Source organism: Inquilinus limosus, from assembly GCF_051487185.1.
In the GTDB taxonomy this organism is placed as follows: domain Bacteria; phylum Pseudomonadota; class Alphaproteobacteria; order DSM-16000; family Inquilinaceae; genus Inquilinus; species Inquilinus limosus_F.
Map to the genome: position 1 here is coordinate 221,500 of NZ_JAHVDK010000003.1, position 54,448 is coordinate 275,947.

The window sequence follows — 54,448 nt, forward strand, 5'->3', positions numbered from 1 at the left end:
GGTCGGACAGCAGGCCGGAGGACACCGGCAGGTGCAGCGTGTCGGCCTCATGCGCCAGCGGGATGTCCTGCCAGCCCAGCCGGGCCGGGCCCATGTCGACGGTGACGGCGCCGCTCGGGGCGCTGCGGCATTCCAAGAGGCCGCCCCGGGTCGCGATCACCGCCCTGTCCTCGCCGGTATCGGCCATGACCAGGGCGGCGACGCAGCGGGTGCCGTTGCCGCAGGCGCCCGATTCGGTGCCGTCAGCGTTCAGGATGCGCATGAAGACATCGGCGCCGTCCGTCTGTGCCGGCTCGATCACCAGCAGCTGGTCGAAACCGACGCCGCGGTGCCGGTCGGCGATACGCCGGGCCTGGTCGGGATGGATCGTGATCGGCCGCTCGCGCGCGTCCAGCACGACAAAGTCGTTGCCCAGCCCGTGCATCTTCCAGAACGGCAGCCCGTCCATCGCCCGCTCCCAAGATCTCTCCCGCTCTCATATGGCATCAACCAGGCCTTCGGGGCGAGAGCGGAGCCCTGCGTGATCGACAGGGCGAGGGCCGGCGGCTAGCATGGCGGCCGACGGTGCCTCGGGAGACCGGGGTGAAAAGGGAAGCCGGTGCGTCTTTCGGGGCTATGCCGGCGCTGCCCCCGCAACTGTAGGCGGCGAGCCTGCGCCCGAAGCCACCGGAGGGGTCCGGGAAGGGGGCGCGCGGCGGTGACCCGCGAGCCAGGAGACCTGCCGTCGAGGACTGCGTGTGACGGGGCGGGGTGTCCCCGGGCGGCGCGTCGGGCGGCAGGCGGGGCCTGTCCGGCCGGCTCCCTCCCGATCATCCCTGCCGAAGGTGGGAGACGCTGTGGTGTCCGATCTGACCGTGCGGCCCCTGGTGGCCGCGGATGTGCCGATGCTGCTCGACATGCTGCGCGAGCTCGCGGCGTTCACCGGCCAGCCGGCGGCGATGACGGCGCAGCGCGCCGATCTCGACGAGGCGCTGGCCGAAGTGCCACCGCGCTTCCGCGGCCTGATCGCCGAGGACGGCAGCGGCGTCGTCGGCTATCTCACCTACACCATCGACTATTCGGTCTGGACCGGGGGCGACTTCATCCGGATCGACGACGTCTATGTCCGCGAGCGGGCGCGCGGCCGCGGCGTCGGCCGGCAGCTGATGCGGGCGCTGGCCGATATCGGCGTGTCCCAGGCGATGCGGGCGCGCTGGGAGATGGCATCGGATAATGACGGCGCCCGCCGGCTCTACGCCGGCATCGGCGCGGGACCGGAGGACAAGACGATCTGGCGCTGGCCGGTCGCCTCCATGGAAGCGTTCCTGAACCGGACCGAGCCGCCGCCGACATCCGACCGCGACGCCGTCCCGCCCGAATCCGGCCGCGGCCTGCCGGGCGAGGACGGCTTCATCCTGGTGCTGCGCCGGGAGGGCGGGAAGGACTGATCCGGCCGCATTGACTCCTTGGCCGCGTCCGCCTAAAAGACGCGGCGCTGCGGGATGGGCCCGCAGTGAGACCCCACGGGGTGCCGCCAGTCCGCGAGTATCGCGCACTGGCGCTTTTCCGTTTGGGGCGACGGGATTCAAAGGGCGATCATGTTCGAAGGTCTGAGCGGCCGTCTCGGCGACATCTTCGACCGGCTTCGCAAGCGCGGCGCGCTGACGGAAGCCGATGTCGGCGCCGCCCTGCGCGAGGTCCGCGTGGCGCTGCTCGAGGCCGACGTCGCCCTGCCGGTGGTCAAGGAGTTCGTCGACAAGGCGCGTGAGCGGGCGGTCGGCCAGGAGGTGCTGCGCTCCGTCACCCCCGGCCAGCAGGTCATCAAAATCGTCCATGACTGCCTGGTCGAGATGCTGGGCGGCACGCCCGGCGAGGCGCCGGACATCGGCGGTCCGACCCCGATCAACCTGATCGCCGTGCCGCCGGTGCCGGTGCTGATGGTCGGCCTGCAGGGCTCGGGCAAGACCACCACCACCGGCAAGATCGCGCTGCGCCTGAAGACGCGGGACAACAAGAAGGTCCTGATGGCGTCGCTCGACACGCGGCGTCCGGCGGCGCAGGAGCAGCTGAAGATCCTGGGCGAGCAGATCGGCGTGACCACCCTGCCGATCATCCCGGGGCAGGACCCGCTGGCCATCGCCCGCCGCGCCATGGAGCGCGGCCGGCTCGAGGGCTTCGACGTCGTCATGCTCGACACCGCCGGCCGCCTCGCCATCGACGAGGAGCTGATGGCCGAGGTGGCGGCGATCCGCGACGCCACCCGCCCGACCGAGTCTTTGCTGGTGGCCGACGCCATGACCGGCCAGGACGCGGTCAATGTCGCCCGCGCCTTCCATGAGCGGGTCGGCGTCACCGGCATCGTCCTGACCCGGGTCGATGGTGACAGCCGCGGCGGCGCCGCCCTGTCGATGCGCGCCATCACCGGCCAGCCGATCAAGCTGATCGGCGTCGGCGAGAAGATGGACGCGCTGGAGCTGTTCCATCCCGACCGCATCGCCAACCGCATCCTCGGCATGGGCGACGTCGTCAGCCTGGTCGAGAAGGCGGCGGCGACGATCGAGAAGGAGGATGCCGAGAAGCTCGCGGCCAAGATCCAGAAGGGCGAGTTCGACCTCGAGGACCTGGCCTCGCAGCTGCGCCAGATGCGCAAGATGGGCGGTCTGCAGGGGCTGATGGGCATGCTGCCTGGCGTCGGCAAGATCAAGGACCAGATGAAGACCGCCGGCCTCGACGACAAGATGATCAAGCGGCAGGAGGCGATCATCTCCTCGATGACGCCGCTGGAGCGCCGCAACCCCAAGATCATCCACGCCAAGCGCAAGGTGCGGATCGCCGCCGGCTCCGGCACCTCGGTGCAGGACGTCAACAAGCTGCTGAAGCAGCATCAGCAGATGGCCGACATGATGAAGAGGGTGAAGAAGCTGGGGAAGGCCGGGCTGATGCGCGGTATGCCCAAGCTGCCGCCCGGCATGCTGCCGCCCGGCTTCAAGATGTGAGGAGGGGATCGTCATGGCCATGATGTTCGATCATATCTCCATCGGCGTCGCCGATCTGGCGCGCAGCCGCGCCTTCTACGACGCGGCGCTGGCGCCGCTCGGCTACGGCCGGATCCGCGACTTCGACGATGCCGTCGGCTATGGCGAACCGCTGCCGGCCCGAAACGGGCATTTCTGGATCGCCAAGCCCGAGGATGGCCGTCCGGCGCCGATGCCCGGCCTGCACCTGGCCTTCCGGGCGCCGAACCGCGCCGCGGTCGACGCCTTCCACGCCGCGGCGGTGGCTGCCGGCGGCCGCGACAACGGCGCGCCGGGCCTGCGGCCGCACTACCACCCGAACTACTACGGCGCCTATGTGATCGACCCCGACGGCCACCATGTCGAGGTCGTCTGCCACGACGCCGCCTGAGTTTTCCCCAACAGCAAGTTGACCTGAGGAGAGTACCTAGATGTCCGTCAAGATCCGCCTGACCCGCGGCGGCGCCAAGAAGCGCCCGTTCTACTCGATCGTCGTCGCCGACACGCGCAGCCCGCGCGACGGACGCTTCATCGAGAAGGTCGGCACCTACAACCCAATGCTGGAGAAGGACCATCCGGAGCGGATCGTGCTGAAGGCCGACCGGATCAAGCATTGGCTGTCGGTCGGCGCCCAGCCGACCGAGCGCGTCGCCAAGTTCCTCGGCCATGCCGAGCTGGCGCCGATGCCGACCTACCGCGACACGCCGAAGAAGTCGGCGCCGAAGGCCAAGGCGCAGGAGCGTGCCAAGGCTGCGGCCGAGGCCGCCGCGGCCGCCGAGGCTCCGGCCGAGGCCTGATCGGCACGGGCGCCCTTCCCTGCACGGGATAAAGGGCGCCCGCCGGACCGTTCCCCATGTCTTCATCCTCCAAGGTCTGCGTCGGCCAGATCACCGGGGCGCACGGCGTCCGCGGCCTGGTGAAGGTCAAGCCCTTCACCGCCGCCCCGGAGGATCTGGCCGCCTATGGCCCGGTCTCGGACGAGGCCGGGACGCGGCGCTTCGCCCTACATCTGCTGTCCTGGGCCAAGGACCAGTGGATCGCGCGGATCGACGGCGTGGCCGACCGCGACGCGGCCCATGCCTTGCGCGGTCTCAGACTCTATGTCGACCGTGCCGCTCTGCCGGAGCCTGAGGAGGAGGAGTTCTACCACGCCGACCTGATCGGCCTGCCGGCGGAGCTGGCGGACGGGCAGCGCTTCGGCACGGTCCGCGCGGTGTTCGACTTCGGCGCCGGCGAGATGCTGGAGATCGCCCGGCCGGGGGCGGGGGCAGTGATGGTGCCCTTCACCCGGGCCGCGGTGCCGGTGGTCGACATCGCCGGCCGCCGCATCGTCATCGACCCGCCGGCCGGCCTGCTGGAGCCGGCGGAGCGCCCGCGCGAGGACGCGGAGGATGGCGAGACGGAGGATGGGGCCTGACATGCCCTGGACCGCCCGCGTCCTGACGCTGTTTCCGGAGATGTTCCCGGGCCCGCTCGGCCATTCCCTGGCCGGAAAAGCGCTGGCCCGCGGCGACTGGATGCTGGAATCGGTGGACATTCGCGGCTTTGCGCGCGATAAGCACCGCTCGGTCGACGACGCCCCTTTCGGGGGCGGCGCCGGCATGGTCATGCTGCCCCAGGTCCTGGACGACGCCGTGCAGGCGGTCCGGCGCCCGGGGGAGCGGCTGATCTATCTGAGCCCCCGCGGCCGGCTGCTGGATCAGGCGCTGGTGCGGGAACTGGTGGCGGAACAGGCGATCGTCCTGCTCTGCGGCCGGTACGAAGGGGTCGACCAGCGGCTTCTCGACGCCCAGGGGGCGGAGGAGGTCAGCCTGGGCGACTTCATCCTGTCCGGCGGCGAGATCGCGGCGCTGGCCCTGATCGATGCCGTGGTGCGGCTGCTCCCCGGCGTCATGGGCAATGCGGAGAGCGCCGGGGAGGAGAGTTTCGGGGCCGAGTTCGGGGCGGGTCTCCTGGAGTATCCGCACTACACCCGGCCGGCCCTGTGGACGGGCGCCGACGGCGTGCCGCGCGCGGTGCCGGAGATCCTGATCTCCGGCGACCACGCCAAGGTGCGGCGCTGGCGGCTGGAACAGGCGGAAAGCATCACCCGGGAGCGACGCCCGGACCTCTGGCAGAGATACCTCGCCGCGCATCCCGAAAGGGCCGAAGGCGGCGGGGGCCAAGTCCGAAAGCGCCCGGGTAGAGACCGACGGAAAGAGACCAAGGAACAAGAAGGACGAGAGCCATGAACATCATTCAGACGATCGAGCAGGAACAGGTCGAGAAGCTGACCGCCGACCGCAAGATTCCGGATTTCCAGCCCGGCGACACCGTCAAGGTGAACGTCAAGGTCGTCGAGGGTTCGCGCGAGCGCGTGCAGGCCTATGAGGGCGTCTGCATCGGCCGCAAGAACGCCGGCCTGAACAGCCATTTCACCGTGCGCAAGATCAGCTATGGCGAGGGCGTCGAGCGCGTCTTCCCGCTGTACAGCCCGCGCATCGATTCGATCGAGGTGGTGCGCCGCGGTGCCGTCCGCCGCGCCAAGCTGTATTACCTGCGCGACCGCCGCGGCAAGGCGGCCCGCATCACCGAGCGCCGCGACACCCGGACCCAGGAGCAGGAACAGGCCTGATCCTTCGGGCATCGGATCGAAGGGCCGGCGCGTCGCGCCGGCCCTTTTTATTTGATTTTGGGGGGTGTCAGCCGGCCGGCCGTCCCTCCGCCGCCGGGACGATGCCGTCGACCAGCAGGCCGTGCAGCTGCTCGAGATAGCCATCGCGGGACCGCGCCGTCGGGTCCGAGGTCATGACCACGGTCAGGCCGAGATCGGGCACGACATAGAGCATCTGGCCGCCGAAGCCCCAGGCGTAATGGACCGGATGTCCGCGGGCCGCGGTGATGAACCAGCCATAGCCATAGGCGTGCCCGGTGAAGGGCGACTGTGTGCGCGGCGTCCAGGAGGCCTCGACCCAGCCCTCCGGCAGCACCCGCCGGCCGTCGATGACGCCGCCCCGGCGGTACAGCTCGCCGAAGCGCAGCAGCGCCCGCGGCGACAGCGCCATGTCGTTGCCGCCGACATGAATGCCCTGCGGGTCGCGCGGCCAGTCCGGGATGGTGATGCCCAGCGGCCGGCCCAGCCAGTCGCGCATCAGCGCCAGCGTGCTGCGGCCGGTGGCCCGGGTCAGGGCGGCCGACAGCAGATGGCTGCTGCCGGTCGAATACAGCATCCGCCCGCCGGGCCGGTCGACGAAGGGCTGGGCCAGGATGTAGCGCACCCAGTCGGGGTTGCTGGTCCAGCGCCCGTAATTCGGGCCCGAGGTGCGGTCCAGCCCGGCCCGCATCGACAGCAGGTGGTCGATGGTGACCTGACCCAGCAGCGGGTCGGGGTCCGGGGGCAGCTTGTCGGCGAGGATCGGTGCGATCGGCTGATCGACCCCGGTGAAGACCCGGCGCTCGATGGCGATCCCGACCAGCGCCGACAGGACCGACTTCGACGCCGATTTGATGTTGACCGGCCGGTCCAGCCCGGGGCCGCGGAAGGCGCGCTCCGCCACCGGCACCCCGTCGCGGGCGATGATCAGCGCCCGCAGCCGCGGCAGCGCCGCTGCCCGCTGCAGCGCGGCCTCCAGCAGGGCGGGATCCAGCTGGGGCGTCGGTGCCGTCACCATCACAGGGGTGGGTACGATCTGGGCGGGTGAGGGGGCCGCCGCCAGCGCGAGGCCGGTCGCGATCAAGGGCAGGAGCCGGGTCCGCAGCCGTCGCATCCCGCCCATGTAAGGCGGGCGCAGCGAAGCGTAAAGACCTCCATAAGTCGTGTTCTCACCAGCGAGGTTCGTGCCTAGGCTTGGGCGAACCGCAGCAAGGGAGTCCGGGGATGCTGTCACGCTGGCTGATTCCGCTCCTCGCCCTGATGGCAGGCCCCGCCGTGGCGCAGACGCCGGTGCCGACGGCGGTGTTCCCGTTCGAGCTGGCCGATACCAGCGGCGAGCCGGCGTCGCCCGGCCATGACGCGCGGGTGGCGCTGGCCACTGCGGAGCTGGTCCGGAAGCTCGAGCAGTCCGGCCGCTACCGGTCGGTCGATCTGACCCCGCTGGCGGCGGAGGTCGCGGCGACGGCGCCGCGCTACGATTGCGGCGGCTGCTGGCTGGCGGTGGCGCGGAAGAGCGGGGCGGCGCTGGCGGTGCTGCCCTCCGTCCACAAGATCTCGACGCTGATCTCGACCATGGACATCTGGGTCGCCGACCTGCGCACGGGCCAATACGTGGCGCATGTCCAGGGCCAGATCCGCGGCGACACCGACACGGCCTGGCTGCGCGGCGTCGGTTTCCTGGTCGACGACCGGCTGCTGCGGCAGCCGCCGTGACAAAGGGGGCCGGCTGGGCCGGCCCCCTGCATCGGATCGGCAGTCGCGACGGTTACTTCGCCGGCTCGAAGCCCGTGCCGACGCGCTTGAACAGGGCATAGCCGGATTTGGTGCGGTCGCCCTTGGCGTCATAGGCGATGTCGCCGATCACGGTCTTGTAGTTACTGCCGTCGTGCATCGCGGCCGCGACCTTCTCAGGATCGGTCGAACCGGCCTTCTTCGCCGCCTCGGCCCAGACCTGGACCGCGGCATAGGCGAACAGGGTGTAGCCGGCCGGGTCGATGTTCTTGGCTTTCAGCGCCGCGACCACGTCCTTGGCCGCCGGGTTGGTCTCCGGCGGGTTGTCGATGGTCAGCAGCACGCCCTCGCCGGCCGGGCCGACGATCGACCAGAAGTCCTGGGCGTAGAGGCCGTCGCCGGAGATGAACTGCGCCTGCAGCCCCTGGTCGCGCATCTGCCGCAGCAGCAGCCCGGCCTCGTTGTACAGGCCGCCGTAGTAGACGACGTCGATGTTCTGGGCCTTCAGCTTCGAGATCGTGGCCGAGTAGTCGAGCTCGCCCGGCGTGATCGTCTCATAGGCCGTCTCCTTCACCCCGGCGGCGTTGACCACCGCCTTGGTGGCATCGGCCAGGCCCTTGCCATAGGTGGTCGAATCCTGGACGAAGGCGATCTTCTTGTCCTTGAAGTGCTCGGCGATGTAGGCGCCGGCGACCTTGCCCTGCTGGTCGTCGCGGACCACCGTGCGGAACACGGTCTTGTAGCCCTTCTCGGTCAGGTCCACCGCGGTGGCCGAGGGGGTGATCATGATGATCCCTTCCTCGTCATAGATCGGGGCGGCGGCGACGGTGGCGCCCGACAGGGTGTGGCCGATCACGGCCGCCACCTTCTTGTTGACCATGTCGTTGGCGACCTGCACGGCCTGGCGCGGGTCGCCGGCATCGTCGCCGAACTCGACCACGATCTTCTCGCCATTGACCCCACCGGCGGCATTGATCGCCTCGACCGCCGCCTCCACGCCGCGCCGCTCCTGCAGCCCATAGGGCGCGTTGCCGCCGCTCAGCACGAAGGCCGCCCCGATGGTGACGTCGGCCCAGGCGGCCGATCCGCCGAAGACGACGGCCATGGCCAGGGCCGAGGCCAGCGTCCCGCCGCGGAATCTGCTCATGCGAATCTCCCCTTTGTCATGTCGGCAGGCCGGATGCCCGCACTTTGGGCAGAGGGTAAAGCGATTGCGGGCCCGGCGTGAATTCGTTTGTTGCAAGGCCGGCGTTTCGGCCCGCCCAGGCTTCGTTTCGATCGGTCGGACGCGTCGTTCCGTCAGGAAAATATCCCGGCCGGGACCGCTCGCGACCGATCGATCGAATTTGTGCCGAATCGGATCAGACCGTCTCGGTCACCTTGCTCAGGTTGCGCGGCGCGTCCGGCGACAGGCCGCGCGCTTCCGACAGGGCGGCGACGAAGGGGTAGAAGGCGCCGATCGCCAGGATCGGGTCCAAGGCCGGGTGCAGCGGCGGCGGCAGCGGCAGCGACGCGCCCTCGACCCCCGGGGCCCCGGCCAGCAGGACGTTGGCGCCCAGGCCGCGGAACTCCGCCGCCATCTTCAGCACGCTGTCGCGGCCGCTGTCGTTCGGGGCATAGGCCAGCACCGGGTAGCCGGCCTCGACCAGCGCCTTCGGCCCGTGCATGATCTCGGCCGCGCTCATCGCCTCGGCCTGCAGGATGCAGGTCTCCTTGAACTTCAGCGCGCTCTCCTGGGCGATCGCCAGGTTCAGCCCGCGCCCCGCCACCATCATCCGGTCGGCCTTCGCCAGCGCCTCGACCGCCGGCGACCAGTCGCAGCGCGTCGCCGCTTCCAGCGCCTCCGGCAGCCGCTGCAGCGCCGCCTTCAGCGCGGCATCCTCGGCCCAGTCTGCGACCAGCCGGGCCGCCGCCACCAGGCTGGCGATGTAGGATTTGGTCGCGGCCACGGCCCGCTCGCGCCCGGCATGCTGGTCCAGCACGACCTCCGCCGCCCGGGCGGCCGGGCTGTCGGTCGAGTTCAGGATGGCGACGGTCAGCGCCCCGCGCTCGCGGGCGCGGCGCACCGGCGTCACCAGGTCCGGGCTGCGGCCGGACTGCGACACGGCGATCGCCAGGCTGCCCTTCAGATCGAGATCGCTGTGGCCCAGCGTCTCCAGCGAGGGCGGCAGCGAGGCGGTAACGACGCCGAGGCGGCTGCCCAGGAGGTAGGCGGCATAGGTCGCGGCGTGGTCGGAGCTGCCGCGGGCGATGGTCACGGCGAAGCGCGGCCGGTCGGCCCGCAGCCGCGTGGCCAAGTCGCGGTAGAGCTCCGCGTCGGCGGCCAACAGATCGGCGATGCGTGCCGGCGCCTCGCGCGCCTCCTCAAGCATGATCGAGGTCAATCGACTCTCCTTCGACATGGACGCTCCGGACCCGCAGGTCGGCGTCGAGAACGACGATGTCGGCCCAGGCCCCGGGCGTCAGGCGGCCGCGATCGGCCAGGCCGAGATAGTCGGCGGCCAGGGTCGAGGTGCGGCGCGACGCCTCCTCCGGCTTGAGGCCGATGGCGATGAGATTGGCGAAGGCCTGGTCCATGGTCAGGCAACTGCCGGCCAGGGTGCCGTCGTCCAGCCGCACGCCATTGCCGCATTTCCGCACGGTGTGCCGGCCCAGCCGGTAGTCGCCGTCCGGCATGCCGGAGGCGGCGGTGGCGTCGGTGACGGCGTAGAGCGACGGGATCGCCCGCAAGGCCGCCCGGATGGCGCCGGGATGGACATGCAGCAGGTCGGGGATCAGCTCGGCATGGTCGGCATGGGCCAGGGCGGCGCCGACGATGCCGGGGGCCCGATGGTGCAGCGCCGTCATGGCGTTGAACATGTGGGTGACGCCGTCGACGCCGCGCGAGAACGCCTCGGCCGCCGTCTCGTAGTCGCAGGAGGAATGGCCGAGCTGCACCCGGATACCGCGCGCCGCCAGGAAGGCTTGCAGGCTGCCGTCGGGGTCGGCCTCCGGCGCCCAGGTGACGACCCGGATATCGGCGCGATCGCAGAAATCCGCCATCCGCTCGAGATCGGCCGGGATGGCGTAGGGCGGCTGGGCGCCCAGCCGGTCCGGGCTGATGAACGGGCCCTCCAGATGTACGCCCAGCACCCGCGCCTCGCCCGGCCGACGGCCGGCGATCACCCGGCCGGCGCCGTCCAGCGCCGCCTCGATCTCCTCGACCGGGGAGGTCATGGTGGTGGCCAAGAGCGCGGTGGTGCCGTGCCGGGCATGGGTGCGGGCCAGGGTGCGGATCGATGCTTCGCCCTCCATGGCATCGGCGCCGCCGCCGCCATGGCAGTGCAGATCGATGAAGCCGGGGACGATCGTCGGGCCGTCCAGGCCCGCCACCGGCTCGATCGCTCGAATGTGGCTGTCGAAGCCGATGCGGCCGGCGACCCAGCCCTGCGGCGTCAGGATGCGGCCTTCGAGAACCTTGGTCATGCGTCGCTCCAGGCTTCGCCGGGGGCCAGGAACCGCGCCAGCAACACGGCGCCGTCGCGGGCGTCGCCCAGCGGCGGGCGCAGCCGGGCAGTGATCGTCGGGTCCATATAGGGGCGCAGCGGCGCCGCCAGGCTGCCGCCGGCACAGAAGGGCAGAATGCCGTCGGGGTCGAGGGCGCGGGCCAGCCGGTCGACTTCGCACCCCGCTTCCCGCATCAGCCGCACCGCGGCGGGGTCGCCCTGCTCCGCCAGCCGGACCACGATCGGCGCCAGCGTGGCGTATTTGGTCGACGGCGCCTGGTAGGTCCAGGACAAGAGCTCCGGCGCGGTGGCGCCGCAGGCCTCGAATATCGCCCGGTGCAGGGCGGAGCCGCCGGGCGGGTCGACCTCGCGGCCGTCCAGCAGCTGCAGCGCCTCGCCCAGCGCCCTGAGGCCGAGCCAGGCGCCACTGCCCTCGTCGCCGACCGGGAAGCCCCAGCCGCCGACCTGGCGGGTGGTGCCGTCGGCGAAGATCGCGCTGCCGACCGTGCCGGTGCCAAGCGCGATGGCGGCGCCGGGCCGGCCGCCATGGGCGCCCAGCGTCGTGGCATGGGCGTCGGAGCACAGGCGGAGGCGGGCGAAACCGGGCGCCTTGGCGCGGAATTCGGCGCGCTTCTCCGGCCGGCCGGTGCCGGCCAGGCCGCAGGCCAGCACGGCGTCGGGGTAGTCCGCCTCGGTGATCCCGGCGGCATCGAGCGCGATCCGGATCTGCACCCAGGCGCCGTCGACACCGAGCGTCAGGCTGGACGGGCCGGCCGCACCCTCGCCGAGCACGCGCCCGTCCGGATCGACAGCGCGGAGCCTGGTGCCGGTCGCGCCGCCGTCGACGCCGATATGGATGCGGATCGCCATGGCCTGGTCCCGGTGATGATCGGCGCGGGACGCTAGCAAGCCGCGCCGCCAGCGTCACCACGCTGGCTGGTCTATACCACCGGGATGGTGGCTGGGCCATAAGGAATGGCGTTTCCTAGCGACCGATGCTGAGATTATTGTTCCAAGAGTTGGAACGTTTGGAATGGAACGCCATGGCAGCGGCGGAAGCGGGAACGATCGAGCCGGCGCCGGACAGTTTCGAGGCGCTGCGCGGCGCCATCGCGGCCCGCTATCCGGCCCTCAGCAAGCGGCTCAAGACCATCGCCGAATTCGCCCTGGCCCATCCCGACGTGATCGCGCTGGAGACGGTGGCGGTGATTGCCGCCAAGGCCGAGGTCCAGCCCTCGGCCCTGGTCCGCTTCGCCCAGGCGCTCGGCTTCGACGGCTTCTCCGAGATGCAGCGCCTGTTCCGGGCCCAGCTGGTCGAGCGGATGCCCAGCTATGAGGCGCGCATCCGCACGCTCGACGCCCGCTTCGGCGGCGCCGACACGCCCTCCGGCCCGCTCAACGCCTTCATCGATATCTCGATCGGCGCGCTGGAGCGGCTGCGCGGCGACGTCGACCCGGCGGTCTTCGCCCGCGCGGTCGACATCCTGGCGCAGGCCGACTGCATCCATCTGGCGGCCCAGCGCCGGTCCTTCCCGATCGCGGTCTATCTCTCCTATCTGCTGGCCCAGCTCGACCGGCCGGTGCATCTGCTAGACAATTTCGGCGGCATGCTGGCCGAGCAGGCGCGGGCGATCCGCCCCGGCGATGCGCTGTTCGTCGTCACTTTCCGCAGCTACGCCCCGGATGTGCAGGAGGTGACGCGCCGGGCCCGGGCCGCCGGGGTGCCGATCGTCGCCATCACCGACAGCGACCTCAGCCCGGTCTATCCGATCGCCGATGCCTGCTTCGTGGTGCATGAAGGCGAGATCGACGCCTTCCGCTCGCTCTCGGCCACGCCTTGTCTGGCCCTGACCCTGGCGGTCGCGCTCGGCCGCCGGCATGAGGCGAAGGAAGGCTGATCCGGCCGCTCCTTGCGTCCTTCGGGGTAGCTTCTTCGCCCTGTGGCCGCCTTGATTGTGATTCGCATCCTGCCGGATCCTGATCGAACAGCCGGGTATGTCGACGCGTACGGCTGTGCGCGGTGCAGCCTCGCCTGCCGAAAGACGTGTCGACGCGGTGCCGGTCGCCGGACTACGGCGGCGATCGGTCGCGAAGGAGGCCCGTTTGCTGTCACTGCAACAGGCGATGGAGGCGCGGCGGAACAACTTCCACCTGTGCCGGATGATCGGTGCGCTGTTCATCGTCTTCGCGCATTCGATCGAAATCTGCGGCATGGAGCCGTATTATCTGGCGCACGATCCGGACTTCCGCGCCGCCCTTGTGCTGATGGGCAAGAACGCGCTGCGGCTGTTCTTCGTCTTCAGCGGCATCATGGTGGCGATGAGCTTGGACAAGCGAGCCTCGCTCTGCGCTTATGCCGCGGCCCGGGTGATGCGGATCGTGCCGCCGCTGCTGCTGTTCTCCGCCGTCATGGTCTTCCTGATCGGGCCGCTGATGACCAGCCTGCCGGTCCGGGACTATTTCAGCCGGCTGGACACCTGGCTCTATCTGCCGAAAGCGTCGAGCGGGCTGTTCGTGCCCGACCTGCCCGGCATGTTCGAGACCGTGCCGTATCCGACCCTGATCAACCCGTCGCTTTGGACGCTGTTCTACGAGATCATCTGCTACATCGTGCTGGCGCTGCTGTCGGTGGCCGGATGGCTGTCGCCCCGGCGGCTGCCGCTGACGCTGGCCGCCATCGCCGCCGTCTATTTCGGCATCACCTTCGGCACCGATCTCCGCTTGATCATACCCGTCGACGCCATGGCCGGTTTCGGCATGAGCTTCATGATCGGCGTCGCGCTTTACCACTATCGCCGCTGGATTCCGCTGTCCCTCTGGCTGGTGGTCCTGTTCGGCGGCCTGACGGTGCTGGCGCGGGGCACGTTATGGTCGGAGCTGGCCTCGATCCTGGCCTGCGCCGCAGCTGCCCTGTGGCTCGCCCTGGTTCCGAAAGGCTGGATCCTCGGCTACGGCCGGGTCGGGGAATTATCCTACGCGACCTATATCTGGCACTGGCCGATCGGGCAGATCCTGATCAGCCTGTGGCCCGGGCTGCTGTGGCCGCAACTGTTCCCGCTGATTGTGCTGGTGACCCTGCCGGTGGCCTTTCTGTCCTGGACCCTGGTGGAACTGCCGGCGCTGCGCCGCGCCTCGGAGGCTGCAGCCGTGATCCGCTGGACGGCCAAGGCGCTGCGGCTGCCAGTCCCGCTGCGCACGACGCCTCCGGTGAATATGGCGGTGTCGCCGGGCAGCAGCGCGCCTTAGGAAAACCGCGCGGCCAGCAGCAGGGCTCCTGCCTCGGTGCAGCCGTGCAGCCGGCCCTCGTCGAGGATCCGGTCCAGCTCTGCGGCGAGATCGGGCGCCGGGGCGACGGCCTCCAGGTGCCGCCTGGTCTGCGTCTCCATCTGCGTCAGTGATCTCGGGCGCAGCTCCAGACGACAGGCATAGTCGATCTCGAGCGGGCCGGAGGCGAGTAGCGGGTCGATCAGGTCGCGGGGTCTTGGGCAGGGGTTGTGCACCAGGCCGAGCCGGCGGTCGATCCGCTTCCGCCAGTCGTCGAGGTCGCGCATCACCCGTTGCGAGGGCAGCTCCTCGTCGTACCAGCCGTCGAGGATGAAGACGGCGCGCCGGGCCACCCTGGCCGCTTCCCGCAGGGACCTGGGCAGGTTCTCGACATGGTGGGCGACATAGTCCAGGGCGACGACGTCGAAGCTGTGGTTTGCGAAGGGCAGGGCCTCGGCCCGGCCGGAATGGATCTCCAGTCCGCGCGCCCGCGCCCGGGCGGCGGCGGCTTCCTCCGGTTCGAGGCCGACGCCGCGCACGGAACCGTCGGCGGTGATCTCCTGTAGGAAGGCGCCATCTCCACACCCGACGTCCAGGACCGAGAACGGATGGACGCCGCGCACCGCGGCGAGCAGATCCTGCCTGTGGTCCCTGCGTGGGCGGAGCGTCTCGTCGGGCTCGGTCCGCGGCATCATCATGCTCGGGGTCATGGGGCCTCCATCATTCGTCCGACGGAGGCTATCGCTTCGACCGGGTGTCTGATACCGCTCGGGCTGACACGATATATTCCCGATCGGACACCGAGGGCCGCGGCGTCGAGGAGGGTTCGTGACGGAAAGCTGGATCGATGTCGAGCGTGCCCGCTTCCCGGCCGGCTTCTCCGGGACATGGCACCATCATCCGCTCGCCCAGCTCATCTATCCTGGCCAGGGAGTCATGGTGCTGCACACGCGCCGGGGGCAATGGGTCGTCCCGCCGCTCCAGGGCTGCTGGCTGCCGGCCCGCGAGGAGCATCGGGTCGAGACCTCCGCCGGCTTCGAGATGCTGAGCGCCTATTGCCGGGGCGCCCTGCTGCGCCGGCTGCCGGACCGCTGCGGCATCGTCGCGGTCAGCCCGTTGCTGCGCGAGGTGATCCTGGCCCTGGAAACCGGGCGCCCGCAGGATCGCGCCCGGCGCCGGCTCTGCCTGGTGTTCGCCGACGAGCTGACATTGGATCCGGCCCCCGGGCTCTTCCTCCAGCCGATGGTGTCCCCGGCGTTGAGGACGATCGAGGCGGCCTTCGCGGACGATCCGGGGCATGCCGGGACGCTGGCCGAATGGGCCGCGCGGCTGGGGACAACCACCCGATCGCTGGCGCGGGCCTTCCAACGGGAAGCGCGGATGAGCTTCACCGCCTATCGGCGGCAGGTCCGGCTGCGGGCCGCCCTGGTCAAGCTCGCCGAGGGCGGTTCGGTGACGTCGGTGGCGCACGAGCTCGGCTTCGGGTCGGCGAGCAACTTCATCCGGGACTTCCGGGAAGCCACCGGCACGACGCCGAAGCGCTATTTTCGACCCGGCGCCCGGCTCCGGGCCAGCCATGCGCGAAACGCCCGGGACGGCACTGCCGCCTTTCGGTAACCATGGCGGACGCCAACGACCAGCCGGAGGACGCCGCTCGTGATCCCCAACTCCACCGCCGCGCGGGACGTCGCCTATCTGCTGCACCCCTACACCAATCTCAGCGTCCATCGCGAGACCGGGCCGCTGGTGATCAGCCGCGGCAAGGGCATCCACGTCTATGACGAGGAGGGGCGCGAATATATCGAAGGGCTGGCCGGCCTCTGGTGCGCCGGGCTCGGCTTCGACCAGGAGCGGCTGGTCGAGGCGGCGATGCGGCAGATGCGGCAGCTGCCCTTCTATCACGCCTTCGGCGGCAAGGTGCCGGACGTGCTGGTCGACCTGGCGGAGGCGCTGATGGCGATTGCGCCGCAGCCGCTGGAGCGGGCGCTGTTCGTCAATTCCGGCTCCGAGGCCAACGACCTGGCGGTCAAGATCGCCTGGTACGTCAACAACGCGCTGGGCCGGCCGGAGAAGAAGAAGATCATCGCCCGCCGCAAGGCCTATCACGGCGTCACCGTGATGTCCGGCAGCCTGACCGGCCTGGCCTATGCCCAGGACGGCTTTGACCTGCCGGTCGGCCGGGTGGTGCATGTCGACACGCCGCACCACTATCACGGCGCCCGGCCGGGCGAGAGCGAGGAGGACTACGCCACCCGCCTCGCTGAGCAGCTGAATGCTGTGATCCTGGCCGAGGGGCCGGAGACGGTGGCCGCCTTCATCGCCGAGCCGGTGATGGGCGCGGGCGGCGTGATCGTGCCGCCGCGGAGCTATTTCGAGAAGGTGCAGGCGGTGCTGCGCCGCCACGACGTGCTGTTCATCGCCGACGAGGTGATCTGCGGCTTCGGCCGCACCGGCAACTGGTTCGGCTGCGACACCTTCGGCATCCGGCCGGACATCATGACGGTGGCCAAGCAGCTCTCGGCCGGCTTCCTGCCGATCGCGGCGACGCTGGTCTCCGGCCCGGTCTATGAGGCGCTGGTGGCGGGCAGCGACAAGCACGGGCTGTTCGGCCACGGCAACACTTATGGCGGCCATCCGGTGGCCGCGGCGGTGGCACTGGAGACGCTGAAGATCTATCGCGAGATCGACATCGTCGGCCGGGTGCGGCGGGTCGGCGCCGCGCTGCAGGAGGGGCTGCGCCGCTATACCGACCATCCGCTGGTCGGCGAGGTGCGCGGCCTCGGCCTGATCGCGGCGGCCGAGCTGGTGGCGGACAAGACCGCCCGGACCAACTTCGACAAGGCCCGGGGCATTGGTGCCGAACTGGTCCGCCGCGCCCAGGCGCACGGGCTGCTGACCCGCGCCATGCCCGGCGACGCCATCGCCTTCTGCCCGCCGATGATCATCGACGAGGCCGGCGTCGCCGAGATGCTGCGCCGCTTCGGCCTGGCGCTGGAGGAAACCTGGTCGGCGCTGCAGGAGGCCGCGTGATGGGGCCGGAGAGCCTGCCCCCGGTCGAGGCTGTGGTCGATCTGGCGCGCCGCGCCGGTCGGGTGGTGCTGGAGATCTACAACAGCTTCGACGGCGCCACCCTTCGCAAGGAGGACGGCAGCCCGGTCACCGCCGCGGACCATGCCGCGGAGGCGCTGATCCTGCCCGGCCTGCGCGCCCTGGCGCCGGAAGTGCCGGTGGTGGCGGAGGAGCATTGCGCTGCGCATGGCATCCCGGCGGCGGCGGAGCGGTTCTGGCTGGTCGACCCGCTCGACGGCACCAAGGAGTTCCTGCGCCGCAACGGCGAGTTCACCGTCAACATCGCCCTGGTGGCAGGCGGCGTGCCGGTGCTCGGCGTGGTCGAGGCGCCAGCCTTCGACCGCCGCTTCTGGGCGGCCGGCGGGGAGGCCTGGCAGCAGCAGGGCAACGGGGCGCCGCAGCGCATCGCCGTGCGCCGGCCGCCGGAGGACGGGCTGGTGGTGCTGACCAGCCGGTCGCATGGCGACGATACCCGGCTCGACGCGGCGTTGCGGGGCCGCCGCGTCGCCGAGCGCCGGATTCTCGGCAGCTCGCTGAAGATCGCGCTGATCGCGGCGGGAGAGGCGGATCTCTATCTCCGCTTCGGCCCGACCATGGAATGGGACACCGCGGCGGCCGACGCGGTGCTGCGGGCCGCCGGCGGCGGCATCGACGACCCGTCCGGGCGCCCGCTCGCCTATTCCAAGCCCGGCTTCGCCAATGCCGGCTTCGTCGCGCATGGGGCTGCGGCCGACTAATCCCGCCGTCTTCCCGGCCAGCCTGGCATCAACAGCAAAGCGGCCGTCCCACCAGCCGGACGGCCGCTTTGCTGTTCCCAGACCCGAAAAAGAAAGGGGCGCCCCGAAGGACGCCCCCCTCTCCCGATGGGATCTTTGAAAGACCGTCTTAGTTGATGACGATCTCGACGCGGCGGTTCTGCGGCTCGCGCACACCGTCGGCGGTCGGGACCAGCGGATCGGACTCACCGACGCCGCGGGTGACGATCAGGTTGTCGGCAACGCCGTCGGCGACCAGCTCGCGGCGGACCGCCTCGGCGCGACGCACCGACAGGGCCTGGTTGTACCGGTCCGAACCCGAACGGTCGGTGTGGCCGGTGACGTCGATGCGGGTGGTCTTGCCCTGGAGGGCGTCAGCCGCGGCCGAGGCCACGATCTGGCGGGCTTCCGGGGTCAGACGCGAGCTGTCGAAGTCGAAGAACACCAGGTAGCTGCGGCCCTGGACGACGACAGGCTCCTCGACGACGGCCGGAGCCGGGGCGAAGGTGTAGCGCACACCGAGCAGGATGGTGTGGTTGTTGCTGCTGTCGTACTTCAGCTTGACGCCCTGGTCGCTGAAGGTCGGCTCGGTGTTGCCGAGATAGCGGTACTCGAGGTTCGCGGCCAGGTTCGGCGAGAAGTTGTACGACACACCCGCGATGCCCTGATAGGCGAACTGGGTGTTGAAGTCGTTGAACTTGGCGCCGCCACCCTTGATCTCGGAGTCGAGCATGGCGACACCGATGCCGGCGCCGATGTACGGCACGAAGGGCGACCCGAAGTCGATGTCGTAGTAGCCATTGGCCATGATGCCGATGGTGCGGAAGTGGCCGTTCTTGGCGATCGTGCCGGCGCCGTCGACCTTGACCTTGTCAACGTCGTTGGTGCGCAGGCTGACTTCGGCATCCGCGCGGAACGAACCCCAGTCGTAACCGAGATAGATGTTGCCGGCCGGGCCGATGCTGTATTCCGACTTGCCGCCGATGCCGCCGGCGCTCTTGACGCTGAAGTCGTCATCCTGACGGAGATTCACACCCGCGCCGGCGCCGACATAGAGACCGGTGGCCTGATACTGCTGCGCCATCGCCGGGGCTGCAACGAGCAGGGCGGCCGCACCGACGGCGTACATCAAGTTCTTCTTCATATCCAATACCTCGCTGATCACGGTTCAACCGAGGTCTCGTCCCCCGCTTCCTTCAAGGGCTGCGACCAGACCGCTCCCCTTGCATGTACGATGGTCGGGCGTAGACCGCAATTGAAATGGACCGCGCGCTGTTGCGAATTTCGCGCAGTGTTGCAGTGATGCACCACCAGCCTGCGCGGCCATTCGCGACCGGGTTAACCGATTGTTCGGATTTTGGAAACCGAAAAGCGAAGGACTCCGCAAGGCGGTGCGGATGCAACAAGACCGTGACAGCCCCGGCTCCGACCGAGAATCGGCGGAATCCGCAAATTTTCGAATAAATCCAATGGATTGGGCCAAAGATCTGCGGCCGCACCGCGATTCCGCCGCTCGTGCCGGGGAAACCCGTCGGACCCCGCCGGGACGTCGGCCGCGGACGGGCGGCGGGACCGAAGAATCAGCCCCTCAGCGCAGCCGGTCCCGCACCAGCCGGGCGATGCCGCCGGCACGCTGCTCCGCCGCCGCGAGCAGACGGTCGCGGCTGTCGGCATAGACCTGGCGGCGGGCGGCATCGTCGAGGCCGCGCAGATTGACATCGACGGCATAGAGCACCGCCTCGACCGCGCCGCGCAGAGTCGCGGCGCCGGCGCCGACATCGCTGACGATCTGGGTCGCCGCCAGCGTGGCGGCCTGGTTGGCGAGGTCGATCCCCTCCAGCGCGGTCTGGGCCGCGTTCAGCGGAATCTCGGTGGCGGCGATCGTCGCCTCCCGCAGCGCCTTGCGCCGCGCCGCCTTCTCGTCCTCGGTCGCCTTCGGCAGCTTCAGCGCCGCCATATAGGCGTCGAACACGGCGACATCGGCCTCGGCATGGGCCGACAGCTCGGCGATCAGCCGCTCGCCCGACAGAATCAGCGTGTCGAGGAAGGTCCGGTCGGCCGCCTTGTTGGCGGTGACGCGCAGCGCCATCACCACGAGGCCGAGGCCGATCGTCGCCGACACCATGGCCGCGGAGCCGCCGCCCGGCGTCGGCGAATCGCTGGCCAGCGCGTCGCGGAAGGTGGCGAGCGGCCATTGCCAGAGGCTGTCTTCGGTCTGGGTGGTCATCGTAGTCTCCCGGCCAGGCGCTGCAGGTGCACGGCCCGCAGCAGATTGGCGAAGATCAGGGTCGCGGTCAGCGGCCCGACGCCGCCCGGCACCGGCGTCAGCGCCGCGGCGACCGGGCGGACGCTGCCGGCGTCGACATCGCCGACCACCCGGCCGTCGATCACCGAGATGCCGGCATCGACCACCACCTGCCCCGGCCGGACCATCGCACCGGTGACCAGCCCTGGCCGGCCGGCGGCGACGAAGACGATGTCGGCGGCGGCGACGGCGGCGGCCAGGTCGCGGGTGCGGCTATGGCAGACCGTCACCGTGGCGTCACGGTTGACCAGCATCGGCGCCAAAGCCCGGCCGACGGCACGACCGCGGCCGACCACCACGGCCCGGGAACCCCTCAGATCCGCGACGGTCTCGGCCAGGCGGATGCAGGCGTCCGGGGTGGCCGGCAGCAGCGCGTCGGCCTCGCGCCCGGCGGCGATCAGGCCGAGATTGTGCGGCGTCAGCCCGTCGACATCCTTCAGCGGGTCGAGCCGCCGGATGGCGGTCTCGACGTCCAGGCCCGCGGCCAGCGGCAGTTCCAGCAGGATGCCGTGCACGCCGGGATCGGCAGACAGCGCAGCGACGCGGTCGTCGAGCGCGGCCTGGCCGCCCGCCGGATCGACCGTCTCGACCCGGAAGCTCAGCCCCAGCGCATCGGCGATGCGCTGCTTGGCGGCGGCGTAACGGGCGACCGCGGCGTCATCGCTGGCCACCACCACGGCCAGGCAGGGGCGGAGATCGGGCGGCCGGTCCGCCAGGATCCGCGACCGGATCCGGTCGGCGATCGGCTTTCCCAGCAGGGCGGTGGCTTCGGCCATGGCGAGGTCCCGTGAGGCGTTCAGCCGGCAATACACCAACATCGGCGTCCCCGGCTCGACATTTCCGCCGGACAAGGCCATAACGCGGCCGCCCCTCGCCACTGGGGCCGCGACACCGATCGGCCGATTCGCGGCGAAGCACGGGATCGGCCCTGGAGCAAGCGATGGTCCCCGTCCTGTTCGCGCTCGGAACCAATCTCGGCGACCGCGCGGCCAATCTGCGGCGGGCGATCGCCTGGCTGCGCCGCACCGTTGCGGTCGAGGCGCTCTCGGCTGTCTATGAGACGGCGCCGATGTACGACACCGACCAGCCCCCCTTCCTCAACATGTGCGTCGCCGCCCGGACCGACCTCGAACCCGAGGCGCTGCTGGCGCGGCTGAAGGCGGCGGAGGCGGAGATCGGCCGGGTCCCCAGCCGCCCAAAAGGGCCGCGGCTGATCGATATCGACCTGCTGCTCTATGGCGACCGCGTCATCGACCGGCCGGACCTGGTGGTGCCGCATCCGCGGATGGCGGAGCGCGGCTTCGTCCTGGCACCGGCCGCCGATATCGCGGCCGGCTGGCGGCATCCGGTCGACGGCCGCAGCGTGGCGCAGCTGCTGCAGGCACTCGGGCCGCTCTCCGGCGTGGTCCGGCGCGACGACCTGCGGCTGGATTAGGATCGGCCGGCCGGCGGCCCCGATCCGCCGGCCGGGCTTCGGCTCAGGCGACCAGATCCCGGAGGGCTGCCACGAGCCGGTCGCATTCGGCGTCCGTACCGATGCTGATGCGGAGGTGATCGCGGATGCGCGGCTTCGGGAAATGGCGCACCAGGATCGCCCTGCCCCTAAGCGCCGCCGCAAGCTCGGCGCCCGGCCGCACCGGATGGCGGACGAACAGGAAGTTCGCGGCCGAGCGCAGCACATCGAAGCCGAGGTCGCGCAGCGACGCCGCCAGCCGCTCCCGGCTGGCGACGATCCGATCGCGCTGCGTCTCGAACCACGCCCGGTCCTCCCAGGCGGCGACCGCGCCGGCGATGGCGAGGCGGTCGAGCGGATAGGAGTTGAAGCTGTCGCGGACCCGCTCCAGCGCCTCGATCAGCGGCCGCTGGCCGATGGCGAAGCCGACGCGGAGCCCGGCGAGGCCATGCGATTTGGAGAAGGTCCGGATCACGAGCAGATTGGGATATCTGTCCACCAGCGGCACGGCGCTCTGCCCGCCGAAATCCACATAGGCTTCGTCGATCGCGACGACCTGATCCGGATGGTCGGCCACCAGGGCCTCGATCTCGTCGCGCGGCAGGGCGATGCCGGTCGGCGCATTCGGATTCGGCAGGATGACCGCGCCGCAGGGCCCGCGATAGTCGGCCACGCGGATCCGCAGGGCGTCGTCGAGCGGAACCTCGGAAACTCGACACCGTAGAGACGGCAATAGGTCGGGTAGAAGCTGTAGGTGACGTCGGGGAAGAGCAGCGGGGCGGCGTGCTTCAGCAGGGCCTGGAACGTGTGCGCCAGAACCTCGTCGGAACCGTTGCCGGCGAACACCTGGTCCGCGTCGATGCCGTGGTGCTCGGCGATCGCGGCCCGTAGCCGAAGGGCGGTCGGATCGGGGTAGAGCCTCAGCGCATCCGTCGTCACCTCCGAGATCGCCGCGAGCGCGCGAGGCGACGGACCGTAGGGATTCTCGTTGGTGTTGAGCTTGACCAGATCGTGCCGGGCGGGCTGCTCCCCCGGGACGTACGGGGTCAATGTGTGGACGATCGGGCTCCAGAAGCGGCTCATGGCAATGTCCAGGTGAGGTGAGCCGCCAATATCCCGACGGGACCGGGCGCACCGCAACCGGATCCTGCGGCGGCGAACCCGGCACCTTCGTGACGACCGGGCAAGCCTCAGCCCTGCTCCACCGGCGCCGGCCCGGCGGAGCCGCGCTCGACCAGCTCCGGCAGCACCAGATGCGACGGCGGCGTCTCGCCGCGCAGCAGCGCCAGCACCTGCTCGGCCAAGTGCTCGCCGAAGGGGCGCAGCGAGGTGCGGAAGGTGGTCAGGGGCGGGTTCGCCAGCCCTGCGATCGGGATGTCGTCGCAGCCGATGATCGAAACGTCGTGGCCCACGGACAGGCCGGCGGCGCGCACCGCCTCGGCGGCGCCGAACGCCATCTCGTCATTGCCGCACAGGATCGCGGTCGGCCGCGGCGACAGACCCAGCAGCGCCTCGGCCTGCCGGCCGCCGCTCCGGGCGGTGTAATCGCCGCAGCGATGCCAGGCCGGGTCGGCGACAAGGCCGGCGGCGGCGAGCGCCTCCTGCCACCCGTCGAGGCGCTGCCGGCTGGCGTTGACTTGCTCCGGCGTGTTGATCAGGGCGATGCGGCGATGGCCGCGGGCCGCCAGCCAGGCGGTCGCGGCCCGGCCGCTGGCGCGGTGGTCGGCGTCGACGAAGGGCGTCCCCGGCCGGTCGCCGTCGCGGCCGAGCATGGTGAAGGGGAAGTCCTGCCGGCGCAGATAGGCGGCGCGCGGGTCGTCGACCCGCACCCGGGTCAGGATCACGGCGTCGACCCGGCGGCCCTCGACCAGCCGGCGCAGGGTCTCGAGCTCCTGCTCGTCCGGCGCGGCGCCGGCGACCAGCACGGCGTAGCCCGCCGGCGACAGCACGGCGTCGATGCCGGTCAGGAGCGGCAGGAAATAGCTGTCGACCAGGCCGCCGGGCGACGGCGTCAGCAGGAAGCCGACGGTGTCGGCCCGGCCGCGGCGCAGGGTGCGGCCCAGCGCGTTCGGCGTGTAGCCGATCTCCTGCGCCGCCGCCAGCACTCGCTTGCGGGTCTCGTCGGCGACGTCGCCATGGCCGTTGAGGGCGCGGGAGACGGTGTAGGTCGACAGTCCGAGCGATCGGGCGAGTTCGACGATGCCCACCCGTTTGCGATCCGCCATTCGCCCGTCCCGTCCGCGATCCCGGTCAATCCTCGATCCCGGCGAACAGCAGCACGACGGCCGCGGTCGAAGAGGCGCCGGCGCCGCCGAGCCCCTCGCCGGTGATCGGGTCGAAATACTCGCGGAAGCCGCTGCGGGCCACAACCGCCATGCTGTCGCGGCGGATGCGCGCAGCCAGGTCCTGCCGGCCGCCGCGTCGGAGCCCGTCATGCAGCATCCAGTTGACCACCGGGCTGACCGGACCGCGCCAGGGCTTCCGGGGGTCGAATTCGGGCCGGCCGGGCGCGAAGCTCGGCACCGCGATCTCGACCTCGTCCAGCCAGCGCTCCAGCGAGGCGAGCATCGCCGGGCGATGCTCCGCCAGAGTCGGATCGGCGTAGAGCGGCAGCAGCCCGCCGATGCCGGGCTTGCGGAGGATCTTTCCGGCGCGGGTGTCGCGCGAATGGTAGAGGCCCTCGGCCCGGTCCCAGCATCTCTCCAGCGCGGCGCGGGTCCTGGCGATCACGCGGTCGACCTCGGCCGTGCCGGCGCTGTCGTCGAGCATGTCGAGAAGGAAGCGCAGGTCGCGGTTGGCGCGTTGCAGGATGGCGTTGACGCCGATATCGGCGACGCGGAACGGAGCCACGGCATCATCCCAGGCGGGGCTGCCAACCATGCCGCTTTCCCCGGGATCGATGATCGCCGCAAGACCGGTGCCGTCGGGGTCCCGTGCCGCGGCGAACCAGCGGTGCCAGGCCAGCAGCTTCGGCGTCAGCCCGCGCAGGCGTGGGCGTGACCTCTGCACCCCGAAGCGCTCGAACAGGTCGCGGACGGCGGTGGCGGCCAGCGGCGGCCGGGTGATGCCGGGCCCGTCCGGCCCGGCCGCGCCGTTCGGGACATCGCCGTGGAGCAGGACGTGCGGGACCATGCCGTCTGGCCGTTGCCCGGCCAGCAGGGTCTCGATCTCGGTCCAGGCGCGGTCCTCGTCGAACCGGGCGAGGCCGAGCGCGGCCAGGCAGGACTCCCAGTTCCCCTGCGCCCGGGTAGGGCCGGAGGCGGTCGGCACCGTGTACCCGCCCCGGTCGTTGGCGCGGAGAACGGCGGTCGCGGCCTCGGTCAGATCGGTGGTCATGAATGCTCGCGGATCGGGGGCGGCAGGCCGGCAATGCGCGGGTGATTTATATAAATATTTATGAAAACTCAATTCGTAACGGAAGCGCAACGGTCCGGCCAGCCGTGATCACGGCTTTACCGCGACGCGGGGGACAGCCACACTGATCGGCATGAGGCGCTTGGCGTCATGCGCCCCCGTCATCGTCCTGGCGGCATGGGGGGTGGCCGCCCATGCGGCAGAGATGACGGTCGCGGGGATCACCTTCAGCGACGCAGAGGGCGGCTTCGTGCTCGAATCCGCGACCGGGAGCGGGCGGCTCGACGATCCTTTCGTGGTGGTCGAGCGGATCACCGGCAAGGGCGAGGCCGCGCTCACCGTCACCGGGCTGACGCCGGCCTTCGGCAACCGGGTCGGCACCGCGCATCTGGTCGGCTTCGCCCTGGTCAAGGTGGTGCGCAACGACACCGGGGAGACCTGGCGCGACTTCCCGGTCGAGTTGCAGGAGCGGCGCGGCGACCAGAGCCCCTATGGCGACGGCCTGTCCTTCGCCCAGGCGCCCGAGGGGGCGCGCGGTATCCGGGCCGACCTGTTCGCCGCGGCGCAGATGTATGACGAGCCGCGCGACATGGTGCTGTTCCATGACGGCACGGTGGTGCCCGGCGGCACGGTGGTCCTGCGCGTCCTGGTCACCGACAACACCCCGTCGGCGCCCTTCTACGTCGTGCAGCGACGGATCCAGCCGACCGCGGCGCTGCCGCCGCCGCAGCGCGTCGCCGCCGCCCGGGTCGGGCCATGACCGGCGCCGCGCGGCGTGCAGCGATGTCAGGCCTGCTGCTGTGCCTCTGGCTTCCGGGCGCGGCGGCGCGGGCGGGCGAAATCTCGGCCGCGGGGCTGGTGTTCAGCGACGCCGAAGGCGGCTTCGTGCTCGAATCCGCGACCGGGACGGGCAGGCTCGACGATCCTTTCGTGGTGGTCGAGCGGATCACCGGCAGCGGCGAGGCGGCGCTGACCATCACCGGGCTGACCGCCGCCTTCGGCAATCGCATCGCCACGGCCCACCTCACCGGCTTCGCCTTGACCAAGATCGCGCGCAACGACACCGGCCAGGTCTGGCGCGACTTCCCGGTGCAGCTGGAACGGCGCCGCGGCGAGGGCAGCACCTATGACGACGGCCTGTCCTTTGCCCAGGGGCCGCTGGTGGCACGGTCGATCTGGGCGGAGGGCTTCGCCTCCGGCCGGGTGATCGACGAGCCGCATGACGGCCTCCTGTTCGAGGGCGGCGCGATCCCGCCCGGCGGCACGGTGACGCTGCATCTGGTGGTCACCGACAACATGCCGGCCGGGCCGATATACGTGGTGCAGCGCCGCCTGGCCCCGACCGCCCGCCTTGCGCCGGCCCCGCGTCGCCCCGGGGCGACGCGGTCATAGCCGTCGACCGGTGGCGCGCGGCCGCGCCGTCGGCCCTGCCCCCTGGCCGGCGGCCCCGGTCCTCGCTATATCCAGCGGGCCCGGCAGGACCGGCCGGGCCGAGATGAGGCCCATGCAGATCTTCCGCCACTACGAGAACCTGCCGGCCGCGGCGCGCGGCGCGGTGGTCGCCATCGGCAATTTCGACGGCGTGCATCGCGGCCATCAGACCGTGGTCGCGGCCGCCCGGGCCGAGGCGCTGCGGCTCGGCGTCCCGGTCTGTGTGCTCAGCTTCGAGCCGCATCCGCGCAGCCTGTTCCGGCCGCAGGACTCGCCCTTCCGCCTGACTCCGTTCCGGATCAAGGCGCGCCTCCTGGAGGCGCTGGGCGTCGATCTGCATGTGGTGCTGCATTTCGACTGGGCCTTCGCCGCCCGCTCGGCCGAGGACTTCGTCGAGACCGTGCTGGTCGGGGCGCTGGGCGTTCGTCATGTCGTGGTCGGCTACGATTTCTGCTTCGGCCACCGCCGGGCGGGCACGCCGGAGACGCTGACCGCCCACGGCCGGCGGCTCGGCTTCGGCGTCACCATCGTCACCCAGGCCTCGGACGAGACCGGCGGACTCTACTCCTCGAGCCGGGCGCGCGAGCTGCTGGTGGCCGGCGACGCGCGCGGCGCCGCCGAGATCCTGGGTCGACCTTGGGAGATCGAGGGCCGGGTCGAGCACGGCGACAAGCGCGGCCGCGAGCTGGGCTACCCGACCGCCAATGTCGAGCTCGGCGAGTTCCTGCGCCCGGCCTACGGCATCTACGCCGTGCGCTGCGCAGTGGACGAGGGCGGGCCGCTGGTCTGGCACGACGGCGTCGCCAGCCTCGGCATCCGGCCGATGTGGCGGACCGAGACGCCGCTTCTCGAAGCCTACCTCTTCGACTTCTCGGGCGATCTCTACCACCGCCATCTACGGGTGCAGCTGGTGGAACGGCTGCGCGGCGAGGAGAAGTTCGACTCGCTCGAGGCGCTGGTCGCCCAGATCGACCGCGACTGCGAGGCCGCACGGCGGGCCCTGGCGCGGTAAGTCGCCGCCGCGGCTTGACCCCGGGCGCCCATCCGCTACGATCATATTCATGCGCAAGACGGCTGCCCTGTTCCGAATTATCCGCCCGGCCCTCTGACGGGGGTCGGGTCACCGCGCCGCGCGCACCCCTCACATCATGCCGCCCCACCGGCCCGTTGGGTCGTCCGGCTGGCATCCGAGCGTCAAAGCGGGTATTGAGCCCCGCGTGGATCCACGAGCCTTCATGTCATGACCGCCCAGCCCGCCGAGACACCGGGCGCTGCCGCCCCGGCCGCGTCCGACTACCGATCCACCGTCTTTCTGCCGAAGACGGACTTCCCGATGCGCGGCGGCCTGCCGCAGAAGGAGCCGGAGCTGCTGGCCCGGTGGACAGCGATCGACCTGCTCGGCCAGATCCGCAACGCCTCCAAGGGCCGCGACAAATTCGTGCTGCATGACGGCCCGCCCTACGCCAATGCCGATATCCATATCGGCCACGCCGTCAACAAGATCCTGAAGGATATCGTTGTCCGCACGCGCCAGATGCTGGGCCGGGATTCCGTCTATGTCCCGGGCTGGGACTGCCACGGTCTGCCGATCGAGTGGAAGATCGAGGAGAAATACCGCAAGGCCGGCCAGGACAAGGACGCGGTGCCGGTGCTGCAGTTCCGCGAGGAGTGCCGCGCCTTCGCCCGGCATTGGGTCGGGGTGCAGTCGGAGCAGTTCCAGCGCCTTGGCGTGATGGGCGACTGGGCCAACCCCTATCTCACCATGACCGACGCGGCCGAGGCGCAGATCGTCCGCGAGATCCACAAGTTCCTGCTCAATGGCGGGCTCTACCGCGGGCTGAAGCCGGTGCTGTGGTCGGTGGTCGAGAAGACCGCCCTGGCCGAGGCCGAGGTCGAGTACCAGGACCTGACCTCGGACATGGTCTGGGTTCGCTTCCCGGTGGTCCAGGCCTCGCGGCCGTCGCTCGCCGGCGCCGCGGCGGTCGCCTGGACGACCACGCCCTGGACCCTGCCGGCCAACCGCGCCATCGCCTATGGTCCGGAGTTCGAATACGGCGTCTACCGGGTCGACACTGTTGCCGAAGGCAGCCTGGCGAAGGTCGGCGAGACGCTGGTGCTGGCCACGGCGCTGGCCGAGACGGTGGCGAAGGATCTCGCCGTCACCGCCTGGACCTGCGTCGACAAATTCCCGGGCTCGGCCTTCGCCGGCACCGTCGCCCGCCACCCGCTGGCGGGCCAGGGCTATGATTTCGAGGTGCCGTTCCTGCCCGGCGGCCATGTCACGGTCGACGCCGGCACCGGCCTCGTCCACACCGCGCCCAGCCACGGCGCCGACGATTTCGAGCTCGGCCGCGCCCATGGCATCGCCGCGACCGAGACGGTGACCGAGGACGGCCGCTACCACGCCAGCGTGCCGCTGTTCGCCGGCCATGTGATCTACCGGCCGGACGGCAAGAAGGGCGACGCCAACAAGGTGGTGACCGCGGCGATCGAGGCCGCCGGCGGCCTGCTGGCCAAGAACCAGATCCGCCATTCCTACCCGCACAGCTGGCGGTCCAAGGCGCCGCTGATCTTCCGCGCCACGCCGCAATGGTTCATCTCGATGGAGACGAACGGGCTGCGCGACAAGGCGCTGACGGCGCTGATGCAGACCCGTTTCGTGCCGCCGCAGGGCTACAACCGCCTATCCTCGATGATCGAGAGCCGGCCGGACTGGGTGATCAGCCGCCAGCGCGCCTGGGGCGTGCCGATCGCGATCTTCGTCGACAAGCAGACCGGCGAGCCGCTGCGCGATCCCGCCGTGTGCCAGCGCATCGCCGCGGCCTTCGAGCTCGAGGGCTCCGACGCCTGGTACAAGCACGACGCCCAGTTCTTCCTCGGCGAGACCCTCAAGGCTGAGGATTACGAGCAGATCTTCGACATCGTCGACGTCTGGTTCGAATCCGGCTCGACCCACGCCTTCGTGCTGGAGCAGCGGCCGGAGCTGAAATGGCCGGCCGACCTGTATCTCGAGGGGTCGGACCAGCATCGCGGCTGGTTCCATTCCTCGCTGCTGGAGAGCTGCGGCACCCGCGGCCGGGCGCCCTATGACGCGGTGCTGACCCACGGCTTCACGCTCGACGAGCAGGGCCGCAAGATGTCGAAGTCGCTCGGCAATGTGGTCGCGCCGCAGAAGGTGGTTGATCAGTCCGGCGCCGACATTCTGCGCCTGTGGGTGGTCTCGACCGACTACACCGAGGACCAGCGCGTCGGCCCGGAGATCCTGAAGTACCAGGCCGACGCCTATCGCCGGCTGCGCAACACGCTGCGCTACCTGCTGGGCGCCCTCGACGGCTTCCAGGAGAGCGAGCGTCTGCCCGCCGCCGAGCTGCCGGAGCTGGAGCGCTGGGTGCTGCACCGGCTGTGGGAGCTGGACGGCACGATCCGCCGGGCGATCGAGGACTACAACTTCCACGCCATGGGGACGGCGCTGCACAACTTCTGTGCTGTCGACCTGTCGGCGTTCTATTTCGACATCCGCAAGGACTCGCTGTACTGCGACCGGCCGGACGACCCGCGCCGGCGCGCGGTCCGCACCGTGCTCGACACGCTGTTCGACTGCCTGACTGCCTGGCTGGCGCCGATTCTCTGCTTCACGGCGGAGGAGGCGTGGCTGGCCCGGCACGGCGACGGGCCGCAGATCAGCATCCATCTCCGCACCTTCCCGGAGGTGCCGGAGGCGTGGCGCGACGACACGCTGGCGGCGCGCTGGGCACGGCTGCGCGATCTGCGCCGGGTGGTCACCGGCGCCTTGGAGCTGGAGCGCGCGGCCAAGCGCATCGGCTCGTCGCTGCAGGCCCATCCGGTGGTGCATGCGGGGAGGGCGGAGGCCGAGCTGCTGCGCAGCCTCGACTTCGCCGAGATCTGCATCACCTCCAGCCTGACGGTCGAGACCGACGCGGTGCCGGAAGGCGCCTTCACCCTGGCCGACGTGCCGGGGGTGGGTGTCACCGTCGCACCGGCGGCAGGCGAACGCTGCGAACGCTGCTGGAAGGTCTTGCCGGAGGTCGGCTCGGTCACGGCCCATCCCGATCTGTGCCACCGCTGTGCCGACGCCGTGGACGCGCTGGGGGCAGGGGCTCCCGAATGACCGAACCGCGGCTGTTCCGGCGCGGCGTGACCATCGCCGTGCTGATCCTGATCGCCGACCAGCTCAGCAAGCTCTGGGTGCTGAAGGTGCTGTTCGGCCTCTCCGAGCCGATCACCACGGCGAGCTGGGCGCCTCCGATCCGGATCACCGGCTTCCTCGATTTCGCCATGGTCTGGAACTATGGAATCAGCTTCGGTCTCCTCGCCGGCGACACGCCGCTCGTGCGCTGGGGCCTGTCGGCGGTCGCGGTCGCCGTCGTCGCCGGGCTCCTGGTCTGGCTGGCGCGCAACGACCGTGGCCTCGTCGCCCTTGGCGTCGGGCTGATCATCGGGGGGGCGATCGGGAATGTGATCGACCGGCTGCGCTTCGGCGCGGTCGCCGATTTCTTGCATTTTCACGCCGGGGAGTATTCCTTTTGGGTGTTCAACGTGGCCGACAGCGCGATCAGCATCGGGGTGATGCTGCTGATTGCCGACAGTCTGTTCGGCCGGCGCACGCATCCGGTGGCGGCGCAGCAGAGGGATCGAACGTGAGCGGGCAGTCTCGTTTTCTCCAGTCTACCTCTCTTTCCCAGCCCTGCCGGGCGCGGCGGCGGGGCAGGCTGGTCACGCTGACCGGCCTGGTCGTCGCCACCCTGGCCGTCGCCGGCTGCGGCGGCAACCAGACGGTGCAGGAGATGATCGGCTATGACCGGTCGGTGCCGGACGAATTCGCGGTGATGCCCCGCGCGCCCCTGGCCATGCCGGCCTCGATGGACGAGCTGCCGCCGCCGACGCCGGGCGCGCCGCGGCCGCAGGAGGCCCAGCCGCGCGAACAGGCCGAGGCGATCCTGTTCGGCCAGGGCCAGAGGGTGACGCGCAGCGATGCCCCGGCCGCGGTCGGCCCGGGCGCCTCTTCGATCCTGGCCAAGGCCGGGCAGGCCGAGCCGGGCATCCGCACCACCGTCGACACGGAGACGGCGGAACGGGCGCAGAGCGAGGACGGCCTCGTCGACCGGCTGATGTTCTGGCAGGATAAGCCGCTGCCCGGCACCGTGGTCGACCCCTACAAGGAATCGGCGCGCCTCAACACCAATGCGGAGGAAGGCAAGCCGCTGACCACCGGCGACACGCCGATCATCATCCGCCGGCGCAAGGCGCCGCTCGAGGGCCTCGTCCCGAGCTTCTGAGGGCTGAGTTCAACGGGCCGGCATACGCCGGCCCGTCATTTTTGATCCGACACGCTCCCTTGACCGGAGGCGCCTGCCCATGTCCGATCTGACCCGCTCGCCCGCCTGGACCGCGCTCGCCGCCCATCGAACGGCGATGGAAGGCGTGCATATGCGCGACCTCTTCGCCGCCGACCCGCAGCGCTTCGACCGCTTCTCGCTGCGCCTCGGCGACCTGCTGCTCGACTACTCCAAGAACCGGGTGACGGGGGAGACGATGCGCCTCCTCTTCGCCCTCACCCGGCAACAGGGGGTGGAGGAGTGGCGCGACCGCATGTTCGCCGGCGAGCCGATCAACGGCACCGAGCACCGCGCCGTGCTGCACACCGCGCTCCGGGCCGACCTGACCGGCTCGGTCACGGTGGCCGGGGAAGGCGGGGGCCAGAACGTGCTGCCCGAGGTGGCGGCGGTGCTGAAGCACATGCGGGAATTCTCCGACGCGGTGCGCGACGGCAGCTGGACCGGCTATACCGGCAAGCCGATCACCGACGTGATCAACATCGGCATCGGCGGCTCCGACCTCGGCCCGGTGATGGTGTCCGAGGCGCTGCGCCCCTACCACCACCCCCGCATCCGCCTGCACTTCGTCTCCAATGTCGACGGCACCCATATCGCCGAGACGCTGAAGCGGATCGACCCCGAGACCTGCCTGTTCCTGATCGCGTCCAAGACCTTCACGACGCAGGAGACGCTGACCAACGCCCACACCGCCCGGCGCTGGTTCCTGCATTCCGGCGCGCCGGAGGCGGCGATCGCCAAGCATTTCGCGGCACTCTCGACCAATGCGGCGGAGGTGTCCAAGTTCGGCATCGACACCGCCAACATGTTCGGCTTCTGGGACTGGGTCGGCGGCCGCTATTCGGTGTGGTCGGCGATCGGCCTGCCGGTGATGATCGGGGTCGGCGCCGACGCCTTCGAGCGATTCCTGGCCGGCGGCCGCGCTATGGACGCGCATTTCCGCTCGGCGCCCTTGGAGCAGAACCTGCCGGCGGTCATGGGCGTGCTCGGCGTCTGGTACGGCAATTTCTGGGACGCGCAGACCCATGCCGTGCTGCCCTACGACCAGTATCTGCACCGGCTGCCGGCCTATCTGCAGCAGGCCGACATGGAGTCCAACGGCAAGTCGGTCGATCGCCAGGGCCACCGGGTCGACTACCAGACGGGGCCGGTGCTCTTCGGCGAGCCCGGCACCAACGGCCAGCACTCCTTCTATCAGCTGATCCATCAGGGGACGAAGCTGATCCCCTGCGACTTCATCGCCCCGGTCGAGAGCCACAACCCGATCGACGACCACCACCCGATCCTGCTGTCCAACGTCCTCGCCCAGACCGAGGCCCTGATGGTCGGCAAGACGCCGGACCAGGTGCGGACGGAGCTGGCGAAGTCCGGCCTGTCGGGGGCGGCGCTGGAAGCGCTGGTGCCGTACAAGGTGTTCGAGGGCAACCACCCCTCCAACACCATCCTGGTGCGGACGGTCGACCCCTACACGCTCGGCCTGCTGGTCGCGCTCTACGAGCACAAGATCTTCGTCCAGGGCATCATCTGGAACATCTACTCCTTCGACCAGTGGGGGGTGGAATTGGGCAAGCAGCTGGCCAAGGTGATCCTGCCGGAGCTGCTCGGCGAGAAGGCGCCGGGCGAACACGACAGCTCGACCCTCGGCTTGCTGGCCGCGATCCGTGATTGGTCGTGACCGGACCGGCCGATCCATATCGATCGCATATGGGTCGGCCGGAATCACGCTATTGGACATAATGTCGGCATCGGCTCATCACTAGGGCACCCGCCCGTGAGCCGAGGATCGCCATGACCGACTGGAATCCCGCCCTCTACCGCCGCTTTGAGGACGAGCGCACCCGCCCGGCGCGCGACCTGCTGGCCCGGGTCGAGCTCGATCCGCCCGCTTCCGGCCGGCCGCTCGTGATCTACGATCTCGGCTGCGGCCCGGGCAATTCGACCGAGCTCCTGGTCGAACGATTCCCCGGAGCGGAGGTGACCGGCATCGACAGCTCCGAGGCGATGCTGGCCGATGCCCGGTCCCGCCTGCCGGGCTGCCGCTTCGAGCGGCATGACGTGACCGAATGGCGGCCGGAGCGGGCGCCGGACCTGATCTATGCCAACGCCACGCTGCAATGGGTGCCGGGCCACGAGACCCTGGTGCCGCGGCTGTTCGGCCTCTTGGCGCCGGGCGGCGTGCTGGCGGTGCAGATGCCCGACAACCGGGAGGAGCCGACGCACCAGCTGATGCGGGTGGTGGCGGCGGAAGGCCCCTGGGCCGCGGCGATCGGAGAGGCCGCTTCGGTGCGCACGAAGATCCTGCCGCTCGATGCCTATTACGACCTGCTGGCGCCGGTCGCGGCGGCGACCGACGTCTGGCGCACCGCCTACCAGCACCCGATGGCGTCGCCCGAGGCGATCGTCGACTGGGTGCGCGGCACTGGCCTCAGGCCTTTCATCGACCCGCTGACCGGGGATCAGCGCGCCGGCTTCCTCGAGGAATACACACGCCGCATCGCCGCGGTCTACCAGCCGAAGGCGGACGGACGGCTGCTGCTGGCCTTTCCGCGCCTGTTCTTTGTCGCCCGGCGGCCGCGCTAGCCGGCCTTCCCTGGAGCACGTCGGGACACCACATGGCAGGAACTGGCCACGACGTCGGAGTCCGCCATGTCGATCCCTCATCTCACCGCGATCGGATCGCTCCTCGGCTTCCTCCTCCTGCTTGCCGCCTGCGAGGGGATCGAGATCAAGCCCTACACGCCGGGCGGCGGGGGGCATGGCGGCAGGGACTCCGGCTTCGGTGCGGGGAGCAGCGGCCGCCATTGAGGCCTCCGCGATCCCATGACAGGATCGCGACATGGCCTATCACCTCTGCCGCACCTGCGGCACCCAATATCCCGACAGCCCGGCCCCGCCGGCCGCCTGCCCGATCTGCGAAGATGAGCGGCAATTCGTGCCGGAAAACGGGCAGAGCTGGCTGACGCTGGAGGAGCTGCGGCGCGGCCACCGCAACCGCATCACGCCGGTCGAAACCGGGCTGCACCAGATCGAGACCGAGCCGGACTTCGCGATCGGCGAGCGCGCCTTCCTGATCCGGCTGCCCGAAGGCGGCGCCGTGATGTGGGACTGCGTGGCGCTGCTCGACGACGCCACCGTGGCGGCGATCCGGGCCATGGGCGGCCTGCGCGCCATCGCCATCTCGCACCCGCACTACTACACGACGATGGTCGAGTGGGCGCGGGCCTTCGGCTGCCCGGTGCACCTCCATGCCGCCGACCGGGAGTGGGTGCGGCGGCCCGACCCGGCGCTGTCCTTCTGGTCGGGCGAGACCCTGGCCCTGGCCGACGGCCTCACCGTGATCCGCTGCGGCGGCCATTTCGCCGGCGCCGCGGTGCTGCACTGGGCGGCGGGGGCGGAAGGGCGCGGCGTGCTGCTCAGCGGCGACACCATACAGGGCGTGCCGGACCGCCGCTGGGTGTCCTTCATGTACAGCTATCCGAACCTGATCCCGCTGCCCGCCCGGGCGGTGCAGGGCATCGCCGAGGCGGTGGCGCCCTTCGCCTTCGACCGGCTGTACGGCGCCTTCGCCGGCCGCTGGGTGCCGCAGGATGCGCATGGCGCCGTGCAGCGCTCGGCCGAGCGCTACATCCGGGCCATCCAGGGCGGCTGAGACCCCGCTCCCCTGTCCCGTGTCATCACCCTGTCATCGCGCCGTGGCAAACGGTCCGCCCAGGCCATGAAGCGGCGCTGACCGCGGGCCCGCATCCAAAGGGGGAGCAGAATGCGTTCTTGGAAGGCCATCGCGCCGGTCGTCGCGGCGGTGCTCGGCATCGCGACCCTGGCCGTCCCGGCCCTGGGCCAGACCGTCACGGTCCGCTTCGTCCACACCAACGACATCGACCGGATGGAGGAGCGCGACGGCCGCGGCGGCTTCGCCCGGCTGGCCGGCGCCGTGGCGGCGGAGCGGGCGCGGCCGGGCCGGACCATCTTCGTCCACACCGGCGACACGCTGTCGCCCTCGCTGCTCTCGGGCATCGACAAGGGCCGCCACATCATCGACCTGCTGAACCGCATTCCGGTCGACCTCTTCGTGCCCGGGAACCACGACTTCGACCTCGGGCCGCAGGTCTTCCGCGACCGGCTGGCCGAGGCGCGCTTCGACGTCGTCTCCTCCAACATCCGCGAGCCGGACGGCCGCGCCCCCGCCCACACGATCGACGACAAGATCATCGACGTGGACGGGATCCGGATCGGCTTCTACGGCCTGACCACGGAGGACACGCCGATCGGGTCGAGCCCGGGCGAGATCACCTTCGAAAGGTCGATCGACACCGGCCGGCGCAAGGCGGCGGAGCTGCGCGGCAAGGGCGCCGACTTCATCGTCGCCCTGGTGCACACGCCGCTTTCGGTCGATATGGGCCTGCTGCGGGCCGGCCTGGCCGACCTGGTCCTGTCCGGCCATGACGAGCATCTCCTGACCTATTTCGACGGCAAAGGTGCCCTGGTCGAATCGCAGACCGAGGCCAATTTCGTCGTCGTCACCGAGGCGACGATCACCAAGTCGGTGGAGAAGGGCGAGACCGACATCGACTGGTGGCCCGCCTTCCGGGTGATCGACACCGCCACGGTCACGCCCGATCCGGCGATCGCCGAGGTGGTCGCCGCCTATGGGCGCGAGCTGGACAAGGCGCTGCTGGTGGAGATCGGCGTGACCGAGACGCCGCTGGACAGCCGCCGCGCCAGCGTCCGCACCCAGGAGACCGCGATCGGCAACCTGGTGGCCGATGCGATGCGCGCCGCCGTCGGCGCCGATGTCGCCCTGTTCAACGGCGGCGGCATCCGCGCCGACCGGGAGTACCCGGCCGGCACCGTGCTGACCCGCAAGGACATCCAGTCGGAGCTGCCCTTCGGCAACCGGACGGTGAAGCTCGCGGTCACCGGCGCGGTGCTGCGCCGGGCGCTGGAGAACGGCGTCAGCCAGGTGCGCGAGGTCGGCGGGCGGTTCCCGCAGGTCTCCGGCATGGCGGTCGAGGCCGATCTCGACCGGCCGGTCGGCGAACGGTTGCGCAGCGTCACCGTCGGCGGCGCGCCGCTCGACCCCGACCGGACCTACACCCTGGCCACGCCGGACTTCCTGGCCCGCGGCGGCGATCAGTATGCGATGCTGGCCGAGGCGAAGCCGGTCATCACCGAATCCGACGCCCAGATCATCGCCAACCAGGTCATCGACTACATCGCGGCGCGGGGCCGGATCGCGCCCAGGGTGGAGGGCCGGGTCAGGCTGTTGCCCTGACCCGCGATGCCGGAAGGGGGGCGGGCCGTCGGCCGGCTGTGTCCGGTCAAACCCAGGCAGGCGGCCAGGGCGTCGTCCGCAGCGTCTCCAGCAGGGCCGCCGAGGCCCGCCGCGTGACCGGCAGATCATGGCTCCGCTCGAAGGCGGCGATGGCGGCCCGGGTCCTGGGCCCTATCAGCCCGTCGATCGGGCCCGGATTGAACCCCAGCCTCCTCAGCTGCCGCTGGATCTCCTTGATCCGGGCGGCGGTCAGTCGCGGCTCCGGCATGGGGGCCGACGTCACCGCAGCCTCGGCCGGCACCGCCTGCGCGGCGGTATGAAGCGCTTCCAGCAACGCCGCCGAGGGCCGCCGCGTCACCGGCAGATCCAGGCTCCGCTGGAAGGCGGCGATGGCGGCCCGGGTCCTGGGTCCGATTCGGCCGTCGGCCGGACCCGGATCGAAGTTCAGCCTCGCCAGCAGCCGCTGGATCTCCTCGATCTCGGGGGTGGTGAAAGGCGGCTCCAGCACAACCGCACGCGGCAGCGCGAGGGGGACCGGTGCGGACGCCATGGCCGTTTCGGCCAGGCCGGCCGGTCCCGCCGCCGCCATCTGCGCCGCCAGATCGTCGAGGATCCGGTCCGGGCCGGCGGCGGCCGTGGTGGTCCAGACCGGGGTGAGAAGGTCGGCTTCCGCCAGGCTGACGAAACCGGTGCGGGCCACGGTCCACGGGGCGGTGCCTGGAGCCGCCTGCAGCCTTGCCAGCGCCTCCCCGGCCTGGTCGTAGCCCGCCTCGGCCGCGATCCGATACCAGGCGGCGGCGAGGCGCGGATCGGGCGGCCCGAGTTCACCGCTCTCGTAGAGCCGGCCCAGATTGTAGGCACCGCGCGGATTGCCGCCGACGCTGGCACTGCGGAACCAATGCAACGCCTCCTGCGGGTCGCGCGCCACACCGGAGCCCTTGAGATAGGCGAGCCCCAAGGCATTCAGCGCGCCGGTGTGTCCGGCCTCCGCCGCCTTGCGGAAGCGGGCCACCGCCGCCTCCGGATCGCGCGGCACGCCGAGGCCACGTTCCAGCAGCACGCCGAGATTGTAGGCGGCGTTGGCGACGCCCCGATCGGCGGCGCGACGATACCAGTAGGCAGCGCGCTCGAGGTTCCGCGGCACTTCGATGCCGAGTGCGAAGAAGGTGCCGAGGTCGTGCTCGGCAAAGGCTCGGCCGGCGATGGCCTGGCGCGCCAAGCTGCGCAGCTCGGCAGAGGCGTTGTCCGGCAGCGGCGCCTCTGCCGTCGGGTCGTCGGCCGGCGCGGTCGCCGCCGGAGCGACGGGACGGGTTTCGGAGGCGGAGGTTTGCGGGGCTTCGTCGGTGGCGGCCACCGGTGCGGCCTCGCTCCGGCCGCTTCCCAACCCCGCCACAGCGAAGCAGCTGGCGGCAACGACCAGCGCCCCGGCCACGTGGCGGGCGGCGGCGCTGCGGACAGCGCTCGGCTCACGCTCGAGCGGAATCTCCTGACCGGCCAGAGATGTCACCTGACCTCCTCCCCGTTTCGAGGGCTGCCCGGCCCTCTGGATTGGGCATAGGACCGGACAGGCCGCTTTCTTTTGCCGTTGATGGCGCCTGCCCGGTCCCATGTGAGGGAGCTGCGAGGCTGATCAGCGGGGGACGCCCCAGCCCTATGAGCTCCCGAGTGAGATCCTGGATGAAGTGGCCGGCTTCGGCCTAGATGAACTTTCGGCGATGGCCCTCCCTTCCGAACCGGTCTTCGGACGGTGCAGGCCTGTCGGTGGGTGAAGGCGCTACCGCTTTTTTCCGCTACTCCGCCGCCACGAGCCGGAAGGCTATGACGCCACGTCTCGACATAGGCGATGTCGGTGGTGTCACTCGGGTTGCGCTGCCAGGGCTGGGCGGCCGCGCCCGATGACCCCGTCGGCCCGCGCGCGCAGATACGCGTAGATGTCGTCGACATGCGGGGCGACGTTCGGATCATCGGCGAAGCCGGGCATCGCCGCGGTACCGCCGGCCAGCACGATGATCCGGAAGGCTTCGATCGACATCGGCGCCTCAATGAGCGACGGGGCGAAGCTGCCGCCGACACCGTCCGGTCCGTGGCAGTGATTGCAGACCGCGTTGTAGAGCCGAAATCCGCTATAGGTCCGCTTGTCCACCCTGCCGTCCGTGATCTGGTACGGCCTGGGCGTCTCCGCTCCCGGCGGTCCTGGCAAGGCGGTGCTGGTTTGACCGACAACAAGCCAGGCCAGCCCCATGCCGACCGCAACAGGCGTCCGCCGGACGAGGTCTCTCATTTGGCGACGGTCGTCATTTCTGCGGCAGCACCAGCTTCACCTCCGTCGGCGCCGTCTGGTTCAAGGCATCTGCCATCGCCGTCGGCGCGGCACGTGGCGTCAGCACCGCCAGCTGGTGCGGCGAGGCCGGCATTCCCCCGAGCATGAGCGTGGCCGCGGGCGATCGCTCCCGAATGTCGGCGAGCCCGGTCACCTGGGCCTGGGGCCATGAGATCGGAAAGCCTTGGGTCTCGAAAACCGGGGTCTGCGCTTGTGCCGCGCCGGCGCCGGCCAGCAACAGAGCTGCGGTTGCCGCCGTGAAGATCGATGTCGTCATGGCTGTCTCCTCGTGCCGATCCTGCCGTGAGGGTCGCATCGGGATGCGGTGACGTCCGTTCATCGCCGAGATCCCCCCGGATCCGCGCGCTCATGGGCTTGTTCCGGCCGTGGTCGCGGTCAATCTACCGTATGCGCAGCGGCACACGCGCACATCGGCGCGGCTGCCCAATTTTAAGGGCCCGACTGCCTAAGTTTCGTGAGCTTCCAATACATTGGCGGCCGGCAGGAGCCACGGCTCGCCGCGCAGGCGCAGGAGGACCTCCATACGGTTGGCGGCATTGAATTTCCCGAGCACGGCCGACACCTGATGGTCGATGGTGCGCGGCGACCGCGATAGGCTTCGCGCGACTTCCTTGTTGCTCCAGCCTCTTGCGACCAAAGCCAGCACCTGCTGTTCGTGCAGCGTCAACCCCAGCGGGTGACGGCGGGAAGCCGCATAGGGGCCCCGCCGTGTCTTCGGCAACTGATCTGCGACCCCCATGCGCCTGGCCAGCTTGCGCACCAGCGCCGCAGCGGGACGAGCCTCGATCGCCCCCAATATGGTCGCGGCGCGGGCCAATGCTGCCCCGACATCGGCTCCCTTTACCTGCATCAGGGCGAGTGCCGATTCATAGGGGAGGCCCAGGCGATCCCACTCCGTCGCGGCCGTCAACGGATCGCCGCGGAGTTCTGTGACTCTCGGCTGCGGCAATCGCGCGATCGGGACTGGCAGCGGCTCCGCCATCCCGCAGCGTCGCCACCAGACCGCCAGCTCGCCCAGGTCCCAGGGACGCAGGTTGCCGAGGTCCATCGCCGCGAGCGCGGCCAGCTGCTCGCGGCTGGCCTTGAGATCCTCGGCAAGCCAGGCGGCTTCGACCAGCGCCAGGCGGGGTGGCACGATGCGCTGAGGCTCGCCGGTCGGCAGACCCTCCCGCAGCGCCTGCAGCAGCAGGGCGGTACCGCCCGGCTCGCCCAACCGCACATGCACACTCCCGAGCACGGTCAGGGCCGGCAGGTGCATCACCACCGGCAGGCGCTCCAGATCCATGACGCCCTGAGCTATCGTCGCCGCTTCACGGAAACGGCCCTGTTTCATGCGAAGCTGCGCTTGGCGGCCAAGCAGATACTGCGCCGCCGAATCGAGATCATGTCTGGCACAGAACGCGATGCCTTCCGCCAGCAGCCGTTCAGCCAGGTCGAAGTCCAGGAACACGACCGCGTATTCGGCGAAGTTGGTGTAAGCGCGCGACGCGTGGTCGTGATAACCATGCTCCAATGACAGCGTGAGGCTCTCCTCCATCCGTTCGCGGCCGCCGGGACGGTCGGCGAAGAGGAGCGCGGTCCCGACATTGTTCAGCGCGTGGATGCGCGTTTCGATTTCGCCCCATTGATCGGCAAGCGCGATCGCACGAAGGCCCCAGTCGATCGCTTCGTCGAAGCGATAATGCAGCATGTGCAGTTGCGAGCGCGTGCTGTAGGCCATCGCCAGTTCCGGCCCGGGCGGCAGAGTTTCCGCTTCGCGCACCGCCTCGCTGGCAAAATGCTCCGCTCGCTCGCCCTCGCCGCGTCGCCAATGCAGCCGCGACAGCCAGCGTAGATTGAGGGCGACCTTGTCGATGCGTCCGAGGTCCCGCCAGATCGCGATGGCGCGATGCCGTGCCTCGATGATCGAATCATAGACGAGCAGCGCCAGTCCGGCCTCATAAGCCCAATCTTCATAGAGTTGTGCGGCCAGTGCCGGCGGCGCCCGCGCGACGTATTCGAGCGCCGTTGCCAGATGGGAGGAGGCCTCCCGATGCGCGCCGAGACGCGCGGCTTGCGCCGCGGCCTGCGGTGCGAGCTCGAGAACGCGCGCGCCGTCGTCTGCCCCGGCAGAATGGTGCACCCGCCGTGACAGCAGTGCAGGCGTCTGCGCTGCCGGCTGCTCCGCCAGCGCCGCCGCCACCCTCGCGTGGACCGACCGCTGAAGGCTCAGCGGCAACCGGTCGAGTGTCGCCTGCCGGGCAAGTTCATGGCGAAATGTCAGTGTGCCTTGATCATCCCGGCGCAGCAGCCTCTTTGCGACGCATTGATCCGCATGCGTCCAGGCCTCGACGCCGAGAAGGGATTGGATCAGCCACGGCTCGACGCTTCCGGGTACGACGCTGATGACTTCCAGGACCTCCCGCTCGCCCGCCGCCAGGCGCGACAGCCGCGCCCAGACCGCGTCGCGTATGGAGTCCGGAATGCGTGCCGACTCGCCGCTCGCCAGAAGCTCGGTAAGGAAGAAGGGATTGCCCTCGGTAATGCGATAGAGATCGGCGCCGGATCGGCCGAACCGCTCGGCCAGCACTGCGACGGCGCCGGGAGAAAGGGGTTCAAGCGTGATGCGGGTGACCGATGCCGACGGCAGATCGCCGAGCACATGCCGCAGCGGATGATCGGCTCCGATCTCGTCGCTGCGCAGGCTGAGCACCAGCAGGGTGGGAAGCAGGGATATGCGGCGGCCGAGGTATTTCACGAGATCGAGCGTCGCATGATCGGCCCAATGCATGTCCTCGAACACAAGGATGGTCGTGTCCTTCGCGCGCTGCAGCACGTCCAGCAGGGCCGGGAAAAGCCGCTCCGGCGCCGGCCCTTGATCAATCAGGGCTCCTACGCGCGGGTCGAGTGACTGCGCCATGTCCTGAAGCGGCCCGAGCGGGCGGGGTGTGAACAGCGCCTCGCACGATCCCCATGACACTCGGCAGCCCTTGTCGACACGCCTTGCGAACTCCCTCAGGAGAGCGGTCTTGCCTATGCCCGCCTCGCCTTCGAGCAGCATGGTGCGACCGCGGCCGTCTGCGGCATCCCGTGCTGCGGTCAACAAGGCTTCAAGTGGACCTTCTCGCTCAAGCAGCATCGGGAACACCGCCTTCCGGATCATCCGAAGTGGCGGAGCCAGGCCGCCGCCGGATGATTGCTGCAGCTGTATGGCGACCGGCGGCGCTTCGGCTGCTCAGGGGGCGCGCTCCATGCGCGGGCCCGGTTTCGACGCTCGGCCCAGCCTCGTTGCGCTGGTCGCGAACGTCACAATGTCGAAGGGTTGACGCCCCCACGATGCGTCCCCTCATGCCGCACGACGTTCCCAATTCTGATTATATCCGCTTTTTCCAATAGCGTCCTCAAGGGTGAAAGAATATTATGGAATGCACGCTATCGGCGTATGGGTCTGGTTGTCGATAGGATGACAGTCAACAAGAAATGATGGATGGCTTAGTTTGAAAGGTTATTGAGACAGTATTTCTCAAATACAGGAAAATCGCGGATGATGACCCTATCCGCAGCCACGAAGCGCCAATTTCATAGCGTAGTCGAGCCGTGTATTCCCAATATGCGGCGATACGCAGCGTCGCTGACGCGCAATCGGGCAGACGCTGATGATCTGTTGCAGGACACACTCCTCCGCGCCTGCCTCAAGCTTCATCTCTGGCGGCCCGACACCAACATGGCAGGGTGGCTGGTCGTGATGATGCGCCGGATCTTCCTGGCGCACTATGCGCGGACGGGACGCCCCGTCCCCGAGCTCGTCCCGCTCGACGACCGCGACCTCGGCGTCCAATCCCCGCAGGATTTCGTCGTCGAACTCAGGGAGCTTCAGGCCCGGTGGCCAGCGTTGTCGGAGGAGCACCGCGAGGTCCTGGAGCGCATCGCCATCGGGGGCGAATCCTACGACCAAGCGGCTGAACGCCTGCGGTTGCCGCTCGGAACTCTCCGCTCTCGGCTCCATCGGGCTCGGAGCGCGCTGCGCCCGCGCCGCCGGACGCGCTACGACACGATCGACTCGACGTAGGTCATCGCCAGCAACATGACCGTCTTCTCTGCGCCGGGGTGGGCACGGAGCGGCCGCTTGCTCGTTCGGCCGCTTCGCCGCATCCTCCCCGTACGTCGGACATAAGGGAAGGGCGGCATGGCTGGCAGAATCGTGATCACCGGCGCCGGGGCCGGGCTGGGGCTGGAGCTGACGCGCTGGTACGCGGCACGCGGCGACACGGTGATCGGCGTGGTCCGCAGCGACGGGGCGGCAGCCGACTTCACGGCGGCGGCCGGGCCGGACGGCATCCTGGTCCGCGGCGACGTCACCGACCCGGCCTGCGCCGACCGGCTGCGCCAAGTGCTGGCGGAGCAGGCGCCGGCGGTCGACATCCTCTACAACAATGCCGGCATGTCCGGCCGCGGGCCGCAGCTGGCGAGCATCCGGATCGAGGATGTGCAGCAGGCGCTCGACGTCCACTGCCTTGCGGCGCTCAGGATCAGCCAGGCGGCGATCGATGCTCTCCTGGCGGCGGAGCAGCCGACCATCGTCAATGTCAGCAGCCGGCTCGGGTCGATCGGCCGGGTCGCGGCCGGCGATTTCGACCATCTCGGCATCGCCTACGCCACCCGGATCTCGAAGGCGGCGCAGAACATGCTGACCGCCTGCCTTGCCCGCGAATTCGGGCCGCGCGGCCTCGCCGTCTACGCCGTCCATCCCGGCCGGATCCGGACCAGGATGGCCAGCGCCGACGCCGATCTCGAGGCGCCGGAGGCGGCGGCGCGCCTGGCCGGCTGGGTCGACCGCATCCGCCCGGACCGGCAGATCTTCTACGGCGAGCCGGAGTTCGGCACCTTTCCCTGGTAAGCCGAAACGCATTTTCCGCCGGGTCCTGAAACTTTCCCGGCGGACGATCCGTAAGGCCCTCCCGTCCCGAGATGTCGGCGACAAACCAGGATGGGAGAACCCGAAATGCGTGCCGATCAATACCTCTCCACCGTGTTCGGCGCCTGCCTCGCTCTTGTCGTGGCCGGTGCCCTGACCGGCCCCGCCTTCGCGGAAACCACCGTGATGGTCGGCGGCGCGGCGATGTACCCGAGCAAGACGATCGTCGAGAACGCGGTCCATTCGAAGGACCACACCACCCTGGTCGCGGCGGTCAAGGCGGCCGGGCTGGTCGACACCCTGAACGGCGCCGGCCCCTTCACCGTCTTCGCCCCGACCAACGCCGCCTTCGGCAAGCTGCCCAGAGGCACGGTCGAGACCCTGGTGAAGCCCGAGAACAAGGCGATGCTGACCGGGATCCTGACCTATCATGTCGTGCCCGGGCGGCTGACCGCGGCCGACCTGACGAAGGCGGTGAAGGACGGCAAGGGCAAGGCCATGCTGAAGACGGTCGAGGGCGAAAGCCTGACCGTCGAATGGAAGCACAACCGGCTGGAGGTGATCGACGCCAAGGGCGCCACCGCCTGGGTGACGATTCCCGACGTGCTGCAGTCAAACGGCGTGATCCATGTCGTCGACACCGTGCTGATGCCGATGTGACCGCCGAAGGGCTGGATGATTCCACGACGGCCTGCCGGGACTCTGCTGCTAGAGTCCCGGCATCCTTGATGCGGGGACCGATGCCGCCGCAGGATGACGAGGAGCTGATCCGGATGCTGCAGGCGACCGGCCGCGGGGACCGGCGCGCGTTCAAGGCGGTCTATGACCGGACCTCACCGCTCTTGTTCGGCATCGTCCTCCGCATCCTTCGCAACCGTGCCGTGGCGGAGGAGGTGCTGCAGGATTCCTATCTCCGGATCTGGCGCGGCGCCGCGTCCTTCTCGCCCGACTCCGGATCGCCGCTCGGCTGGATGGTGACCATCGCGCGCCACCGGGCCATCGACGTGGCCCGGCAGCGCCGCGAGGCGCTGGTGGAGCCCGACGAGGACGGCCGCGACTGGCTGGAAGGGGTCGCCGATCCCCGCGCCGACAGCAGCAGCCTCGCGGCCATGCGCCAACTCGGCCGCTGTCTCGGCCTGCTGGAGGACAGCCACCGCCGCTGCGTGCTGCTGGCCTATTACGAAGGCTATTCCCGCGAGGAGCTGGCGGCCCGCTTCGACCGGCCGGTGAACACGATCAAGACCTGGCTGCACCGCGGACTGGCCGCCCTGCGGCAATGCCTGGACGGAGCCGGATCGTGACCGAGGAGCAGGAGGCCCGGATCGCCGAATACGTCCTCGGGACGCTGCCGCCCGAGGAACGGGCCGTGTTCGAGCGGGCGCTGGCGGCCGACCCGACGCTCCGGGCCGCGGTCGCGGCCTGGGAGCGGCGCCTGGAGGGGCTGGCGGCGCAGGTGCCGCCGGCCCAGCCCGGGCCGCATGTCTGGGCCGCGCTGGAGCGGGCGGTCGGTCCGGAAGCGCCGCCCGCGACCGCGGAGCCATCCGTGATCAGCCGCCTGCGCCGCGCGCTCGCCGTGTGGCGCGCCTCGGCCCTGGCGACCGGGGCCCTGGCCGCCGGGCTAGCGGCCTTCATCGTGCTGACCCGCGCCGATATCCCCCTGCGCCCGGACAGCTATGTCGCGGTGGTGAATCGCGGCGGCGACCTGCCGGCGCTGATCGTTCGGGTCGACACCCGCGCCGGCGTGGTGCAGGTCCGCCCGGTGCGGGCGGAGGTGCCGGCCGACCGCAGCCTCGAGCTGTGGTTCGTCGCGGCCGGCGCGCCGCCGCGCTCGCTCGGCCTGATCGATGCCACCGACCGGCAGCGCCTGTCCATTCCCGAGGCGCTGCGCGGCTCCGCCCTGGCCGGCGGCACGCTGGCGGTCAGCGTCGAGCCGGCCGGCGGCTCGCCGACCGGCGCCCCCACCGGGCCGGTCGTCTATTCCGGCACGCTGATCGATGATCCGTCGTGATCGCGTGGCCGGCCGCGCTTCCGTTCCTACCAGCCGTCCGAAGCGAGGCCCGCTACCGGAGCGGCGCCTCATAGGGGTGGTAGTAGCCCGCCCCCTGCGTCGACAGGGTCAGGAACTCGCCGTTCCGGAAAATGAGGGTGACACCGTGCTCCTGTTCCCAGGGCGGATAGAGCACGAGGCTCGAGAAGCGGCTCTGCCACCGGTCGGTGTCGGAGATGCTCAGAAGGCGGATGCTGGTGGCGGCGAAGGCTGCGTCCGCATCGGGCAACTCGAACGGGTCGTCAGGATCGTCGGCGCCGTAGTCGATCTCCGCGGCAGCCTTTCGGTAGTCGGCATAGAGGAGATCCTTGATCCGCGGCAGCAGGTCCGGCGGCAGCCGGAGGAAGTCGAGCAGCGTCTCGATCTGCTTGGCGTCGACCCCGGTCTGGCCGTCGTTGAGCAAGATCTCGACGGTCATGTCGCGATCGAACAGGGCGGAGTGAACCGTGAGGCTGTTCTTCGTGACCGTGGGCACAGGCGTGGGCGCCGCCTTCTTCGCGGCCTGCCGCGCCACCGCCGCGCGTTCCATCGCCTGTCGGAACTCGCTTTCGCGCGCTGCCAGGATCTCCGTGAAGCTCCGCTCCGGCCGCCGGAGCCGGAACGAGGCGAGCGCCGCCTCAAACGCCTTCACCGTCGTCTCTGCCTCATCAACGCCGAATATGGCCTGGGCCTGGTAGAGATAGGCCGGGTCGGGCGGCACGAGGAGAACGACGTGGCGATACGAGGGAGCTCCGGTCTCCCCTTCCGGGTGGCTACGCACCACGATATAGGTTCCAGGCAGACCGTCGGCGTCGAAGGCACGGCGCTCGACGATCTCCTGCCCTTCGACCAGCCGTGCCGCCTCGCCCTCGATTCTCGCGGTTGCATCGCCCTCCACCTTGGATTCGGTTGAGCAGATCGAGAATTCCGGCGAAGTCGCTGTCTGGGTGAAGGGCTTCGCCGTAACCACCTCATGCCAATTCACCACCCGGGGGAAGGCATCGTCGATGTCGATCTCGAAACTGTTGGCGACGATGTGCTGCATCTTGTCTCCTGCGGCTGGTTCCGCGCAGCCGGATGACGGCGGGCGCGGCCATCGGCGCCCGATAGGATTGTCTGCGCGATGGAAGGACATCCTGCCCTCCGGGCTCGCTCTCGCACAGTGCCCCGATGCCGCCTCTCGTCGTCGGTGACACGACTCGGCCGCAGCCTCTAGAATCGGCGACATGACCGTTCAGCCCCTCCGCACCATCCGCCGCCTGCCGCCGACCCTCGTCAACCAGATCGCCGCCGGCGAGGTGATCGAGCGCCCGGCCGCGGCGGTGAAGGAGCTGGTGGAGAACGCGATCGACGCCGGCGCCCGCCGCATCGACGTGTCGCTGCGCGACGGCGGCCGCAGCCTGATCGCCGTGGTCGACGACGGCGCCGGCATGGATCCGGAGGAGCTGCTTCTGGCGATCGAGCGCCACGCCACCTCCAAGCTGCCGGACGACGATCTGGTGCGGATCTCGACCCTCGGCTTTCGCGGCGAGGCGCTGCCCTCGATCGGCGCCGTGTCGCGCCTGACCATTGCCAGCCGGCCGCGCAACGCAACCGAGGGCTGGAGCCTGTCGGTCGAGGGCGGCGCGGTCGCGGCACCGGTGCCGGCGGCGCTGAACCAAGGCACCCGGGTCGAGGTGCGCGACCTGTTCTACGCCACCCCGGCGCGGCTGAAATTCCTGAAGGGCGAGCGGGCCGAGACCCAGGCCGCGGTCGACGTGGTCGAGCGCCTGGCCATGGCTCATCCGACGCTCAGCTTCACCGTCGCTGACGCCAGCCGCACCATCCTGCGGCTGGAAGCGGCGCAGGGCGAGCTGTTCGACGCCCGCCTGGCCCGCGTCGGCGCCGTGCTGGGCGGCGACTTCGCCGAGAACGCCCTGCCGATCGAGGCGCAGCGCGAATCGGTGCGCCTCTCCGGCCATGCCGCGCTGCCGACGCTGAACCGCGCCACCGCCCAGGCGCAGTACCTGTTCGTCAACGGCCGGCCGGTGCGCGACCGGCTGCTGCTCGGCGCCATCCGCGGCGCCTATGCCGATGTGCTGCCGCGCGACCGGCACCCGGTGCTGGCGCTCTATCTCGAGCTGCCGCCGGAGGAGGTCGACGTCAACGTCCACCCGACCAAGGCCGAGGTGCGGTTCCGCGACCCGGCGCTGGTGCGCGGCCTGATCGTCAGCGCCCTGCGCCACGCCATCGCCGCCGCCGGCCACCGCGCCTCGACCAGCGTCGGCGCCGACACCCTGGCCGCCTTCACGGCCCAGGACGCGCCGCCGCCGATGCCGGCTCCGTTGTCACGGCCCGGCGGCGGGTCCTTTACATCGCCCTCCTGGTTCCAGACCCGCGGCCCGGCGCGGCCGCCCTCCGGCTTGGCCGAGGCAGCGGCGGCCTGGCAGGCGCCGATCGCGGCCGATTTGGCCCGACCCTCGGCGCGGGCGGAGGCGGCGGTGGCGGAGCCGGCGCCGGAGCATCCGCTCGGCGCCGCCCGGGCGCAGATCCACGCGACATACATCGTCGCCCAGACCGGCGACGGCCTCGTCATCGTCGACCAGCATGCGGCGCATGAGCGCATCGTCTATGAGCGGATGAAGGCCGAGCTGCTGTCCGGCACGGTGAAGAGCCAGGGCCTGCTGCTCCCCGAGGTGGTGGAGCTGAACGAGGCCTCGGTCGACCGCCTCGCCGCGAGGCAGGAGGAGCTGGCCGGGCTGGGGCTGGAGCTCGAGCCCTTCGGCCCCGGCGCCGTGGTGGTGCGCGGCGTGCCGGCGCTGCTCGGCCAGGCCGATGTGCCCGGGCTGGTGCAGGATCTGGCCGACGCGCTGGCGGAATGGGACGACGCCCGGCCGCTGACCGAGCGCCTGGCCCATGTCTGCGCCACCATGGCCTGCCACGGCAGCGTCCGTGCCGGCCGTCGCCTGAACGCGACCGAGATGGATGCGCTCCTGCGCAGCATGGAGGCCACCCCCAATGCCGGCCAGTGCAACCATGGCCGGCCGACCTATGTCGAGCTGAAGCTGGCCGACATCGAGAAGCTGTTCCAGCGCCGATGATTAGTTTTAAAATGGAATGACGTCTCTATTGTCTATTATTTTATTGAAAAAATCCCTCATTTTTCCCTCTGAATATAGATCTCTCCAGTCTTTTAGAAATTTATCAATTTCTTTGCAGTGTTTTTCGTCGTAGCCAATTTGAAAGTTTTCCAAGAAATCTTGTATAATTTTTCGAGTCTTTTCGTTTTTTGCATATATTGCACTATGGACAAGACTTTCTATTAAGTTTATTATATTAGGTGTGCTTATATATTCTGTAGTTTGACTTATAATCTGTAAGGCGACTGAGTTGATTTGGTTTTTTGCTGCGTTCATAATGTAATCTTCAAAAAAGATAAATTCTGCATCAGAGAAAAATTGAACCTCCTCGGAGATAAAAAATCTTTCCATATAATATATTATGTAATCTTCACTTCCTTCTCTCAGAATTTTGATAGTTGACTTAGATTTATTCATTTTGGAGTTTTGGCTCAAAATGCCGTATACAATGTTTAAAGAATTTTTTATAGCGTTTATTTTATGAAAGTTATCTGTAATTCCAAGAGTATCTCCCTTTTGTTCACTTTCAAGAATATCGTATTTTTGGGGGGCGACGTGCATGACAAATTGTGTCAATTGAGAGTCTTTCATCCCATCGATGAAGTGCTTTAAGATCTTCACGCAAGAAGGATCTGAGATAATTTTATTTGCGAGCTGTTCTGCTGTTAGACCGATTCTATCAACCCTACTCTTCTGAACTTCATTTAAAATCATGCTTACCAAATTTATGCAAATATTTGCGCTTTCTTTCGTAGTGGATTGCTCCAGCCGTATTTGGCGTCCAGGATGGATAAGGTTCCGAAAATCGCGAATAACAATGGCCAACTGCTTTGTTGTATCGGAGATGACTCCGCGTTTGTGACATTGATCTATAGAAGTTCCAAGAGATATTGAAAGAATTTCATTCTTTTTGCTTTCATCCAGTTCAATCAAGAAATTTATCAATACAGATTCTATAATCGATCCTGACAGTACATGGCAAATCTTCCACAACTTGCCTTGGAAGGCATTTTGCAGCTCAATCCAATCCTGAGTTAGTGATTTACGCAGATCATTATCTTCGACGAAGTCGAATATATCTGTCATAAGAACTCCGGCAGATTAAACAGGCGGGGCGTGATGGCAACCATTCTAACTAAGCAGTAAGCAATCTTGAACGAAAATAGACTCTATGCCTAGGGGCAAATCGTTGTTTAAAATAGTCTTTTATCGCCTGGTGAACCTCGGTATTAAGCTAAATTTTTAGTGCGCTGAATCGCATCGATGGGGCCCTGCGGCTGTCTATCCGCTATTCTGGCGACATGGGCGATGCCGAAGCGATCTCCGAATATCAGGGCCTGCCGGTGCTACGTTTCGCCGATGCCTCGGCTTGGCAGACCTGGCTCGCGACGAATCACGGCTCCTCCCGCGGTGTCTGGCTGGCCATCGCCAAGGCGGGGTCCGGCGCGCCCTCGGTGACTTACGAAGAGGCACTGGAGATCGCCCTTCGTCATGGCTGGATCGACGGCCAGAAGCAGACACGCAACGCCGGGGCCTGGCTGCAGAAGTTCTCCCCGCGCGGGCCGCACAGCGCCTGGTCGCAGCGCAATCGCCAGAAGGCCGAGGCGCTGATAGCCGCCGGGCGAATGGCGCCGGCCGGGCTGGCCGCGGTCGAGGCGGCGCGGCGCGACGGGCGATGGGAGAAAGCCTACGGCCTGAGCCGCCATCGCGGCGTGCCGGACGACCTGCAGGCGGCACTCGACGCCAACCCAGCGGCTTCAGCCTTCTTCGCCCGGCTCGACTCGCGCAACCGGTATGCGGTGCTTTATCGGGTGCAGACCGCGAAGAAGGCCGAGACCCGCGCCCGCCGGATCGCCGATTTCGTCGCCATGCTGGCGCGGGGCGAGCGGATCTATCCCCTGGGGACGACAGCTGGGTCCTGACCTGCGCTCCGGCGGGGCGGGGCATGACGCATCCGCAGTTGGAACCGGTCGCGGCCCGGCATATCTAGGGGCGTCCGGAGGGGCGGCTCGGCCGGCCCCGGCGGGGATTGGTCAACGAGACAGCGGTAATGAGCGGCTACAGGGAAAAGGGGTTCGGGGATCGGTTGAGCAGCGCGGCGGCGGCGAAGAAGGCTGCACTGGAGAAGTTCCGGGCGAAGACCGCGCCCGACAATCCGGAGCTGGTCCGGCAGCGGCAGGAGCGGCAGGCCATCCTCGAGGCGCGGCAGAAGCGGGAAGCCGAGCGCCGGGCGGCGAAGGAGGCCGAAGAGGCGCGGCTGCGGGCCGAGGCCGAAGCGCAGGCGCAGGAAGAGGCGCGGCGCAGGGCCGAGGCGGCCGAGGCCGAGGCCCGGGCCCGGCGCGAGGAGGCCGAGCGGATGGTGGCGATGCTGGCCGAGCAGAAGGCCGAGCGCGACGCCCGCTACGCCGCCCGCAAGGCGCGCAAGCGCTGACCGGAGAGGCGCGGGAAGGCCGGCATGTCGAAGACCACCCGCGCCACCCAGGCGCTGCAGCGGGCGGGCGTCGGCTTCGCCGTGGCGACCTACGACTACGATCCGGATGCCGACCGAATCGGGCTGCAGGCGGCGGAGGCGATGGGCGTGCCGCCGCGCATCGTGCTGAAGACGCTGATGGCGGAGGCGGACGGCAAGCCGGTCTGCGTCGTCGTGCCGTCGGACCGCGAGGTCGGCATGAAGAAGCTGGCCGCCGCCTTCGGCGCGAAGTCGGCGCAGATGATGCGGCCGGCCGATGCCGAGCGCGTCACCGGCTATCATGTCGGCGGCATCAGCCCGCTCGGCCAGAAGCGGGCGGTGCCGACCGCGATCGACGAATCGGCGATGGCCGAGGCCGAGATCTTCGTCAATGGCGGCCAGCGCGGGCTGCAGATCCGGCTCAGCCCCAAGGACCTGCAGGCGGTGCTGAAGGCCAAGGTCGGGCCGCTGGTGGCCTGATCGGGGCGGGCGGCAGGCCGGAACGGGGGGCAGGGTGCAATCCTTCGACGTGGCGGTGATCGGCGCCGGGGCCGCCGGGATGATGTGCGCGGCCGAAGCGGGCAAGCGCGGCCGCTCGGTGCTCGTCCTCGACCACGCCGCGGCGCCGGGCGAGAAGATCCGCATCTCCGGCGGTGGCCGCTGCAACTTCACCAATCTGCACGCGGCGCCGGCGAACTTCCTGTCCGCCAACCCGCATTTCTGCATCTCGGCGTTGCGCCGCTACACCCAGCGCGACTTCATCGCCCTGGTCGAGCGCCACGGCATCGCCTGGCACGAGAAGACGCTGGGCCAGCTGTTCTGCGACGGCTCGTCCCGCCAGGTCATCGACATGCTGCTGGCCGAGATGGGCCGGGCCGGCGCCACGCTGCGCCTGTCGAGCAAGGTCGAATCGGTCGAGCGCGATGCCGACGGCTTCGTCCTGGGATTGACGTCAGGCTCCGTGCGTTGCCGCTCGCTGGTCATCGCCACCGGCGGCCGGTCGATCCCGAAGATGGGCGCCACCGGCTTCGGCTACGATCTCGCCGCGCGCTTCGGCCTGAAGGTGACCGAGACCCGGCCGGCCCTGGTGCCGCTGACCTTCGAGCCGGCGCTGCTGGAGCGGCTGAAACTGCTGGCCGGCGTCGCCGTCGATGCCGAGATCGGCTGCGGCCGGACCCGGTTCCGCGAGGCGATGCTGTTCACCCATCGCGGTCTCAGCGGCCCGTCGATCCTGCAGATCTCCTCCTATTGGCGCGAGGGGCAAGAGATCGAGGTGTCGATGCTGCCCGGCACCGACGTGTTCGACTGGCTGCGTGCCGCCCGCGCCGACAATGGCCGCCGTGCCCTGCACACCGTCCTGGCCGAAGCCCTGCCGAGGCGGCTGGCGCAGACGATCGCGGAGGCGGCAGGTGCTGTCGGCAACCTCGCCGATCTCTCCGACAAGGTGCTGCGCCGGGTGGCGGAGGCGGTGAACGGCTGGCGGGTCCGGCCCGCCGGGTCCGAGGGCTACCGCACCGCCGAGGTGACGCTGGGCGGGGTCGACACCGCGGGGCTCGATTCGCGGACGATGGAGGCGAAGGCGGTGCCGGGCCTGTACTTCATCGGTGAGGTGGTGGACGTCACCGGCTGGCTCGGCGGCTACAATTTCCAATGGGCCTGGTCGTCCGGCTGGTGCGCCGGACAGGCTGTCTGAGGTCCGGCGCAGCGGTCAGGCCTCGACCGTCGCGAAGTCCCCGCGCATCGGGGTCCAGACGGTGACGCCGCGCTCCTGCCGCAAGACGTCCGGCAGTGCCGCGATATAGGCTTGGCGATAGCCGCGCGGGATCTGTACCTGCAGCAGCTCGTCGAGATCGGCCCAGGTCTCGTACAGCATGAACAGGGTCGGGTCGTCCGGCGACCGGTGCAGCACGGCGTTGATGAAGCTCGGCTCGTGCCGCATCGCGTCCAGCACCGGCATCAGCAGGTCCAGGAACTCGGCCTCGCGGCCCGGCTTCACATGCAGGGTGACGATGAAGGAGACGGTCTTGTCGCCGGGGCGGGTGACGGTGGACAGCAGCATCGGGGCTCCGCGCTTTCGGTGGCAGATGGCCGGAAGGATGGCCGCTGGCCGCTGCCACGGTCCATGACCTCGGAGGTCATGGACTGGCCGCCTCACATCCGGAAGATCCGCTTGCCGTCGCCCGGGCGGGCCCAGCTCTCGGCGATAGCCCGTTCGGCATCCGCCAGCGGGTGGACGCCACCGAGCGGCACCCGGATCTCCGGTCGGGCGAAGGCCTCGATCACCTCGCGCAGCAGCGCCGCGTCCTCTGGTGGCGGCGGGCCGAAGAAGTAGCGGTAGACACTGGGCTGGATGCTGACGCCGTTCAGCAGCACATCGAAATTGTGCAGGGTGAAGCGCTCCTCGCTCATGCCGCCATTGATCACCACTCGGCCACCGAAGCCGAGGCTGCGGATCAGCTCGCCTGTGGCCGGCCCGCCGACATTGTCGACCACCCCGTGCAGCCCGGTCCCGCCGGTGATC

Annotated in this window: 56 protein-coding genes, 1 pseudogene and 1 riboswitch (2 of these 58 running past the window's edge); of the genes and pseudogenes, 35 read left to right on the plus strand and 22 right to left on the minus strand. The window is 69.6% G+C overall.

The window, feature by feature from the left end; translation table 11 throughout:
• A protein-coding gene (gene dapF / locus KXR53_RS04635) for a diaminopimelate epimerase (protein WP_437373859.1) crosses the window boundary here: on the minus strand, positions 1–448 show its 5' portion. Its footprint begins 392 nt before the window's first position; only the first 448 of its 840 coding nucleotides appear in the window; its start codon is at positions 446–448; the stop codon falls past the left edge of the window.
• 97 nt (positions 449–545) lie between these two features.
• A riboswitch (cobalamin riboswitch) is annotated at positions 546–740 on the plus strand.
• A 99-nt stretch (positions 741–839) separates the two neighbouring features.
• On the opposite strand from dapF, the gene KXR53_RS04640 reads away from it, so the two are divergent.
• From KXR53_RS04640 to rplS, 7 genes are all read left to right on the plus strand, one after another.
• The gene (locus tag KXR53_RS04640) at positions 840–1,427 is read left to right on the plus strand and encodes an N-acetyltransferase family protein (protein WP_437373861.1); all 588 of its coding nucleotides are present in this window, start codon (positions 840–842) and stop codon (positions 1,425–1,427) included.
• A gap of 150 nt (positions 1,428–1,577) precedes the next feature.
• Positions 1,578–2,975, plus strand: a complete 1,398-nt coding sequence (gene ffh / locus KXR53_RS04645) for a signal recognition particle protein (protein WP_437373863.1) — start codon at positions 1,578–1,580, stop codon at positions 2,973–2,975.
• Between the two features lie 13 nt (positions 2,976–2,988).
• On the plus strand, positions 2,989–3,384 hold the full coding sequence (locus tag KXR53_RS04650) for a VOC family protein (protein WP_437373865.1): 396 nt from the start codon (positions 2,989–2,991) through the stop codon (positions 3,382–3,384).
• Between the two features lie 40 nt (positions 3,385–3,424).
• Positions 3,425–3,790, plus strand: coding sequence for a 30S ribosomal protein S16 (gene rpsP / locus KXR53_RS04655; RefSeq protein ID WP_437373867.1), 366 nt, complete (start codon positions 3,425–3,427; stop codon positions 3,788–3,790).
• A 56-nt stretch (positions 3,791–3,846) separates the two neighbouring features.
• A complete protein-coding gene (rimM, locus tag KXR53_RS04660; protein ID WP_437373869.1) occupies positions 3,847–4,410 on the plus strand; it encodes a ribosome maturation factor RimM in 564 nt (187 codons plus the stop codon).
• A 1-nt stretch (position 4,411) separates the two neighbouring features.
• On the plus strand, positions 4,412–5,224 hold the full coding sequence (gene trmD, locus KXR53_RS04665; RefSeq protein ID WP_437373871.1) for a tRNA (guanosine(37)-N1)-methyltransferase TrmD: 813 nt from the start codon (positions 4,412–4,414) through the stop codon (positions 5,222–5,224).
• A complete protein-coding gene (rplS, locus tag KXR53_RS04670) occupies positions 5,221–5,607 on the plus strand; it encodes a 50S ribosomal protein L19 (RefSeq protein ID WP_437373873.1) in 387 nt (128 codons plus the stop codon). Before trmD ends, rplS begins: the two co-directional genes overlap by 4 nt.
• A 67-nt stretch (positions 5,608–5,674) precedes the next feature.
• On the opposite strand, the gene KXR53_RS04675 is transcribed toward rplS, so the two are convergent.
• Positions 5,675–6,739, minus strand: coding sequence for a serine hydrolase domain-containing protein (locus tag KXR53_RS04675; protein WP_437373875.1), 1,065 nt, complete (start codon positions 6,737–6,739; stop codon positions 5,675–5,677).
• Positions 6,740–6,849: 110 nt separating this feature from the next.
• Here KXR53_RS04675 and KXR53_RS04680 point away from each other — a divergent pair, with 110 nt between their 5' ends.
• The gene (locus tag KXR53_RS04680; RefSeq protein WP_437373877.1) at positions 6,850–7,338 is read left to right on the plus strand and encodes a DUF3280 domain-containing protein; all 489 of its coding nucleotides are present in this window, start codon (positions 6,850–6,852) and stop codon (positions 7,336–7,338) included.
• A 52-nt stretch (positions 7,339–7,390) separates the two neighbouring features.
• Here the strand turns inward: KXR53_RS04680 and KXR53_RS04685 are convergent, their stop codons facing one another.
• The 4 genes from KXR53_RS04685 to KXR53_RS04700 form a co-directional block, all read right to left on the minus strand.
• Positions 7,391–8,503 carry a branched-chain amino acid ABC transporter substrate-binding protein gene (locus KXR53_RS04685; protein WP_437373879.1) on the minus strand — a complete coding sequence of 371 codons (1,113 nt, stop codon included), beginning with the start codon at positions 8,501–8,503 and terminating at the stop codon, positions 7,391–7,393.
• 214 nt (positions 8,504–8,717) lie between these two features.
• Positions 8,718–9,740, minus strand: coding sequence for an SIS domain-containing protein (locus KXR53_RS04690; RefSeq protein ID WP_437373881.1), 1,023 nt, complete (start codon positions 9,738–9,740; stop codon positions 8,718–8,720).
• On the minus strand, positions 9,721–10,821 hold the full coding sequence (nagA, locus tag KXR53_RS04695) for an N-acetylglucosamine-6-phosphate deacetylase (protein WP_437373883.1): 1,101 nt from the start codon (positions 10,819–10,821) through the stop codon (positions 9,721–9,723). The genes KXR53_RS04690 and nagA overlap by 20 nt, the downstream gene beginning before the upstream one ends.
• A complete protein-coding gene (locus KXR53_RS04700; protein ID WP_437373886.1) occupies positions 10,818–11,711 on the minus strand; it encodes a BadF/BadG/BcrA/BcrD ATPase family protein in 894 nt (297 codons plus the stop codon). Before KXR53_RS04700 ends, nagA begins: the two co-directional genes overlap by 4 nt.
• A gap of 173 nt (positions 11,712–11,884) precedes the next feature.
• Here KXR53_RS04700 and KXR53_RS04705 point away from each other — a divergent pair, with 173 nt between their 5' ends.
• Positions 11,885–12,739 (plus strand): MurR/RpiR family transcriptional regulator, encoded by an 855-nt coding sequence (locus KXR53_RS04705; protein ID WP_437373888.1) that lies wholly within the window; start codon positions 11,885–11,887, stop codon positions 12,737–12,739.
• 205 nt (positions 12,740–12,944) lie between these two features.
• Positions 12,945–14,087 carry an acyltransferase family protein gene (locus KXR53_RS04710; protein ID WP_437373890.1) on the plus strand — a complete coding sequence of 381 codons (1,143 nt, stop codon included), beginning with the start codon at positions 12,945–12,947 and terminating at the stop codon, positions 14,085–14,087.
• Here KXR53_RS04710 and KXR53_RS04715 read toward each other — a convergent pair.
• A complete protein-coding gene (locus KXR53_RS04715) occupies positions 14,084–14,815 on the minus strand; it encodes a class I SAM-dependent methyltransferase (RefSeq protein ID WP_437373892.1) in 732 nt (243 codons plus the stop codon). The two genes, KXR53_RS04710 and KXR53_RS04715, sit on opposite strands and share 4 nt — an antisense overlap.
• A 118-nt stretch (positions 14,816–14,933) precedes the next feature.
• On the opposite strand from KXR53_RS04715, the gene KXR53_RS04720 reads away from it, so the two are divergent.
• The 3 genes from KXR53_RS04720 to cysQ are packed head-to-tail and all read left to right on the plus strand — an operon-like array spanning position 14,934 to position 17,911.
• A complete protein-coding gene (locus tag KXR53_RS04720; protein WP_437373894.1) occupies positions 14,934–15,722 on the plus strand; it encodes an AraC family transcriptional regulator in 789 nt (262 codons plus the stop codon).
• 39 nt (positions 15,723–15,761) lie between these two features.
• Positions 15,762–17,135 (plus strand): aspartate aminotransferase family protein, encoded by a 1,374-nt coding sequence (locus tag KXR53_RS04725; RefSeq protein WP_437373896.1) that lies wholly within the window; start codon positions 15,762–15,764, stop codon positions 17,133–17,135.
• Complete coding sequence (gene cysQ / locus KXR53_RS04730) at positions 17,135–17,911, plus strand: 3'(2'),5'-bisphosphate nucleotidase CysQ (RefSeq protein WP_437373898.1); 777 nt, start codon at positions 17,135–17,137, stop codon at positions 17,909–17,911. Before KXR53_RS04725 ends, cysQ begins: the two co-directional genes overlap by 1 nt.
• A 148-nt stretch (positions 17,912–18,059) precedes the next feature.
• On the opposite strand, the gene KXR53_RS04735 is transcribed toward cysQ, so the two are convergent.
• From KXR53_RS04735 to KXR53_RS04745, 3 genes are all read right to left on the minus strand, one after another.
• On the minus strand, positions 18,060–19,058 hold the full coding sequence (locus KXR53_RS04735; RefSeq protein WP_437373900.1) for an OmpA family protein: 999 nt from the start codon (positions 19,056–19,058) through the stop codon (positions 18,060–18,062).
• Positions 19,059–19,517: 459 nt separating this feature from the next.
• Positions 19,518–20,156: a cyclodeaminase/cyclohydrolase family protein gene (locus KXR53_RS04740; protein ID WP_437373902.1), complete on the minus strand. Its 639-nt coding sequence runs from the start codon at positions 20,154–20,156 to the stop codon at positions 19,518–19,520.
• A complete protein-coding gene (locus KXR53_RS04745) occupies positions 20,153–21,010 on the minus strand; it encodes a bifunctional 5,10-methylenetetrahydrofolate dehydrogenase/5,10-methenyltetrahydrofolate cyclohydrolase (protein WP_437373904.1) in 858 nt (285 codons plus the stop codon). Before KXR53_RS04745 ends, KXR53_RS04740 begins: the two co-directional genes overlap by 4 nt.
• 164 nt (positions 21,011–21,174) lie before the next feature.
• Here KXR53_RS04745 and folK point away from each other — a divergent pair, with 164 nt between their 5' ends.
• Complete coding sequence (gene folK, locus KXR53_RS04750) at positions 21,175–21,669, plus strand: 2-amino-4-hydroxy-6-hydroxymethyldihydropteridine diphosphokinase (protein WP_437373906.1); 495 nt, start codon at positions 21,175–21,177, stop codon at positions 21,667–21,669.
• 43 nt (positions 21,670–21,712) lie between these two features.
• Here folK and KXR53_RS04755 read toward each other — a convergent pair whose 3' ends face one another.
• The 4 genes and pseudogenes from KXR53_RS04755 to KXR53_RS04770 form a co-directional block, all read right to left on the minus strand.
• Positions 21,713–22,360, minus strand: a complete 648-nt coding sequence (locus KXR53_RS04755) for a pyridoxal phosphate-dependent aminotransferase (protein ID WP_437374056.1) — start codon at positions 22,358–22,360, stop codon at positions 21,713–21,715.
• 83 nt (positions 22,361–22,443) lie between these two features.
• Positions 22,444–22,770, minus strand: a pseudogene (locus tag KXR53_RS04760) (hypothetical protein); the annotation flags it as partial.
• A gap of 107 nt (positions 22,771–22,877) precedes the next feature.
• Positions 22,878–23,912, minus strand: coding sequence for a LacI family DNA-binding transcriptional regulator (locus KXR53_RS04765; protein ID WP_437373908.1), 1,035 nt, complete (start codon positions 23,910–23,912; stop codon positions 22,878–22,880).
• A 25-nt stretch (positions 23,913–23,937) separates the two neighbouring features.
• Entirely contained in the window at positions 23,938–25,023 is a 1,086-nt protein-coding gene (locus KXR53_RS04770) for an MGH1-like glycoside hydrolase domain-containing protein (RefSeq protein ID WP_437373910.1), read from the minus strand.
• Positions 25,024–25,246: 223 nt separating this feature from the next.
• On the opposite strand from KXR53_RS04770, the gene KXR53_RS04775 reads away from it, so the two are divergent.
• From KXR53_RS04775 to KXR53_RS04825, 11 genes are all read left to right on the plus strand, one after another.
• Complete coding sequence (locus tag KXR53_RS04775) at positions 25,247–25,801, plus strand: hypothetical protein (protein ID WP_437373913.1); 555 nt, start codon at positions 25,247–25,249, stop codon at positions 25,799–25,801.
• Positions 25,802–25,824: 23 nt separating this feature from the next.
• Positions 25,825–26,433 carry a hypothetical protein gene (locus KXR53_RS04780; protein ID WP_437373915.1) on the plus strand — a complete coding sequence of 203 codons (609 nt, stop codon included), beginning with the start codon at positions 25,825–25,827 and terminating at the stop codon, positions 26,431–26,433.
• Between the two features lie 112 nt (positions 26,434–26,545).
• A complete protein-coding gene (locus KXR53_RS04785; RefSeq protein ID WP_437373917.1) occupies positions 26,546–27,484 on the plus strand; it encodes a bifunctional riboflavin kinase/FAD synthetase in 939 nt (312 codons plus the stop codon).
• Between the two features lie 228 nt (positions 27,485–27,712).
• Positions 27,713–30,601 carry an isoleucine--tRNA ligase gene (gene ileS, locus KXR53_RS04790; protein WP_437373920.1) on the plus strand — a complete coding sequence of 963 codons (2,889 nt, stop codon included), beginning with the start codon at positions 27,713–27,715 and terminating at the stop codon, positions 30,599–30,601.
• A complete protein-coding gene (gene lspA / locus KXR53_RS04795) occupies positions 30,598–31,134 on the plus strand; it encodes a signal peptidase II (protein WP_437373922.1) in 537 nt (178 codons plus the stop codon). The genes ileS and lspA overlap by 4 nt, the downstream gene beginning before the upstream one ends.
• Positions 31,131–31,769 carry a DUF3035 domain-containing protein gene (locus KXR53_RS04800; RefSeq protein WP_437373924.1) on the plus strand — a complete coding sequence of 213 codons (639 nt, stop codon included), beginning with the start codon at positions 31,131–31,133 and terminating at the stop codon, positions 31,767–31,769. Before lspA ends, KXR53_RS04800 begins: the two co-directional genes overlap by 4 nt.
• A 79-nt stretch (positions 31,770–31,848) precedes the next feature.
• Complete coding sequence (gene pgi / locus KXR53_RS04805) at positions 31,849–33,501, plus strand: glucose-6-phosphate isomerase (RefSeq protein ID WP_437373926.1); 1,653 nt, start codon at positions 31,849–31,851, stop codon at positions 33,499–33,501.
• 113 nt (positions 33,502–33,614) lie between these two features.
• A complete protein-coding gene (gene tam / locus KXR53_RS04810) occupies positions 33,615–34,406 on the plus strand; it encodes a trans-aconitate 2-methyltransferase (protein ID WP_437373928.1) in 792 nt (263 codons plus the stop codon).
• Between the two features lie 66 nt (positions 34,407–34,472).
• A complete protein-coding gene (locus KXR53_RS04815) occupies positions 34,473–34,631 on the plus strand; it encodes a hypothetical protein (RefSeq protein ID WP_437373930.1) in 159 nt (52 codons plus the stop codon).
• A 31-nt stretch (positions 34,632–34,662) separates the two neighbouring features.
• On the plus strand, positions 34,663–35,475 hold the full coding sequence (locus tag KXR53_RS04820) for an MBL fold metallo-hydrolase (protein WP_437373932.1): 813 nt from the start codon (positions 34,663–34,665) through the stop codon (positions 35,473–35,475).
• Between the two features lie 111 nt (positions 35,476–35,586).
• A complete protein-coding gene (locus tag KXR53_RS04825; RefSeq protein ID WP_437373934.1) occupies positions 35,587–37,098 on the plus strand; it encodes a bifunctional metallophosphatase/5'-nucleotidase in 1,512 nt (503 codons plus the stop codon).
• Between the two features lie 46 nt (positions 37,099–37,144).
• Here KXR53_RS04825 and KXR53_RS04830 read toward each other — a convergent pair whose 3' ends face one another.
• The 4 genes from KXR53_RS04830 to KXR53_RS04845 all read right to left on the minus strand — a co-directional run bounded on the left by KXR53_RS04830 (position 37,145) and on the right by KXR53_RS04845 (position 42,557).
• Positions 37,145–38,605, minus strand: coding sequence for a peptidoglycan-binding protein (locus tag KXR53_RS04830; protein WP_437373936.1), 1,461 nt, complete (start codon positions 38,603–38,605; stop codon positions 37,145–37,147).
• A 348-nt stretch (positions 38,606–38,953) separates the two neighbouring features.
• Complete coding sequence (locus tag KXR53_RS04835; protein ID WP_437373938.1) at positions 38,954–39,241, minus strand: c-type cytochrome; 288 nt, start codon at positions 39,239–39,241, stop codon at positions 38,954–38,956.
• A 151-nt stretch (positions 39,242–39,392) separates the two neighbouring features.
• Positions 39,393–39,695: a hypothetical protein gene (locus KXR53_RS04840; protein ID WP_437373941.1), complete on the minus strand. Its 303-nt coding sequence runs from the start codon at positions 39,693–39,695 to the stop codon at positions 39,393–39,395.
• A 189-nt stretch (positions 39,696–39,884) separates the two neighbouring features.
• Positions 39,885–42,557: an ATP-binding protein gene (locus tag KXR53_RS04845; RefSeq protein WP_437373943.1), complete on the minus strand. Its 2,673-nt coding sequence runs from the start codon at positions 42,555–42,557 to the stop codon at positions 39,885–39,887.
• Between the two features lie 405 nt (positions 42,558–42,962).
• Here KXR53_RS04845 and KXR53_RS04850 point away from each other — a divergent pair, with 405 nt between their 5' ends.
• The 5 genes from KXR53_RS04850 (at position 42,963) to KXR53_RS04870 (ending at position 46,341) form a co-directional block, all read left to right on the plus strand.
• The gene (locus tag KXR53_RS04850; RefSeq protein WP_437373946.1) at positions 42,963–43,487 is read left to right on the plus strand and encodes an RNA polymerase sigma factor; all 525 of its coding nucleotides are present in this window, start codon (positions 42,963–42,965) and stop codon (positions 43,485–43,487) included.
• A gap of 117 nt (positions 43,488–43,604) precedes the next feature.
• Positions 43,605–44,315: an SDR family NAD(P)-dependent oxidoreductase gene (locus KXR53_RS04855; protein ID WP_437373948.1), complete on the plus strand. Its 711-nt coding sequence runs from the start codon at positions 43,605–43,607 to the stop codon at positions 44,313–44,315.
• A gap of 105 nt (positions 44,316–44,420) precedes the next feature.
• Positions 44,421–44,993 carry a fasciclin domain-containing protein gene (locus KXR53_RS04860; RefSeq protein ID WP_437373950.1) on the plus strand — a complete coding sequence of 191 codons (573 nt, stop codon included), beginning with the start codon at positions 44,421–44,423 and terminating at the stop codon, positions 44,991–44,993.
• An 80-nt stretch (positions 44,994–45,073) separates the two neighbouring features.
• Entirely contained in the window at positions 45,074–45,634 is a 561-nt protein-coding gene (locus tag KXR53_RS04865) for a sigma-70 family RNA polymerase sigma factor (protein ID WP_437373952.1), read from the plus strand.
• Positions 45,631–46,341: an anti-sigma factor gene (locus tag KXR53_RS04870; protein ID WP_437373954.1), complete on the plus strand. Its 711-nt coding sequence runs from the start codon at positions 45,631–45,633 to the stop codon at positions 46,339–46,341. Before KXR53_RS04865 ends, KXR53_RS04870 begins: the two co-directional genes overlap by 4 nt.
• A gap of 52 nt (positions 46,342–46,393) precedes the next feature.
• Here KXR53_RS04870 and KXR53_RS04875 read toward each other — a convergent pair whose 3' ends face one another.
• Positions 46,394–47,404 (minus strand): DUF6985 domain-containing protein, encoded by a 1,011-nt coding sequence (locus tag KXR53_RS04875; protein WP_437373956.1) that lies wholly within the window; start codon positions 47,402–47,404, stop codon positions 46,394–46,396.
• A gap of 181 nt (positions 47,405–47,585) precedes the next feature.
• Here KXR53_RS04875 and mutL point away from each other — a divergent pair, with 181 nt between their 5' ends.
• The gene (gene mutL / locus KXR53_RS04880; protein WP_437373958.1) at positions 47,586–49,439 is read left to right on the plus strand and encodes a DNA mismatch repair endonuclease MutL; all 1,854 of its coding nucleotides are present in this window, start codon (positions 47,586–47,588) and stop codon (positions 49,437–49,439) included.
• A gap of 6 nt (positions 49,440–49,445) precedes the next feature.
• Here the strand turns inward: mutL and KXR53_RS04885 are convergent, their stop codons facing one another.
• The gene (locus KXR53_RS04885) at positions 49,446–50,564 is read right to left on the minus strand and encodes a hypothetical protein (RefSeq protein WP_437373960.1); all 1,119 of its coding nucleotides are present in this window, start codon (positions 50,562–50,564) and stop codon (positions 49,446–49,448) included.
• Positions 50,565–50,779: 215 nt separating this feature from the next.
• On the opposite strand from KXR53_RS04885, the gene KXR53_RS04890 reads away from it, so the two are divergent.
• The 4 genes from KXR53_RS04890 (at position 50,780) to KXR53_RS04905 (ending at position 53,620) form a co-directional block, all read left to right on the plus strand.
• On the plus strand, positions 50,780–51,400 hold the full coding sequence (locus KXR53_RS04890; RefSeq protein ID WP_437373961.1) for a YdeI/OmpD-associated family protein: 621 nt from the start codon (positions 50,780–50,782) through the stop codon (positions 51,398–51,400).
• A 128-nt stretch (positions 51,401–51,528) separates the two neighbouring features.
• The gene (locus tag KXR53_RS04895; protein WP_437373962.1) at positions 51,529–51,909 is read left to right on the plus strand and encodes a DUF6481 family protein; all 381 of its coding nucleotides are present in this window, start codon (positions 51,529–51,531) and stop codon (positions 51,907–51,909) included.
• A gap of 24 nt (positions 51,910–51,933) precedes the next feature.
• Positions 51,934–52,407: a Cys-tRNA(Pro) deacylase gene (gene ybaK, locus KXR53_RS04900; RefSeq protein ID WP_437373963.1), complete on the plus strand. Its 474-nt coding sequence runs from the start codon at positions 51,934–51,936 to the stop codon at positions 52,405–52,407.
• A gap of 34 nt (positions 52,408–52,441) precedes the next feature.
• Positions 52,442–53,620, plus strand: a complete 1,179-nt coding sequence (locus KXR53_RS04905; RefSeq protein WP_437373964.1) for an NAD(P)/FAD-dependent oxidoreductase — start codon at positions 52,442–52,444, stop codon at positions 53,618–53,620.
• Positions 53,621–53,635: 15 nt separating this feature from the next.
• On the opposite strand, the gene KXR53_RS04910 is transcribed toward KXR53_RS04905, so the two are convergent.
• Together KXR53_RS04910 and KXR53_RS04915 are read right to left on the minus strand one after the other, a co-directional pair.
• Entirely contained in the window at positions 53,636–53,986 is a 351-nt protein-coding gene (locus KXR53_RS04910) for a putative quinol monooxygenase (protein ID WP_437373966.1), read from the minus strand.
• Positions 53,987–54,078: 92 nt separating this feature from the next.
• A protein-coding gene (locus KXR53_RS04915; protein ID WP_437373967.1) for a quinone oxidoreductase family protein crosses the window boundary here: on the minus strand, positions 54,079–54,448 show its 3' portion. The gene runs 611 nt beyond the window's last position; the window shows 370 of its 981 coding nt (coding positions 612–981); its start codon lies off the right edge, out of view — the gene reads right to left on this strand; its stop codon occupies positions 54,079–54,081.

What these genes read in the sequence shown, in the direction of transcription:
- ffh (WP_437373863.1), top strand. Translation starts at nt 1,578, where the DNA reads ATGTTCGAAGGTCTGAGCGGCCGTCTCGGCGACATCTTCGACCGGCTT.
- KXR53_RS04650 (WP_437373865.1), top strand. Translation starts at nt 2,989, where the DNA reads ATGGCCATGATGTTCGATCATATCTCCATCGGCGTCGCCGATCTGGCG.
- rpsP (WP_437373867.1), top strand. Translation starts at nt 3,425, where the DNA reads ATGTCCGTCAAGATCCGCCTGACCCGCGGCGGCGCCAAGAAGCGCCCG.
- rimM (WP_437373869.1), top strand. Translation starts at nt 3,847, where the DNA reads ATGTCTTCATCCTCCAAGGTCTGCGTCGGCCAGATCACCGGGGCGCAC.
- trmD (WP_437373871.1), top strand. Translation starts at nt 4,412, where the DNA reads ATGCCCTGGACCGCCCGCGTCCTGACGCTGTTTCCGGAGATGTTCCCG.
- rplS (WP_437373873.1), top strand. Translation starts at nt 5,221, where the DNA reads ATGAACATCATTCAGACGATCGAGCAGGAACAGGTCGAGAAGCTGACC.
- KXR53_RS04675 (WP_437373875.1), bottom strand. Translation starts at nt 6,739, where the DNA reads ATGCGACGGCTGCGGACCCGGCTCCTGCCCTTGATCGCGACCGGCCTC.
- KXR53_RS04680 (WP_437373877.1), top strand. Translation starts at nt 6,850, where the DNA reads ATGCTGTCACGCTGGCTGATTCCGCTCCTCGCCCTGATGGCAGGCCCC.
- KXR53_RS04685 (WP_437373879.1), bottom strand. Translation starts at nt 8,503, where the DNA reads ATGAGCAGATTCCGCGGCGGGACGCTGGCCTCGGCCCTGGCCATGGCC.
- nagA (WP_437373883.1), bottom strand. Translation starts at nt 10,821, where the DNA reads ATGACCAAGGTTCTCGAAGGCCGCATCCTGACGCCGCAGGGCTGGGTC.
- KXR53_RS04700 (WP_437373886.1), bottom strand. Translation starts at nt 11,711, where the DNA reads ATGGCGATCCGCATCCATATCGGCGTCGACGGCGGCGCGACCGGCACC.
- KXR53_RS04705 (WP_437373888.1), top strand. Translation starts at nt 11,885, where the DNA reads ATGGCAGCGGCGGAAGCGGGAACGATCGAGCCGGCGCCGGACAGTTTC.
- KXR53_RS04715 (WP_437373892.1), bottom strand. Translation starts at nt 14,815, where the DNA reads ATGACCCCGAGCATGATGATGCCGCGGACCGAGCCCGACGAGACGCTC.
- cysQ (WP_437373898.1), top strand. Translation starts at nt 17,135, where the DNA reads ATGGGGCCGGAGAGCCTGCCCCCGGTCGAGGCTGTGGTCGATCTGGCG.
- KXR53_RS04735 (WP_437373900.1), bottom strand. Translation starts at nt 19,058, where the DNA reads ATGTACGCCGTCGGTGCGGCCGCCCTGCTCGTTGCAGCCCCGGCGATG.
- KXR53_RS04740 (WP_437373902.1), bottom strand. Translation starts at nt 20,156, where the DNA reads ATGACCACCCAGACCGAAGACAGCCTCTGGCAATGGCCGCTCGCCACC.
- KXR53_RS04745 (WP_437373904.1), bottom strand. Translation starts at nt 21,010, where the DNA reads ATGGCCGAAGCCACCGCCCTGCTGGGAAAGCCGATCGCCGACCGGATC.
- folK (WP_437373906.1), top strand. Translation starts at nt 21,175, where the DNA reads ATGGTCCCCGTCCTGTTCGCGCTCGGAACCAATCTCGGCGACCGCGCG.
- KXR53_RS04765 (WP_437373908.1), bottom strand. Translation starts at nt 23,912, where the DNA reads ATGGCGGATCGCAAACGGGTGGGCATCGTCGAACTCGCCCGATCGCTC.
- KXR53_RS04770 (WP_437373910.1), bottom strand. Translation starts at nt 25,023, where the DNA reads ATGACCACCGATCTGACCGAGGCCGCGACCGCCGTTCTCCGCGCCAAC.
- KXR53_RS04775 (WP_437373913.1), top strand. Translation starts at nt 25,247, where the DNA reads ATGACGGTCGCGGGGATCACCTTCAGCGACGCAGAGGGCGGCTTCGTG.
- KXR53_RS04780 (WP_437373915.1), top strand. Translation starts at nt 25,825, where the DNA reads ATGTCAGGCCTGCTGCTGTGCCTCTGGCTTCCGGGCGCGGCGGCGCGG.
- KXR53_RS04785 (WP_437373917.1), top strand. Translation starts at nt 26,546, where the DNA reads ATGCAGATCTTCCGCCACTACGAGAACCTGCCGGCCGCGGCGCGCGGC.
- ileS (WP_437373920.1), top strand. Translation starts at nt 27,713, where the DNA reads ATGACCGCCCAGCCCGCCGAGACACCGGGCGCTGCCGCCCCGGCCGCG.
- lspA (WP_437373922.1), top strand. Translation starts at nt 30,598, where the DNA reads ATGACCGAACCGCGGCTGTTCCGGCGCGGCGTGACCATCGCCGTGCTG.
- pgi (WP_437373926.1), top strand. Translation starts at nt 31,849, where the DNA reads ATGTCCGATCTGACCCGCTCGCCCGCCTGGACCGCGCTCGCCGCCCAT.
- tam (WP_437373928.1), top strand. Translation starts at nt 33,615, where the DNA reads ATGACCGACTGGAATCCCGCCCTCTACCGCCGCTTTGAGGACGAGCGC.
- KXR53_RS04815 (WP_437373930.1), top strand. Translation starts at nt 34,473, where the DNA reads ATGTCGATCCCTCATCTCACCGCGATCGGATCGCTCCTCGGCTTCCTC.
- KXR53_RS04820 (WP_437373932.1), top strand. Translation starts at nt 34,663, where the DNA reads ATGGCCTATCACCTCTGCCGCACCTGCGGCACCCAATATCCCGACAGC.
- KXR53_RS04825 (WP_437373934.1), top strand. Translation starts at nt 35,587, where the DNA reads ATGCGTTCTTGGAAGGCCATCGCGCCGGTCGTCGCGGCGGTGCTCGGC.
- KXR53_RS04840 (WP_437373941.1), bottom strand. Translation starts at nt 39,695, where the DNA reads ATGACGACATCGATCTTCACGGCGGCAACCGCAGCTCTGTTGCTGGCC.
- KXR53_RS04845 (WP_437373943.1), bottom strand. Translation starts at nt 42,557, where the DNA reads ATGCTGCTTGAGCGAGAAGGTCCACTTGAAGCCTTGTTGACCGCAGCA.
- KXR53_RS04850 (WP_437373946.1), top strand. Translation starts at nt 42,963, where the DNA reads ATGATGACCCTATCCGCAGCCACGAAGCGCCAATTTCATAGCGTAGTC.
- KXR53_RS04855 (WP_437373948.1), top strand. Translation starts at nt 43,605, where the DNA reads ATGGCTGGCAGAATCGTGATCACCGGCGCCGGGGCCGGGCTGGGGCTG.
- KXR53_RS04860 (WP_437373950.1), top strand. Translation starts at nt 44,421, where the DNA reads ATGCGTGCCGATCAATACCTCTCCACCGTGTTCGGCGCCTGCCTCGCT.
- KXR53_RS04865 (WP_437373952.1), top strand. Translation starts at nt 45,074, where the DNA reads ATGCCGCCGCAGGATGACGAGGAGCTGATCCGGATGCTGCAGGCGACC.
- KXR53_RS04875 (WP_437373956.1), bottom strand. Translation starts at nt 47,404, where the DNA reads ATGCAGCACATCGTCGCCAACAGTTTCGAGATCGACATCGACGATGCC.
- mutL (WP_437373958.1), top strand. Translation starts at nt 47,586, where the DNA reads ATGACCGTTCAGCCCCTCCGCACCATCCGCCGCCTGCCGCCGACCCTC.
- KXR53_RS04885 (WP_437373960.1), bottom strand. Translation starts at nt 50,564, where the DNA reads ATGACAGATATATTCGACTTCGTCGAAGATAATGATCTGCGTAAATCA.
- KXR53_RS04890 (WP_437373961.1), top strand. Translation starts at nt 50,780, where the DNA reads ATGGGCGATGCCGAAGCGATCTCCGAATATCAGGGCCTGCCGGTGCTA.
- KXR53_RS04895 (WP_437373962.1), top strand. Translation starts at nt 51,529, where the DNA reads ATGAGCGGCTACAGGGAAAAGGGGTTCGGGGATCGGTTGAGCAGCGCG.
- ybaK (WP_437373963.1), top strand. Translation starts at nt 51,934, where the DNA reads ATGTCGAAGACCACCCGCGCCACCCAGGCGCTGCAGCGGGCGGGCGTC.
- KXR53_RS04910 (WP_437373966.1), bottom strand. Translation starts at nt 53,986, where the DNA reads ATGCTGCTGTCCACCGTCACCCGCCCCGGCGACAAGACCGTCTCCTTC.